Below are 48,373 nucleotides of genomic sequence, written 5' to 3'. Positions count from 1 at the left end.
CATTTCTAATCCAAGCATAAAGCCCCCCTCGCTCAAAGCGGACATATTGTCCCGATAGCATGTCCGCTACGTGCCAGAAGCGGACAGAAAGCAAAATTAGCATTGAGCAGATTATCTCGTGCTAAGGGCCAGTTTGGCCGCAAAGCATAAAAACAAACCTCCAGTTGCTCTGTCCATTACCCTAACAACCCGGCTTTTCTTTAGGATGGATGATGCAAAGTGTGTGGATAAAATGAGCGTGACTGACCACATTGTCCCGATCGCGACATGGATGCTGACAAGGATAAAGGTCCATATAAAAGGAGAATGCCCAGTAGGTATAAACTGAGGTAAAAATGAGACATAGAAAATACCCATTTTTGGATTGAGTACATTTCCTAGCATCCCTTTGATAAACCAATTTCCGGGTGAAGAAATATCGCCATCGCTATGACTGAAAGATGATCGTGGCCGCATCAGTAGCTGCAAACCCAGCCAGCACAGGTAAGTTGCACCACAAAATTTTAGTATTGTATAAGCGAGCTCGGAAACTGCCAGTAGCGCACCGAGACCGAGCGCGACAAGCGCTCCCCATATAAAACAGCCGGTGTCAATTCCAAGAGCAGCCTGAAAAGCCTTTTTACCCCCTTCAGCACAGGCCGTTCGAAGAATGAGTGCCGTATCAAGACCAGGCGTAAGGGTGAGCAATAGTGCAGCGAAGGAGAAAGCGAGAAGTGAATCGGCAACAGACATTTTCTTTACCCGAAAGAGTGGATTTTATCCACTTGCTTTACGCTAATCAATCCATTGCAGAATTTTGTTAAAAAAAGGTAACGAATCTGCCAGATAAAACCAGACTTATTCGGATGCAACGAGGCTGCGGCATGCATCAATGTTCTTTTGAGCATAACTTCCGCTCCACGCTCTCAGCAGACCTTCAGCGTCACGTGCTTGTCTGCTTCGTGCCAAGAGCGGACCTATGGGGGTTTTAAATGCCCCCTCATGAAGTGGCCAACTTTTTCGACCATTTCACTAATGATCCAGATAGAGGTAGTGCATCCAACTGGTCATGCGCAGCAGTACTTTACGCATCACTGAAACATGGGGGAAATAGTCTGAGTACACGGCCACTTGTGCGTAAATACCATCAGGCAAAGCGTCAATTTCATCGTTTGGCGCCAGTTCAATTATGGCAATCACGCTGTCGCTGCCCATAACGTTACTCAGTGACTGAAGGGTACCCTGAGCCTGATATGCCCCTCCTGGTACTACGGGAAGAATACTGGTTAATTTTCCAGAAAATACTTGCCCTGGTAGTGCGTTGAATACAACTTCAGCCTCATCGCCAGCCACCAATCGTAGCAGCGAGTTTTGTCTGAACTGAGCTATGATTTGCCTTTTTTGCTGAGGAATAAATATCATTACCGGGCGCAGGGGAAGGGAAGCCGCATAAGTTCCAGGGCGAATCAATACTTGAGTGATATAACCGTTACTCGGAGCCCGAACGACGGTTTGCTCAAGATTATATTTAGCTTCTGCCAACTGAGCTCTGATACTCACTATTTGCGATTGCTCCCCGTTCAGCACGCTGTCTAACTGACTTCGAATCTGAGACTGCTCGGCAACCGATCCTTTCACAAGCGCATCTTGAGCCAGGTAGTTTTGCCGGGCATTATCAATATCACTTTCAGAAAAAGGGTTTACACGCGCTTTGCTCCCGGCAAGGTAGCGTTGGTAGTCTTTATATAAACGATCGCGTTCGGCACTGACGCGTGATGTATTAGCGACAGCGCTCTCTAATTGTCCCTTGAGTACTTGATTATTGTGAATAGCAGTCACCAGATCAGCTTGTAATTTATCAACACGAGCCTGGAAGCGAGTTGGGTCGATCTTGAAAAGAACGTCTCCTTTTTTCATTAACGTATTTTGTTTATTTGTTACCTCGCTAACAATACCCGTTACCTGAGGAGTAATAGGAATTGAAATAACCGCTTTTTGCGCCAAATCAGTATAGGGATGGTTGTAATTCATCAATAAAATAAGCGCGCCAATTAAAAAGACGCCACCTAAGGCCGCGGTGGGTATTGTCCATTTATTTACCGGTATTTTGAAAATCTTAAATATTGCCCACGCAAAGGCGACATAAGTCAGGATAATGAGTAGATCCATCGTGTTACTCCAATGGAGGAATGTTGATATTCACCAGTTTTTGTTCTAATTCGCTGACCCGTTGCTGCAACTGGGTCAGCGAAGCTTCCTGAGTTTGCATACCCCATCCGCGTTCGGGACGATACAATGTGGCCCATATCCATAAAAACGGCCAAATAACATGTAGCGTAAATAAACTCACCCAGCCTGCCACGTGGATAGCATCAGCATGAGGATGGTTCCTGGATTTGGCAATGAGATAGGGAATATCATGAAGAATAATAATTCCATAAAAAATAACGAGGAAGACTACAATAAGAACACCCAATGCAAAATAATTCAGTAACATAGCGGCAGAACCTCAATAAGTGGTGTTGAGTAAATAATAGACGTTAAATAGCATAGCTGCCTTTTTTTATGCGCATTAATACACTATCCTGAATGTTTACAGAGTACTTAAATTTAACTACATGAAATCAGAACTGTTTTATATGTGATGGACCGATTTTCATCGCGCTTTCTCAGCGCTCATTTAAAGAAAAAACATATAATATAACTATATTCCACCAGCAAAGGGTTTTAATGGAGCCAAGTATGGTGATACGGTTCTCAATTTATCAGTTCCAAATGGTCATCTTATTAATACTATTGCTGGGAAGCGCGAAAACTTTCTCCGCCGGTGGGGACCTCATCAAGAAACGGGCCAATGCGGTTCTTTCACTAATGACTTATACGGTGGTGCCTGATATCACCGCCAGCGACCTCAATATCCGCAATGCATCCAACGAGAGTACGGCGCTCTCTCTCACTCAGATGGGTGGCGGAGCTACGTTGAGTGAAAAGGTCCCCATCTATCTGGAAGGTGTTCTGGGATATAGTCGATACGATCCCCAGTTTGTTGTCTCCAATGGCAGCGAGAGTCGTAATATCCCGGTCAAATGGAACAGCGTGACGGCCACCGGGGGCATTGGCTGGGACATCCGGCTTCTCAAAGATAAATTGGGTGGTAACTTGGTCTTACGCCCCATTGCTAACTTTTCGTTAGGTACAGTGGCGAGCGATTTACGCATCGGCGCCCGGGTGCTTCAACGCCAAAGGGGCGGTGAGTACGACTTCCTCGACGGTGGACGCCTTAATGCCTACGGGTTGGGCGGAGCACTGATGCTTGACTACGAACTGTTCTCCAAGACCCAGGATATTGACCTGGAATTACGCTATTCCTATCAACATTTGCAAAGTTTCGCCACTAGCTCGGACGTTGTCAGCGGCAACGCCGACGCGGAAAATGTTGGGTTATATCTGCGCCGTAGAGCACCAATAGCCGACTGGACGCTATTGGATAAACCGGTACGGTATGTAATGGAAGGTGCACGCACAGAATACCTGGGAAATCAACGAGGCCAGTTAGGTTTTGATAGCTTAAATTCGTTAGGCCTTGGGTTGGAACTCGATAGCAGCAAGTATGATATTGTGATCAGCCGTACACGCGTGCTCGCACGCTACATGTTCGGAAATAACACCACGGGTTACGGTATCGGCATGGCAATCAGTTTTTGATCGCGCAATCGAGCCTGTGGCGATTTCAGGGCATCGAGACATGAGGTAGACTTTTTAAAGTTTGGGTTAATTGAAGCTTTGCTCATCATGTCCTTTGCAACACAAGTGCTTCACCCGAAAAGATGAAAACCATTATTAAATTACACAGAGAAAATTCTACTGAGCGGAGAAGTTTCTTTAATCAAAGTATCTACTCTCATTATGTAACTCACTTCCAATGACTATGCCTACCAAAAAAGTAAATGCTTTTTAAGTATTCGGCTATCAGTGTAAACTTTCTATATACTACTTTTTCTTATAAACGATTGCGGTGCCAGAAATTTTATTCGAGGTATTTGCCGAGGTTAAAACATAAATATCACCACCTTTAGCATCCGCTTTTTTCGAAAGTTCTTTCTTCGCGTCAGACTGTGCTACTTCACCAGAAACAGATATGTCACCAACTTTAACATAGTTTTGTTTCACCTTTTCAAACTCTACTTTTGACATTAGTTCTGCTGAGAATACGCTGAATGATAGGGTTATTGAAATAAGGCCAAGCACAAGTTTCTTCATTTAATATCTCCTGGTGGATGATGGTGTGTTGCTAATCAAGTAAAGCAACACCATGAGTATAGTAGGTAAATAAGTAGCTGGTATGTTTAATTTAAGCACGAAAGTCGCCGTCGATAGTCAGAGAGTGTCGGTGGCCAATTTAAAGACAAACACTTCTTCATAGTGATTTGACCTGCTACCCATAACTAAAGATACCTTGATGTAAGTATACATTGCGAACTTCCGCTCCTCGCTCACAGCGGATCTTCAGCTCAGGTAATTTGTCTGCTTCGTGCCAGGAGCATACGTTCCTAACATCGCAGCATATTTTTGAGGACATCATAAGGAATTGGTAACTTTTTGGGACTTAATCTGAGATGAGTTATCCAGCAGCCTGATTGCAGGAACCATACTGGCAGCTATAGTGGCGATGACTACCGCCATCGCTGAAACTAAGAGTACATTGCTGCTCCCAAAATGTATTGCTAACGGTCCGGCTACCAGCTCACCGAACGGAATAGCCACAAACGAACCCACTGCATCATAGGCGTATACGCGAGCCAATTTCTCCTGCGGAATATGCGTTTGTAGCGAATGAGCCCAGGAAACGCCGAACAGGCCAAAAGCGACACCTGCAATAAAAAAAGCGGCTGTAAGCCACAATGCCGAAGCAAACTGGCTGAGCATAAAAATCGGCACTGAGCAAAGTGATATCAACATGACGCCTATAAAGAGATCTCGCCGTGGACGCCATCGCAGGGCAAGGAACGAACCTGCAATCAGGCCAACACTTTGCGCGGCAACGATAATCCCCCAATTAGTTCGTCCAAATGAGCTATCAGCAATCACTGGCCCGAGCACCATAACAACACCACTAAAAGCAGCATTAATAATAGTAAACTGAACAACAATCGACCAGACCCAAGCTCGACTGGCGAATTCTTTCCACCCCTCTTTTAAATCTTGCAAGATATTATTCTGGGATGGACATGCCTCAATTGATGTAGCGCGAATGAAGAAATAAAGTGGTGCAGAGACCGCGAAACCCAGCGCATCAATTGCGAGTCCCCAACCCGGACCGACTGTACTAGTCAACATTCCACCTAGCGAAGCGCCGATTACGGTACCGCTATAAATACCGAGCTGGATTAATGCGTTGGCTTCACGCAAATTCTGTCCTGGAACAGTCTGAGGAACCAGCGCAGAAGACGCAGGTAATGCGATACCGGCAGCCGCTCCGTTCAGCGCACCGAGTAATGCCAGGCTCATCACAGTAGCTGAACCATCCAGCACCGACCATGCAACGATAGCTTGTGAAACGGCGGCTATTACTGAAGATGAGACTAAAACGAGACTACGTGAATAGCGGTCCGCCAGTACTCCACCAATTAACAAGAATGCAACGTTAAAAATGGAACGTGATGCGACAACGATACCTAAATCAGTGACGGCTCCGCCAATATCAAGGACTGCGAACGCAAGTGCGATCGGTGCAATACCATTACCCAGTACGGTAAACAGGCGTGCAACAAATAGATGACGAAAGGCTTTGAAGTGATAAGCTCGAGCTCTTTTGTTACACGAATTCATTGTTGTAATGGCTTCCGGGATAGAGGATGTTTTTTAGAATACCTGCATTTCAACAATATTTGAGCATAAACTGAAGATTGCACAATATTATGGGTTTCAATATAAACAGACATAGGGGCAACTCATAGCTGCTGCGAGCGGCTAACTGCTAATAGCAAACATTAGCACTATAGATGGTTTTAAAAGATACGCTGTAGAGATCTTTGGTGATAGCTCCACCGCTTCGACTTGTCGTTAGGCTATGATAAATCATTACATTTTTCTTAAGGGAGCATACATGGATATCACCATCTGCATACCATATGAATATGATGAGTTGGTTGAAATTTTTATCGAAATGGAAACCTACTATAACCAAAAACTTTGCCTGTCGAGGAGTGACATGTCCTCTTATCTGAAGGATAAGGTCTTTGCAGCCAACTCCAGTACTGAAGTTCACAAAGTGGTTTGTGATGGCGTTATAGCTGCGTTTTCATGTGTTTCAGTGATGTACCCCTCACCACGTTTCAGTGGACAAATGTTTATCAAAGAGCTTTTTGTTTCTGCATCTTTCAGAAGGGCAGGAATTGGTAGAAAGTTGATGGGTTTTATAGCAAACCGTGCTCAAGAGCGGGGGTGCTTTCAACTCGATTGGTTATCGGTGGCAGCAGATCCATTGGCTCAGAAGTTTTATGAGTCTCTCGGTGCTCAGGTTATCAAGAGCGTTAATTACCATCGGGTTTTTGGTCAAAAATTAGATGAGCTTGCCCGTGCTGCCGACTGAAGTATTCAAACAAAGCTACTCCCCCGTCGATAAACACACCATAAAGATGCATGGGGTATGTGGCTATCGTCGCCGTCGATTATGATCGAGCGATTGAATATTACACAAGCAAGCCACGGCCTGACGCCGACCGAGGCAGGTCAACGATTTTACGAACGGGCGCGCGCCGCCCTGCAGGAAGCCGACGAGGCTGAACTGGCTGCCAGAGGAGCCGGAAAAGGGCTTTGCGGAAAACTGCGCATTTCGGCCGCAACGACTTTTGCCAGATTGCATGTCATACCTCAGCTTCCGCGCTTTCTTGAACAACATCCTGAACTGGATGTGGATGTCATTCTTGACGATCGGATGATTGACCTGATTGCTGAAGGTGTTGACGTTTCGCTGAGGATGGGGAATTTACCTGACTCTGCCGCCGTGGCCCGCAAAATGGCGACCAGTCCACGCTCCGTTATCGCCACGCCTGGCTATCTCGCCAAAAAAGGAGAGCCCCGCCCCCCGGCCGGGTTGGCAGAACATGAAGCCATCCTGTATACCCTTCAGCCCAGCCTCTGGTCATTCACCCGTGAGGGAGCCGTTATTTCCATATCGGTGAGCGGGCGCATTCGTTACAGTGCCGCCGAAGGGCAACGCGCTGCCGTGCTCAGTCATATGGGATTGTGCATTGCTTCCGACTGGATGTTTGCTGAGGAGCTGGCAAGCGGAGAGGTTAAAAAAGTGCTGACGGCGTGGCAACTGCCCACTATCGATTTATGGGCCGTGTTTCCTAATGGTCGTCTGGCAAGCGCCAAGGCACGGCAGTTCGCCGGGTTTATTGAAACCGTGATGGCGGAAAAGTAGTAACACCTATTTTGAGGATCCCGATATGACTACCTTTCATCGGCTTACCGCCACCAGTCTGGATGGTCAGCTCATCTCTATGGCTGACTATGCAGGTAAGCTGGTTCTGGTGGTGAATACCGCCAGCCATTGTGGCTTCACGCCACAGTACACAGGCCTTGAAACGCTCTACAAGAAGTTCGCCGCCCAGGGTCTGGTGGTGCTTGGTTTTCCCTGCAACCAGTTTGGTAATCAGGAACCCGGCGATGCTGATGAAATCGCGCAGACCTGCTACATCAACTACGATGTGAGTTTCCCGATATTTGAGAAAGTGGAGATTAACGGCGCCGCGACGCACCCGGTGTTTCGTTACCTGAAAGACGAATTGCCCGGCGTGCTGGGCGGACGGATCAAGTGGAACTTCACTAAGTTCCTGATCGGACGTGACGGTAAACCGCTCAAGCGTTTTGCACCGTTCACCACCCCGGAGAAAATGGAATCCGTTATTCTTGCTGCACTTTAAATCTAAGAGCGGCGGTTCATACGAAGGAAGTAAGATGCTTTTGCCTGATTTGAGATTTATAAAAACCGCCTGCCAGCCGACATTTGAAACATGAGCCGCCCGCTGTTTGTTTCTCTGGATGGGCCAAAGGGCGCCGGTAAAACCACACTACTGGAGGCCATTACGAAAGTACTCAGGGCAGACAACAAGAAGGTGGTTCGACTTTGCGAGAAGAAAAGCGATCCCTATAGGGCAGAAACAATGGCCCTCGTTAACAAGCTCGTCAGAAATCCCAGCCTGGATTTAGAACTTGAGGTTTGTGAGCGCTTTGCTGATAGCCGTGCCTGGATTTCGCGGCACGTGCTGACTAAACAGCCACCGGACAGCATTATCCTGATGGATCGCTGGTACCCGTCGGATGCCGCATTTCGCCGGATGGTCCCCTTTGCAGAGATTTTGCAGCTTAACATTGAACGCAACGTGCAGGTGCCAGACCTGCATGTGGGAGTGGTTACCGCACCAGATATTTCATGGGCGAGGGCAGCGGCACGATCGCGTGGGCTAAGCAGTACGGTGATCCATAAGCTGGAAGAGCATGTCGCTTGTACCAAAGCGTTCGAGCGAGAAATTGCAGAGCAGGGCTGGATTTTATGCCGGAATGAAGGGACAGTCGAAGACGCAACGAAGCAGATAATCTCTGAGATCTACAGAGTGGCTGGATACCCCACCGGCATCAGTTTTGCCGACAGCGCTGGCGCCGGAAGCCGCCAGTAATTCGTATCTGGCATGACCTGCTTACCCATAAAACAACGCGCCTGCGGATATCCCCCCAGGCGCGTTGTTTATTGCAGAGCCGGATATCAGAACATCATTACCATCCACGGATAGGCAATCAGCATCATGCCGCCGAGGAAGATAGCGCCGAAGATGGTGCCCAGACGCCAGTAATCTTTAGTCGGCAGATAGCCGCTGCCGTAATAAATCGGGCTCGGGCCGGTGCCGTACGGGGTGATGATCCCCATCACACCCAGCGATGTCACCATCATCAGGCAGTAAACCGGCATGTTGATGCCCGGAATGGCTGCGGCGATGGTCAGCATGGCCGGTAACAGCGCGGTGGTATGCGCCGTGGTACTGGCGAACAGATAGTGCAGCAGGAAGAACGCAATCAGCAGCATGACGGCGGCGACCTGCGGGTCGAATCCGTTAAGCAACTGTCCGCCTTCTTTGCCCAGCCAGGCGATAAAGCCGACACGGGCCAGACCATCCGCCAGTGCCACCAGCGTTGCGAACCAGGCGAAGGTGTTCCAGGCCGGTTTGTTGCTGGTGATGTCGTTCCAGTTCAGCACGCCGGTCCACAGCATCAGTACCACAACCAGCAGGGCAGCCATTGCCGGTTCAATCCAGGCAGCGGCAAAAATCCACATCAGCAGTGCAGAACACACGAAGATCAGCAGCAGGATTTCGTTGCGCGACAGTTTACCCAGCTTGTCGAGTTCGCTTTTCGCCCAGCGCGGTACTTCGTCATTAATCTTTACTTCCGGCGGATAGAACCAGTAGGCCAGCAGCGGCATGGTCAGGATCAGCAGTACGCCCAGTGGCAGAAACGCCAGGAACCACATGCCCCAGGAAATCGTAAAGCCGGTGATGCTTTTCACTAACGCCAGCGCCAGCAGGTTCGGGGCAAGGGCGGAGAGGAACATCGAGCTGGTGATACAGGCGGCGGTGATCGCAACCCACATCAGATACGAACCGATTTTACGCGCGCTCGGGTCATTCGGCTTGGAGCCGTACAACGGCGGCAGGTTGGCGATGATCGGGTAAATCGTCCCGCCGCTGCGTGCGGTGTTGGAAGGCGTGAAAGGCGCGAGCAACAGGTCGGCGAAGGTAATCGCGTAACCCAGTGTCAGGCTGCGGCGACCGAGGTATTTCACAAGGATCAGCGCCAGACGGCGACCAAACTGCGTTTTGTCATAGCCCGCGGCGAACATAAATGCGCCGAAAATCAGCCAGACGGTCGAGTTACCAAATCCACTCACCGCCCATTTGAACGCTTCGGTCGGCATTTTAAATTTCGGGTTGGCAATTTCTTCCGGGCTGAATAACAGCCACTGACTGAAGAGGGCGATCACGACCACGCCGGTCAGGCCAATCACCGCGCCCGGCAGCGGCTCAAAAATCAATCCGACAATGACCCCGACGAAGATGGCGAAGAAGTGCCATGCATAAGGCTCAAGGCCTGCGGGTACTGGCGTCAGCAGCAACAGCACCGCCACCAGTACCGGCAGAAACAGCATGATCAGACGCTTTTTTTGCCCCGTTTGCGGCGGTACGACCACATTGAGATCATTCAAGTTGGATGTGGGTTTCATAAATTTTGTGCCCGTAATTGAGAGTGAGCCTTTCGCCCCGGTGGTTAGTGATTGTTTTCTGTTCCTGAAAACCATTAATTATTCTTTAACGAAAATGTGTTAAGCGGTACGTAATGATGATGGAGACTTTGTGACGAAATTAAGTAGTTACTATTATTCTTAGGGCGAATGAGGAGATGAGTACACTTATATTTCGTCATATATCATTACGCAGAGTGTGGTTATTTTTCCGACTCTTTTTTTAAATGCAGCTGCTTATGTAAATGTAGAGTAAATCTACGTAAACGCCAACTTTTGAGGTCAACTTGCTGATTTTGCAGGTAGGATTTTTTATGTTAATCTAAAGTTGATTTTTGTCAACTCATCATTAACACTTGAGGGTGGTATGGATTTCCATGCCGAATAAATAAACAACTCCTGCTTTCAGAACGTTTGGAACACCTATTTCATCGCGTAATGTCAATAAATGAACCACCAGATTTCCTATTTGTCACCTGCTTCGGATTGCTTATTTAAACCGGTTTCTTCTCTGCATTAATGAAGAAGGTATTGAAGAAGGTAAAGAAGGGTAAGTAATGCGGCCACAGAAAAATCCAAGACCTACAAATTTCGGAGTTGATCACAATGAATAAGCTGACCCCGGTACTCAATCCGCTTACGCTGCCCAACGGTGCGGTACTGAAAAACCGTCTGCTGATGGCACCTATGACCACCTGTACCGGCTTCTATGACGGTACCGTCACCAGTGAGCTGGTGGAATATTACCGCGACCGGGCCGGCAGCATCGGGACAATCATCGTTGAGTGTTGCTTCATTGACCGTATGGGCCCGGCGTTTCCCGGTGCGATTGCCATTGACAGCGACAACAAAATTTCCGGTCTGAAGAAAATTGCGGATGCCATTAAATCCAAAGGCTCGAAAGCAATTTTGCAGATTTATCACGGCGGCAGAATGGTGGAGCCGGAACTGATTGGCGGCCGCACACCTGTCGCACCCAGTGCTATCGCCGCCCCGCGTGAAGGCGCGACTCAGCCGAAAGAGCTGACCGGCGAAGAAGTGGAAACCATGATCACCAAGTTTGGTGATGCGGTTAACCGTGCTATTAAAGCCGGATTCGACGGCGTGGAAATCCACGGCGCTAACACGTATCTGATCCAGCAATTTTATTCACCAAACTCCAACCAGCGCACCGACAAATGGGGCGGCGACCGCGACAAACGCGCCCGTTTCCCGCTGGAAGTCCTGGAAATCACCCATAAAATGGCGGAACGCTTCGCCGATAACTCCTTTATTATCGGCTACCGTTTCTCGCCGGAAGAGCTGGAAGTTCCCGGCATCCGCTTCGATGACACGATGTATCTGCTGGAAAAACTCGCCGCGCGCGGGCTGGACTACGTGCATTTCTCAGTCGGTCAGTTACTGCGTCCTTCCATTGTTGATACTCAGGATCCCACTCCGCTTATTACCAAGTTCCGCGCGATGCGTTCGGAAACGCTGGCCAAAGTGCCGGTGATTGGCGTCGGTGGCGTGATCAACAAAGCGGATGCGGAGAAAGGGCTGGAATACGGCTTTGACCTGATCGCCGTCGGTAAAGCCTGCATCGCCTATCCGGACTGGGCTGACCGCATCATCAATAACGATCACCTGGAACTGTTTATTGACAGCCATAAACGCGAAGAACTGAACATCCCTGAACCTCTGTGGCGCTTCTCACTGGTTGACGCCATGATCCGCGACACCAGCGTTACAGGTCGTAAATACAAAGCGGGCGTTTATCAGGAGAAAGTCGAAGCCGAAGCGCTGAAGCTGAAAATCAGCGTTACGCTGGATACCGACCGTATTACCGATATCGCACTGGTCAAAGACGATTCGCTGGACGTCGATTTCACCACCACGTTTGAAAGCCTGCGTACCCGTATGCTGGTCGCCAACAGTCCGCACGTCGATGCCATTACCGGCGCGACCACGCAGAGTGAGGCGCTGAAAAAAGCCGTTTCGCGCGCGCTGGCGACATCCAGCAAAGAGCATGTGATTGAAGAAGGCGGTAACCCGCAGGCACCGCAAAACTTCGACGTTGTGGTCATCGGCAGCGGTGGCGCAGGGCTGGCAGCGGCCATTCAGGCGCATGACGAAGGCGCGCATGTGGTGATTATCGAAAAAATGCCGACGATTGGCGGTAACACCATTAAAGCTTCAGTCGGGATGAACGCGGCAGAAACGCGTTTCCAGAAACTGAAGGGCATCGAAGACAGCAAAGACCTGTTTTATGACGAAACGCTGAAAGGCGGCAAGTTTAAAAACAATCCGGTCTTGCTGCGCGAGTTTGTCGAGCTGGCGCCGGAAGCGGTCGAATGGCTGGCAGCGAAAGAGATTGAGCTGAACGACATCACCATCACTGGCGGGATGAGCATCGACCGTACGCACCGTCCGGCTGACCGTTCCGCCGTGGGTGGATTCCTGATCAGCGGGCTGGTGAAAAACATCAACAAACGCGAAATCGAAGTGCTGCTCGAAACCTCCGTCGCCGAAATCCTTTCTGAAAATGGCGTGGTGACCGGCGTGAAAGTGGTGGATGAATACAACGACAGCCGCATCCTGAATGCGAAAAGCGTGATCGTCGCCACCGGTGGTTTCAGTGCCAACCGCGAAATGGTGGTGAAATATCGTCCAGAACTTGATGGTTTTGTGACGACCAACCATCCGGGCGCGACCGGCAGCGGCATCGCCATGCTGCAAAAACTGGGCGCAGATACCGTGGATATGGGCGAAATTCAGATCCACCCGACGGTGGAACAGACTACGTCTTATCTGATCTCCGAAGCCATTCGCGGCGGCGGCGCGATCCTGGTCAGTCAGGCCGGTAAGCGTTTCTATAACGAGATGGAAACCCGCGACAAAGTGTCCGCGGAAATTATCGCGTTACCGGAGAAAAGTGCCTGGGTTATCTTCGACGAACAAGTGCGGGCGAATAACAAAGCGGCTGATGAGTATATCGCCAAAGGGTTTGTGATCAGCGCTCCAACGCCGGAAGAACTGGCGGTGAAACTCAATATGGATCCGCAGACGCTTTCTGAAACCTTGCTGCGCTACAACCTGTTTGTGGTGGAGAAAAAGGACGAAGATTTCGGGCGTACTACTGCGTTGCGTCATCCGCTCAACATGGGACCGTTCTTTGCCATCCGCATCGCCCCGGGCGTGCATCACACCATGGGGGGGGTGACCATCAACCCGGATACCGCCGTGCTTGATGCGCAAAAACAAGTCATCACCGGTGCCTGGGCCGCAGGCGAAGTGGTCGGCGGCATCCACGGCGCGAACCGCATCGGCGGTAATGCGGTCGCCGATATTATCATCTTCGGTATCCTCGCCGGAAAAAACGCGGCGGCGCTGGCGAAGCAATAACTGTCAGAGTGTAAATGCTAAAACAGGAAAACCCACGTGAGAGCGTGGGTTTTTTATGCTACTCTGAGGTCTTCAAACTGGAAATCATGAAGAATTCAGGATGAAGAATTCAGGGAAAAAGATAACATGGATTTTGATACTATAATTTCTTTTATTTTAAAGTATGACAGTTTACTTAACAGTCTGGTGTTAATTTCAGCATGTCTTGCAGTCTTGTTTTATATCCAGCAGCGGGCTGGCTCTTCATACAGTATTCTTAATCGCCTGTGGAGTTTCATGCTGGGAGGGAAAGAATTCCATAGTCACAGCCTGACGAGGTTTTTGAGAAAGAGAAATGACATTGAACACTTTAATATGTTGTTTAATATGAAAGCTAAAAGTATTGATGAGATAAATGAATTTATTAAGTGGATGGATGTTAATAATATCGATATCAAACAAGTATCGCAAGCGAAAAATTGGTTTGACATTTCCGCATTGACAGTAAAACGTCCAAGGGGATGGACTTCCCTTTGCATGTTTATAACTATGGCTGTCACCTTTTATTTACTATTATTGAGTCTAACAATAGCCTTGAAACCTGCAGCGCTCCTTAAAATCAACGAGGGTGAGCCTTGGATATGGGTCGGTAAAGAAAAAATCAGTAACTATGCGCCGAATATAAGTTTTTCATCTCATTCTTGGCATGACTGGTATTTGGATGAAGAAAAATGTGCAGTTGTAAATTTCGATTATAAAAATTTCTCATCATTCTCTCACCTCAGAGTCGAGACAATAAAAAAAGTATGTGAAAGTTTTCAGAAACCAAAAGATCAAAAATATATTGCCAAAATCATAAAAGGTCAGAATGTTTTTTTCTTTATTGCACTTTATCCTGGTGTGATTTTTATAATATCAATTATCACCCTGATGCGCCGCTATAACGCTTTAAGTCTTTTAAGAGAAGTTGAACGCTTAAATAACTAGAAGATTTATTAGTATATGTGTAAATGTTTTTATTGAACTTATCTGCTGCCTCAGCCAAATGCCTTTTGTATCGCCTTAATAAAACTGCGGATCTTCACCGTCTGGCGTAAACCCGCCGGTGTCAGCACATGCATCGGTCGCGAAGGCCCTTCGTAGTCGGGTAAAACCTGAATCAGGCGTTCTGCGCTAATTTCTTCTCTCAGCACATCTTCCGGCCCCAGCGTGACGCCGTATCCGCTGACGGCGGCATGCAGCAGTGCTCGCCAGTCGTTAGAACGCAGGCGGCCTTCAGGCTGGATCTCCTGCACTCTACCGTCTTTGTGAAACTGCCAGCGGCAGGGAGCCTGAGGCGACCAGATACCGTAAACCAGACACGAATGCGTGGCAAGCTGCGCAGGTGTTTCCGGCACGCCATTCTGCGCGAGATAACCGGGAGAGGCGCAGGCAATCAGCCGGTAGGGCCGCAGCGGATAAGCAATCATCTGGCTGTCGCTGAGTTCGCCAATCCGCAGGATCACCTCGTAACCTTCCTCGATCGGATCGACCATCCGGTCGCTGAGTGTCAGTTCCACCTGCGTTTCCGGGTACTGCGCCAGATAATGCGTAATGAAAGGTGCAAGAGACGATGTGCCGAATGTCACCGGCGCATTCACACGCAACGTACCTGAGGGCGTGACTTTCATTTCCAGCGCGATGGCATCGGCCGCCTCAGCCTCAGAAAGCACGATTTTACAGCGTTCATAATAGCTGCGCCCGATGTCTGTCAGGTGCTGACGTCGCGTCGTGCGGTTTATCAATGCTGTCCCCAGCCGGGATTCGAGCCGCGCAATATGTTTCGCCACCATCTGCGGAGAAATTCGCAACGCCTCTGCTGCTGCTGCGAAAGAACCCAGATCGGCGGTTCTGACGAACACATTCATGCTGGTTAAGCGATCCATGATTCCCTCTTATTTGTTGTTTGTCTGTAGCTGTGATGACAATTTATTAACTTACAGTAGCGAATTATTCTTACTCTATCGACAACAAAATGAAAGGTGAGAATCATGAAAATAGGCATTATTGGCGCGGGATTTGTGGGCAGAGCGGTTGCGAAACTGGCGATCAAAGCCGGGCATCAGGTCATGCTCAGTAATTCACGCGGGCCGCAGACGCTGTTCAGCCTCAAACCGATGATCGGTTGTGAAATTGGTACCGCGACCGAAGCCGCTGTTTTTGGCGATATCGTGGTGATAGCCGTGCCGCTGACAGCTATCGGGCAACTGCCGGTGGCGGAAATCGCCGGAAAACCGGTGATTGATGCGGTCAACTATTATCCTGAACGCGACGGGCAGGTAGCCGAACTGGATAGCCAGAAATCAACGACCAGTGAGTATCTCGCCAGTTTCCTGCCGCAGGCTAAAGTCACCAAAGCGTTCAATGCGATTCAGATGACCGATCTCGAAAGCGACGGTTTGCCGGCTGGCGATCCGCAGCGTCGTGCGTTACCGCTGGCAGGCGATGATGCACAGACGAAAAAGGCAGTGATTGCGCTGTATGATGCATTTGGTTTCGACGCCGTCGACGTCGGTGCACTTAATGAAGGCTGGCGGTTCGAGCGTGGAACGCCATCTTATTGTGTGCGGATGACGGAAAGTGAATTAAGGACTGCGCTGGAAGGGGCCAAAAGGGCGCAATAATTATTACGGGCTAAATGTAAATGCTAACCCTTTAAAACTAATCATTTTAAAGGGTTGATTAACCGCATTATTCAAATAAGTTATTAATATTTCTGACAGATGAGGGTTATATTTTGCAGTTATCATCTAAGTGAAGCTATATGGGTATAACCCTTATGAATTATTATTTTATTTGGCATTGATATCTAGTATTTGTTTATATGTATTAGCTGCGTTATAAACTCTGGAACTCAAAGATTTTAGGTTGGGTCGATCTGGGGCACGCAAGGGGGAGATGATGCCAGAAGACTCAAAAGTATTTTATTTGAGGAAAAGGACAGACAGTTTTTCCCGCAGTTTAATGATTGGTATTTCCCAGTTGATTACTATCAGGAAATGAAAACGCTTTGCCAAATCACCAGGTAACAATTTTTTTGAAGAAAAAAATTTATTGAACAGAGATATTTATGTGTCTTTAAGAGGGAAAGTCGAAAAAAAATGCTAAAAAAGATATGTCTATGCCTTCTCATTTTATATTCATCCTCATCATCCTGTTTCTCCTGACTTCTTTCATATTTCTCAAGACTTTTGACGGAAAGTTCTATACAAAAATCGAATGGACGTATTATTACATTATAACCCCAGGGGTTATCAAAAGTGCGCCGAGATTATCTGATACTGTCAATTATTATGCCAAAGGTGATGATGACTATGGATATGAAATTAACAGCGTCACGTGGGAGAATGTTGCTGATGTTCCAGCTGCACAGAAAAAAATAGAGCAATTTTTCATCGGTAAAGGATTCACAGAGCGACATGGTGGTAAAGTTTGGAGCGTTTACTGGTCAAATATTCTCGTCACCCCTGACACCTGTCCAAGTGAACAATACAGCACGGTCTGGGGGTATCATGAGATCCGTATCGAATTGATCACAGGGACCAGAGGGTGTTAATAAACCCACGCCTCTGCGTGGATTTGATCTCTATCCAACAAAACGCTGTTATCTAAACCTCTTCCGGTACCCAGGCCCCCTGTAATTTCACCTGTGGGAAGCCTGACGTCAGAATGCGCAGTTCGGCATCGCGCGGGGTGTTGTCGCCCTGACCCTGAATGCTGACGATGTCTTGCGGGCAGGCGGAGAAGGCGACGTAGCAGTCCATCTCGGCACGCAGGATGATGTAATCGCCCGGACGCGTCACAACCGGCAGTGTTTTCAGGGTGCGGCCGTCTGGCTGTACCTGAATGTTCATGAAGATATTGAACGAGGCCAGATTGCCGTGCGGCAGTTTTACGCCCAGTTCGGCCATGCCTTCAAACAGGTTGTCGTGACAGTTGCGGTGCGGTTCGGTACAGCCGAGCAACTCGTAACGACGGGCATCGCACGCAGCCATAAAGGTGTCGTGTACACCCGGTGAGGTATCGGCGACCAGCGTCAGAATAGGGTGGCGCTGGCTGGTGATAAAGCTGTCGCCGACCTGCGGATTCAGCCGCTGATTCCATACGCGCGTTGCTTCCATACACATATATTCACTGACGTCATCGGCGTTATACGCCCAGCAATCCACCACTTGTGTGCCATGCAGGTTCAAGACCTGAACGGCTTCGCCTTTCGCCAGACGCACAGCTTTCCCGTGGCGGGCGGCAATCAACTGGATGTCACGATGCTCAAATTCAGCTGACATTTTTTTCTCCTGGTTAATGTTGCATGCCGCGACGATAGCGCGTCATGCGAAATTCAATATGGCGCGCCAGCCAGTCAATCAGGCTGTTCAGCACCCAGTAGCAGAGCGCGACCGTGAGATAAATCTCCAGCGGCGCGTAAGTCTCAGAAATTGCCTGTTTGGCGGCGTACATAAACTCCTGCACCGAAACAATCGACAGCAGCGCGGAATCTTTAATCAGACCGATCATCAGTCCGACCAGCGGCGACAGCATCTGCGGCAGCGTTTGTGGCAACACGACGTCGCGCAACTGTTCCGTGCGGCTCAGCCCTAAAACGCGACAGGCCTCCCACTGGCCGCGCGGCAACATTTCAATTGCCGAGCGAACCACCTGTGCGATATATGGCGCGTAATACAACGTCAGCGCCAGCACGCCGACCTGCGGCGAGGTAAAGGTGATGTCGTATTCCGGCAGCACGAAATAGAGCAGATAGATGACAATCAGCAGCGGAAGCGCCAGCGTCAGGCTGGTATAAAGATGCAGCAACCGTTGCCAGAATGGCGGGGCGCGCATCAGGGCAACCGCCATCAGCGTGCCCCACAACAGCGAGCAGAATGCCGCTATCGCGCAGAGTTTCAGCGTGGCAATCATGCCCGTGCCGAGCGACGGTAATGAGGTGAGAATTGCCTGCCAGTCCATTACGCCGCCCTCCGTTTTGCCTGCAGATGACGCACCGCGCTGATGAGCGGCAGGGCGATCAGCAGGTATCCGGCTGAGACCAGCAGCAAGACCTGCGTGGCGTCGTAGGTGCGGGCGATCACGATTTGCCCGGCGTAAGTCAGTTCGGTCAGCGCCACAACGGACGCCAGCGGCGTGGTTTTTAGCAAAATCGTGAACTCATTGACCAGCATGGGCAAGCTGGCGCGGATCACTTGCGGATTAATGACGTACCACCACGTCAGCCAGCGGTTCAGCCCCAGCGTGCGGGCGGCTTCGCGTTGTCCGCGCGTCACCAGACTCTGATTAACCCGTAAGATTTCCGCGACGTATGCGCCGCTGTTCAGGCCAATCGCCAGTACCGCTGCCAGCATCGGCTGACCGCCAAGACCCAGGCGCGGAAGGGTGAAAAACACCACGAAAAGCTGCACGATGGCCGGTGTGCCGCGCATCAGACTGACATACAGCCGCCCGATGGCGCACCACAGCCAGACATTACGCAACTGGAGAAAGCAGATGATTTGCCCGCCTATCAGGCTCAGCAGAGCCGCGAGTACGGTCAGTGTCAGCGTCATCAGCAGGCCGTGCCCTAATTCGGGAAGTGCCACAATCACCTGTTCATCCAGCCCCAACATGCGTTACTCCTCGCCAAATGCCGACAGGTTTTCCGCTACCGAAAGGCGCAGCGGAGCGGGTTTATCGTTGCCCTCAATGCCCGTACAGCAGGCGGAAACGACAAACAGGGTGTCAGTGACCACGCGACAAGTGATGCTGTCACCCGCCTGAGTGCGGTTGGTTTCCGGTAAGATATCTCCTTCACGCGTCAGCCGGACATGCATAAACAGATTGATAGGATCCGGCAGTTTCGGCACTTTCATGCCGAGGCGCATCAGTTCGGCGCTGACTGACTCGATGCAGCCGTCACCCTGATAACCGCGCTCTGCCAGCCACGCGGTGGTTGATCCCGGCAGCAGCAGGTCGTGGCGTTTCACGCTGTCTTTGCCCAGCACCATCACCGGACGACGGCGGTTATTCACCAGACGCATCCCGGAACCCAGCAAATAGCTGTTGCTGAATACGCGGGTGTGATGCACCGATAGCCAGACGGCGGGGTCACTCAGGCTGAAACCAAACAGTGAGGCTACCGCGCCTTCACCCGCCGCTGTAATGCGCAGCAACTGGCCGCGCAGTACGCGGATAGAGCCCGTTTCACAGGCTTTGATGTCCACCGGCGCTGCCAGCGGACGGACTTCGTTCTCGGCCCAGGCCTCACGCATTAACAGCATGTGGAACCTCCGCGTGATAATGGTTGCTGACCTGAATATTGACCGGCGTCACCTGCAAACCGTTGCCGGGAATGATGTCCTGAGGGCAGGATGACACCGCGCAAACCAGGTCACACAGCGCCTCAAACACAATGCAGTCACCGGCTTTGCTGTTCGGATCGGTCACTTCCATACGGCCATCGGCAGTGACAGGCCCGTTCTGGAACAGGTTGAACGGCTCCGGCAAACTGAAATAGGTCACACCGTGCGCCTTCATGCCTTCGAGCAGGTTATCGACGCAGTTCCGGTGGCCTTCCACACCAAAATCGATACTGAAACGCGTGCGGTCACAGGCCGGAACATTAGCGTCATGAATGCCAATGGTGTCGGCGACGATACGCAACATCGGGCGGTTTTCACTCGACCACAGCGCGTCTCCCGGTTTGAAGAACAGCGAGCGCAGATGCTGACGCGTATGCACCGGCGACAGTTTTTCATTCAGATCAGTGGCATTCACGGCCACAAAATCGGCGGCTTGCTGACCTTCGGCATCAATGACGGTAATAAATTGCCCTTTATTCACGATAAATGTTTTGCCATGACCGGCGGGCACCGTCAGCAGGGATTGGCACATAACTTACTCCTGGGGAATGAAATCGCTGGCGGGCACGGTAAAGGTGGTGCCGAGATATTGTTTTTGCAGCGTGGTGAGTTCGCCGTCTTTCTGCATCGCCAGAATATGTTCACTGATGGCCTTGTTCAGACGGGTATCGTCTTTGCGTGTGGCCCACGCCATCCACTGTGACGGACCGGCTTCGCCGACCTGCGCCACTTTGTTCGGATATTTTTTAACGATCGGCGCGAGCACGGAAATATCGTCAAACACGAAGTCGGCGCGTTTGGTCATCAGCGTACTAACGGTCTGATCCAGTGTATCGACGCTGATAATCGTGATCGGCTTTTTGCCTTCTTGGGTCAGCGTCTCGTTAAAGCCTTTCAGCAACTGCTCCGGCACGCTGGCACTTTTCACCGCACCGCTCAGGCCGGACAGCTGGTCCGGGGACAGGGTTTTGCCGCTGAATTTTTTGACATCGCTTTCACGCACCAGCACGCCGTTAACGGTTTTGCTGTAAGGCACCGTGAAAAGCACTTTTTTGGCGCGCTCGGCGGTGACGTTAAGGGAAGAACCTTCCGCATTGAAAGAGCCGGAAATCAGGCCTGGCAGAATGCCGCTGAAAGCGGTTTTCTGAAATTCCAGTTTCACGCCCAGATCTTTAGCGAACGATTGCATGATCGCCACACTGTAACCAGTGATCTCGCCTTTATCGTTGGTGAACTCATAAGGAGGAAAAGTCGGGTCGATACCGACGGTAATTTTGCCGCTGCTTTTAATGTCTGACAGCGTGTCAGCCTGTGCCGTGGTAGCCGCGCCAACAGTGACTAAAGCTGCGATCAGCAATGCTATTTTTTTCATTATGGTGTTTCCCTGGTGTTGGTGAAATGTCACTAACCTCAGAGCAGTTTCCATGCCACTTTTTTAATCAGTCGCAGGTGGAATAGGGCAGGAAACGTTTTTTTCTCCAGTAATCAATGAGAAACAATTGTTTCTTATTTTGTTATTTTAATTTCATTCATTTCACAAGCGGGAAGAGTAAAGCGGCAGGAATGTCTGCCGCTGCACTGATTTGGGGATGCAATGTTGAGGGGGTGCGCCAGTGTGGCGCATCACTCCAGCTCTTCGAGGCTCTGGTGCAGGGTTTCGATGGAGGCAAGATGGTAGCTGCCGGTTTTTCCCATGCTGCGGGCAACCAGCGAACAGAGCAGGTTACAAACGCCGGAAAGCGCCACGGTGCTGTCGAAAATCAGATTTACGTCGGTGTGGCAACGCAATACCCAGTTAGCATATTTGGCCGGTTTACCCGCTAATACATCGGAGATATACAGCATCGGCACCTGCATTTCGGCCAGCGCGCTCATGGCGGTTTCCAGTGCCGGCATCCGGCGGCGCAGTCCGACGCAGATAACGACATCCTGCGGGCCGAGGGCGGCCAGATGTTCCGCCAGCGAATCACCGGCACGCGGCAGCAGACGTACATCGGGGTGGATGTGGATCAGGTCACGGTATATCAGCATGGCGATTGTCTGGCTGTGACGCCAGCCCATCACGATTACGCGTCTGGCACCTGCGATGGCCTCCACGCAGGCTTCCAGCTGGTCGTCTTCCAGTGAACGGTAGGTATTCACCAGGCTGGCAATCTCTTTTTCCAGATGATTTTGTATCAGCGTACCGAAGGGGGAAGCGCTGGGCGCTGCCTGAAGATACAACGGCGAACCGCTGTTTTGCATTTCACGCGCCTGACGGCGTGCTGCGTCGTAGCTTTCATAACCGATATGGCGAAAGAACCGCGTGGCCGTGGCCTTGGATACGCCCGCGCTTTGTGCCAGTTCCGTCGCGGTATTCATCGCTAACTGACCCGGCGCGGCTAACAGAACATCGGCCAAACGTTGTTCGTGCAACGAAAGCTGATCCCATTGTTGCCGGATACGGCTTTCCAGCGATGCCGTTTTTGCGCTCATGAATGATCCCCGGAAAGAAAAAACTCATCCTGCACAGAACGTGCCGGGTTGTCATGCACAATATTTATGACGGTACTGACACCGAGCATAGGGATAGCGATTCAGTAGATAAAAAAGTCCACGCCGTGGCGTGGACTTTCTGACATGCGGATGACGTTATAGCCGTCACCTGATGTCAGTTATTTTATTTCAGTCACGAAGTTCTCGCGGCTGCGGCGAACTTTCTTCAGGTTAACCAGCCAGTCACCCTCGTGTGCACGATAGCCCAGCGGCAGTATGACCACGCTGCGTAAGTTTTTCTCTTTCAGGCCGAGGATTTCATCGACGGCAACGGGATCAAAACCTTCCATCGGGGTGGCATCGACTTCTTCAAAGGCGGCAGCGATCAGCGCTGCGCCCAGACCGATGTAGGCCTGACGTGCAGCAGCCTGATAATTTGCTTCAGTGCCGCGATCTGCGACGATGCCCAGCAGCATCTGGCGGTAGTTTTCCCAGCCTTCGTTTTTAAAACCACGGATGTCGTTGGTCAGATCAAACATCATATTCACACGTTCTGGCGTGATGTCATCCCACGCAGCAAATACCAGCAGATGCGAACAGTCGGTAACCTGCGCCTGATCCCAGGAAACGGTGCGGATTTTGGCGCGGATATCCGGATTGGTGATGACAAACAGTTCGAACGGTTGCAGGCCGCTGGATGTCGGTGCCAGACGAACGGCTTCGAGAATACGTTCCAGTTTTTCAGTTTCTACAGTTTTGGTTGCATCAAATTTTTTGGTGGCGTAGCGCCATTCCAGTCGTTCATTTAAGGTCGTCATTTTTTATTTCCGTGGAGGTGTATTAGGCGTGAATATTCGCATGATCCCGCACCGCAGTTTTATGGATTTGAGCCCTGGACTCAATAAGATCCCGCACCATTTTCAACACTTAGCCAGCTCTTCCATAAAGTGCTCAAAGAAGACGGACACCAGAGGCGCAGGGCGGTTGGGAAGTCGCAGCAGGTGCATGGGTCTGGGAACCGGCGCGTAATCAGGTAGCACACGGCGCAGTCTTCCGGCGTCGATATCTTCCTGCAACATCACGCAAGAATGCATGACGATCCCAAGACCGGATAAGGCGGCCTGACGGATAGCTTCGCCGGAATCGACGGTGAGCCTCGGGGAAACCTGTGCGTCAACCAGTCCCTGCGGTCCGTTCAGCGGCCAGAGATGGTCGGCGCGCCACTGGCTGAAACTGATGCAGTTGTGGCCGGATAAATCAGCCGGATCCTCAGGCGTTCCGTGTTTATCCAGATAAGCAGGCGACGCCGCCAGTACCATTTCATAGGGCGGAAGCGGGACGGCGATATAGCCTTCATCCTGCAAGTTGCCAATGCGGATGGCTATCTGGAAGCGTTCCTCAATCATATCCACCCGCCGGTCGCTCAGCACCAGACAGGCATTCACGGCGGGAAAACGTTGCAAAAAGGTCGACAATATCGGCGTCAGGATCCGTTGCCCGAACGAGACCGGTGCGCTGATACGCAACAGGCCGGTGACTTCTTCGTTGAGATGCCGCGCCAGTGAATCAGCATCTTCGATGGTCGCAAGGATCTGCACGCCATACAGATAAAAGCGGTGCCCGGCTTCTGTCAGTCCCTGACGCCGTGTCGTACGGTTGATCAGTACGCAGCCGGTGCGTTTTTCCAGCATCTGGATATGTTTGCCCACCATCGCCGGCGTGATGCCCAGCTTATCGGCGGCGGCGGTAAAACTGCCGGACTCTGTCGCGCTGATGAATGATTCAATGCACTTTAAGTAATCCATTGTTTCGTCCGGTAAGAATAAAGAAAGGAATTATAAATTTTTATTATCGAATTAATAAAGCAGACATCACTTTATCTCCGCTCCCGGCATGCCGATAATCGCCACCATAATCGTAAAATTTCATTTTAAGGAACGGCAATGCAGGCACTGGTTTTTGAAAATACAGGTACGGCAGATGTGTTACACATGCATGAATCTGCGGATCTGGTTCCGGCGGCTGATGAACTGCTGGTGGCGGTGACCGCTGCCGGACTGAACTTCGCCGACATTTATCGCCGGCAGGGGCGGTACCCGCTGGCAGGTCATTCACCCTATATCGCCGGTTATGAGGGCGCAGGTCGGGTGATTGCCGTCGGTGAAAACGTTAAAGGCTGGAAAGCCGGGGATCGGGTCGGTTTTGCCGATGTTCCGCTGGCACATGCCAGCCATATCCGCGTGCCGGTTGAACACGCTATCCGCCTGCCGGAATGGTTATCAGAATCTGACGCTGCGGCCGTGTTATTGCAGGGGCTGACCGCCGATTATCTGGTGCACGATGTGTTGCCTTTGCGCGCAGGAATGCACGTCGCGGTGCTTGCGGCAGCGGGTGGTGTTGGCCGGTTATTGTTGCAGATGCTGAAACATCAGGGCATCCGCACTTTTGCCGTTGCCTCGAATCAGGACAAGCAGGCTGCCTGTCTTGAACTTGGCGCAGAAGCCGCGGCCGGTTACGAGACCTGGGCTACAGAGGTCAGGGAATGGCAGAACGGCGGTTGTGACGTGGTGTTCGATTCGGTCGGTACCACGCTCACTGAAAGCCTCGATTCCCTGAAAGACGGCGGGCGGGTAGTGTTGTTCGGTATGTCTGGCGGGGCGCTTTCTGCTTTTGACCCGTCGCGTCTTCAGCTGAATTCGCACGGCATACTGGGGGCTGATCTCTGGACTTATCTGGTCTCTGGTGAAGAGCGCCAGCGTCGCGCAGACCGTTTGTTTGCGCTGATTAAAGAAGGGAAGGTGACACTTCCGCCGGTGACTCAGTTTGCTTTATCGGCGGGTGCTGATGCGCATCGTCTGCTCGAAACCCGCAGTTTCAGCGGCAAAATTATCCTGGTACCGTAAACATCAGTGCGGGAAAACCGTTATCTCCGGTGAGGTCATGAAAAGAAAAATCCACGCATTGCGTGGATTTTTTTGGAGTTCTACCGCGGATCAGAATTTCACTGAAAAACCAGCATTTACGATAAACGGTGATTCCATCTTATCGGAATGGTTGTACTGCACGCTGGCGCCGACGTTCACATTTTGGGTGATTTGCGAGTTCACACCGGCTTCATAAATGCCCATCACACCGGACATATCATCTTCCAGCTGGTCGTTGTTGACCTTCACAGAGTTACCGCTGACCATTTCGTCTGCTACGGCGAGTTTCACGTAAGGCTTCAGCTCTATCGAACGCACGGTATAAGTGGTGCCGATATTGACGCCCGTTTCTGCGACCAGCGAATCCACGCTGTCCACATCGGCCTTCATGCCGTTGGAAAGCGTGTAGTTGCTGTGATTCGTCGTAAACCCGGTAATGCCGACGTAAGGGGCGACAAAGGACTGATCAAACCTGAAGTATTTCCCGGTTTCCAGATGCGCGGATAAGCCGTTCTGGTTGTAATCGCCATCCGCTCTTTCACCGCTGGTCATTTTGGCATTCACGTCATCGCTGAACCGGTTGGCTTTTACTATGCCGTCAACGTAATAGCCGCTGTTATTCATCCAGCTCAGGTAAGCGCCGGTGGACCAGGAATCGACGTTACCCGAACCGTCGCGGTCGAAATCCACGTCACTGTTGGTATAGCCGACGAAGCCGCCGACGGTCAGATGGCTGCTGGTGAAATCCTTGCTGGCATCCGCACCGAGCATGACCCCATTCAGGTTCATATCAAATCCGGCGGCATCGTTATTCACACTTTGCTTGCTGCCGATGTAACGCGACCACACGTTCAGGTCATGCGAGATATCGCGCACTGCATCAATGCGGTCACGCACGGTATGCATTTCCACGTCGCTGATGATCGGTGCAGTAACGGCCATGGAGAGCACGGCAGACGTTGACGGCGTATACGTCGGTTTTGGCGGAGCCGGTGGCGTTGGGTCTACCGGATCGACCGGGTTTACCGGATTGACAGGATCAGGTGGCGCTGGCGGTTCGGCGCCCGTCGATAAATCCCAGTTACCGGCGCCGTCTGCAATCAGGTGATATTCATACGTCCCGGCATCCACGACGCCGCCTTTGTTGGCAAGAGTAAATTCAGCCGTACCGCCGGTCGCCGTGACCACGCGCAGCGGAGTATCATCAGCCGGACTGACGCCTGAATCTTTGGCATACACATTGAAATCGCCGCTGTCGCTGCCGGTGACAGTGAGTAAGCTGCCTTTTGATTCACCAATGCTGGTATTAATGTAAAAGTCGCCGTTACCGCTCAGCGTTCCGGTGGTGAGCTGGCTGTAATTCTCAGGATCCAGATAGACTTTGCCATCCTGCAAATCCAGCGAGTTAACCTGATAACTCTGCGGTTTTGTTGAAAAATCGGTGATGTCTTTATCATGTGAGCCGTCGAAGTAGAGATTACCTGCCACGGTAAAATCAGCAGCGGAGGTATCGGCGTGGGCCCAGACAAATGTAGTCGCGCCGGAATTCGTCAGGATATCCCCTGAAATGACAGGAGAAATATGATCTGCGCCCTTGATATTTAAGAGGCCGTTATTGGTAATATTATTCGCATTGCTACTGTCTTCGACCGTCAGTGTTCCATCCGATGCGATGACTGTGTTGTAAAGAGTCGCTTGATCACGACTGTCAGCGTTGCCCGCCACAGTCATATTATTGACCTCGGAATATCCGCCTAGCTGGGCATATCCGCCATGTTCGACCAGCAGATTATTGGAGGTGGAAATTTTTTCATTGTTCTCATCAGTAGATAAAACATACCCGGAAATATACTGACCGCCATCTTTTACCACGGTGTCGTTATCGATACCGCCTCTGTTATACATTTTCCCATAAACAATACTGTCATCAGCAACGCCGGAAATAGCGCCAATGCTTGCGTCTTCGGGATGATAATTGGCCTGAACGTATAATGACCCACCTGTCTCAACGACTGTGCTATTGCTGATGCCGCCGTTCTGAACGTTCTGCGTTCCGCCATCTTCGATAACGGCATTGTAAGATTGCGCGGTGTTGATCTGATTGGGTTCATTAAGAGAGCCGGTATTGAGTACGCCGCCTGCGCTCACGTGCGTATCATAATCTGCGCCAAAATGGTTATTGAGCACGGAACTATTGCCGGTGACGACCGTATCCGTCGCAACGCCACCATTGAGGATATCCATGGTGCCGGCGTTAATAGTGACATTCGTGGCGCTGCCACTGAGAAGCAAATTGGCATCTGTGCCATTAAGGGATGAATTAGCAATTAACCCCAGGTAATCGACAGTTTGTATTCCTGCCAGGTTATTTATCCCGTTAACGATTCCGCCTGCATATACATGTTGGGAACCATTATTAATAGTAGAGTTGATTACACTGCCAAACACATTCTGAGCATTTTCAGAATCATCAATAATTTCATTTTCTACAATGCTCCCTGCAGTGACATCGGACGTGAAGCTTGCCTGAGAGGTTTGTGTGTTTAGCGCGGCTAAAATTCCAAAAATAATAAATCTTGCCTTCATAATATTTGGCCTTGAGACACGAAAGATAATGGGGGTAATGTTTTCTGGCGCTGTTATATAGCTATACTGAGGTGGAGATCAATGTGCATTTTTGGATATTTTTCTATAGTAGTATGATTTACAAGATTTATTATATTGTTATCTGATCATTGATTTGATTGAAAAGAGCTCTATTCATCATTTCAGTGAATGTAAGGTATTTTAGTATGTTTGTTTTTGATCAAAACTGAGGGCGTAATTTTCAGGATGTATATTTTATAGCGTGGTTGTAATTTCAGTAGATTCACTTAATCGGATGGATAGGGTTAAAAAGACACAGTAAGTCGTCTTTCAGACCGCGCTTTCCGTTTGCGTTTAAATCATTTCTAATGAATGGATAATAATCTGTTACGTGACTGAATAAAGGTTTTTGATATGTTCCTCATTATTATGAATGCGGGTATCACACAACCCTGTTGTAATTTTAAGACGCAGGGCCTGACCGGGTATGCGGAATTATCCGCAAGTTCAGAACACAGCCTATTCTTTCTGCCGAAGTGTTCTAAAATTGAAGCACTACTTACCCGATAAATGGCTTCTTACTTTCTGATAAGAACAATTTATTCTTAAACATGAGTTGGTGCTGTTTATGGTGACCCGGCGTGATTTGCTTACCTACACTTCATTTTCGATGGCTCTGGCTGCGCTGGGTTATACCCCGGCGGTTTTTGCTGCGCAGGGTTTAAAACTCGCGAGGGAGGTGCCTTTTAGCTTTGAAGGGCTGATACGGCAGGCCAAAGAAAGTGCTAAAAATCCTTATGTTGCGCCCGAAAAGGTGCCTGACAGTGCAGTGGCTGACATCAATTATGATGTTTACAGCAAGGTTGCGTATAAGCCGGAATATGCGCTCTTTAATGAAGGGACTGATCGTTTTCCAGTGTCATTTTTTTGTGTCAGCAGCCTGCATCATTTGCCGGTAAAAATGTTTGTGGTCGAAAATAAGCGCGCCCGTGAAATCATCCAGAATGCGGACTACTTCACCTTTCCCGACAATTCTCAGGTTGCGCTGTCAGCCGTTAAAGGCAACGTTTTCAGTGGATTTCGCGTGCTGGAGCATCAGCAAACCGCTAAAAGTCCGGGTGTGAAAGACTGGGTTTCGTTTCTGGGTGCCTCCTATTTTCGTGCAGTGGGCGAGCTGGGTCAGTTTGGATTGTCTGCGCGCGGAGTCGCGGTAAACACGGTTTTTGGCGACACCAAAGAAGAATTCCCCGACTTTACGCAGTTCTGGTTCGAAAGCCCGGAAAAGGACAGTGACCACCTGGTTGTTTACGCGCTGCTTGACGGGCCGAGTCTCTGCGGCGCTTACCGGTTTGTACTGCAACGCACCAAAGGCGTGGTGATGGATGTTGAATGCTCGCTGTTTTTACGGCGTGACGTTGGCCGGTTGGGCATCGCCCCGCAGACCTCTATGTTTTGGTTTTCCGAAATGGCCAAAGGGTCTGCCTCCGACTGGCGCCCTGAAGTTCATGACTCCGATGGGTTGGCATTGTGGACCGGGGGTGATGAGCATATCTGGCGGCCATTGAATAATCCTTTGCAGATCAGGGTATCGGCGTTCAGTGACAATAATCCGCGGGGTTTTGGTCTGATTCAGAAACAGCGCAACCCTGACAGCTATCTTGGTTCGGCCGGTTATGCGCGGCGCCCGGATTTGTGGGTCGAACCGAAAGGCGACTGGGGCAAAGGTGCGGTGCAGCTGGTGGAAATCCCTACTGACGACGAGATTTTCGATAATATCGCCGCCATGTGGGTGCCGGAACAGCCTGCCAAAGCTGGCAATGAGTATCAATTCAGCTACCGCTTACACTGGCTGGCCGATGAGCCTTATCCGTCGAAACTGGCTCGCTGCGGGATAACGCGGCTGGGAAGAGGGGGCAATCCCGGTGCGTATACCGATCCTGACGCGCGCAAATTTATGATCGAATTTCAGGGGGATGTGCTGGAAAACCTTGCCGCAGATGCGCATATCGATGCGGTGGTCACGGCATCCCGCGGCACACTGAAAGACATTAAAGTGGAGAAATCCCCTGCAGGAAAAGGCAACTGGCGCACGTTTTTTGATCTGCACGTCGACGGAAAGGAACCGGTTGAGCTCCGGCTTTACCTCAAGTCCGCAGACAAAACGTTGTCAGAAACCTGGATGTATCAGTACCTGCCGTTTACTTCTTCGCCCAAGCCGATGCAGGGCGTCTGAAAGAAGGATGGCAACTGGCTGAACGAGAATAAATAGGGGATGCTTTGTGCATCCCCATGATGATGAATGGGCGGATCAGAAGTCGTAAGTCATAGAGACCTTCAGCGAACGCGGATCACCCTGATAGATGTAGGTGCCGGTGCTGTCGATATTCGACCAGTATTTCTCGTTAGTCACGTTATCAACACCCGCACGCCAGACCATATCGTTCTGGTTGATTTTAGTCCGGTAACGCACGCCAAGATCTAACACGGTGTACGAGTCAATTTTCTTGGTGTTAGCGGAATCCGCCCACTGAGAGCCGGAATGATTAATCAGCGCGGTAGCCGTCAGACCTTCCACCGGTTTGATGTCGTATTCCGCGCCCAGTACCAGATTGTATCGCGGCACACCAATCGCATCTTTACCGTTATAGGCATTATTTGCCGTTTTGGTCATTTCCGGATCGATCCACGTCGCGCTGCCGTTCAGGCGCAGGCCCAGCACCGGTTCGCCAAACACGTTCAGTTCCACGCCGCGGTTACGTTGTTCGCCGTCCATGCCGTAGTATTTATTGCTGTCCAGAATGCCGGAAGGTTTTTTGATTTCAAATAACGCAAGCGATCCGCCGACGCGATCGAAATCCGCTTTTACACCCACTTCATTCTGTTTGGAATGCGCAATACCGGTGGTCGTACCGTAGTTTGTCGCGGTATTGGGTGCCACATCACCCGGCTGCAAAGACTCGGTATGGTTGGCGTACAGGGAAATAACTTTCCACGGTTTATACACAATGCCGTAGGTCGGCATCCAGCGGCTGTCGTCATAACGGGTTGACACATCTTCCGCGCCGGTCTTATTGCTGTAGTTGCGCACGACGACTTTCTGATGACGGGCACCGACGGTGAACAATACGGTGTCATCCAGCACGCCCATTGTGTCACTTAACAGATAGCCCTGCGTGCGGTTACGTCCGGTCGTTAAAGGATCGTTGTAATTACCGCCGGACAGATTTGGCGTCGGGTTCGGGACATTCGGAGTGTCATAGATATTGGTGTTTTCTGCATTGGCGCCGTACGCCATACGCCAGGCTGTATTATTACGCGACGTCAGGGCGGAATATCCGAAGTTCACTTTATGGGTGATGAAAGCAGTATCGAAATTGCCGCGAATGCCCGCCATTCCACTGAAATTATTGATAATGCGGTTGGTGTCCAGACGGCCAATCGTCGCCGTTCCGTCCGCATCTTTTAGCGCCGGAGAGGCGTAATCGCCGGTCTCACGTGAATGCTGCGCGCCCACGCCGCCATACACTGTCCAGTTATCCGTCACATCATATTCAGCTTTTGCCATACCAAATTCGGACTCAATGTTGCTGTATATCCAGTCCTGACTGTAGTTGTGGCTGTTGGACGGCACTTTCGGAATGAAATCCACACCGCTGATATTCACGCCAAGACGGGCGTCATGGAAGGTTTTCTTCTGGTAGCCCATATCCACGGAAGTGCGCAGACGGTCACCACGATAATCGAGCCCGAGTGACGCCGCCGTGGTGCGTTTTTTCTCGCCATCAATATCGGTTTCGCCTTCGCGGTTAACTGCATTGAGGCGCACCCCAAACTGGTTGTCATCACCGAAACGACGTCCCACATCCAGTGTGCCGCCGACCTGTGAGGAAGACGTGTAATCAACGCCCACACGCGTGAGCGGCGTGTCATCCGCATGTTTAGGTTCGAGGTTGATCATGCCGCCGACGCCGGTAGTCGCCGCGCCGTTCAGTAATCCGTTGGCGCCTTTGAAGATTTCGATACGGTCGATCAGCGACGCATCCATTACCTGACGGGGAACCACGCCCGGCAATCCTCCATAGGTCATGTCATCGCCATCCAGTTCAAAGCCACGGATGCGGTAGGTTTCGGCAAAGTTACCGTATCCCTGCACATTCTGGACGGTGGCATCGTTGCGCACCACATCAGCAATGGTTTTGGCCTGCTGATCCTGCACCAGTTTTGAGGTGAAGCTCATCACGTTGAACGGCACATCCATCGCATTTTGTTCGCCGAGCATTCCGAGGCGACCGCCGTGTGCCACTTGTCCGTCGAGATACGCAGGAACCAGCTGATTGCCGCCCGGTTTGAATTCATTATCCGGCGCGCTGACGATGGTCATGGTGTCGCCCGACGCTGCGGTCGAAGACGTCGCCGGAGCAGGGGCGGTGGCTGCCATCGCTGGCAGGCAGGTGACGCTGACAAACAGTGCCAGCACCCTTGGTTTGAACCCGGTGAATGTAATGGAATCGCACATAATATAGCCTGTATGTAAAAAGGACTGAGAATCATTATTATTTGAATTTGCGATTATGCTTATACGGCTTTCGTATGCAAGAAAAATAGTAGTGGGCTAACTTATTTGGCGGGAACCGCTTCGCAGGTCATAAAAAAATCCACGACATGGCGTGGATTTTGGTTAAAGCAGAGTTCTTTAGTGTTGCCCGAGGCGCAGGGCGGAAAAGAGCTTATTTCTTCTTATTCAGCATCGCCTGCAATTCAGCAAAGGGATTATAGGTGGCTGCACCGACATCATCTTGTGCATCTTCACCCGCCACGACACGGGTGCCGTACTGGTCGGCTTCCGTATACTTTGAGTGCTCGTGGTCATGACAATACAGACACAATAACTCCCAGTTGCTGCCATCTTCCGGGTTATTGGTATGATCGTGGTCGATATGGTGAACCGTCAGTTCGCGCAGATTGGAATACACAAACTCCCGCGAACAGCGCCCGCATACCCACGGGTAAATTTTTAGCGCTTTCTCACGATAACCGCTTTCAAGACGCTGGTAGTTTTTTGGAATGAGAGCCATGGAGATGTTACCCGTTACAAAGAGAAAATTTTATGAGAATGGCTCTAATATATCGCGGAATAGGGGGAGAGGAGAAATGAAAGTGCGCGCGCTGATCCACACAGGGAAGCATGGAAAACAAAAACCCACGCCAGGCGTGGGTTTTATGTAAAGTCAGAAACTGAATCGTGATTTAAACGTTGAACAGGAAGTTCATCACGTCGCCATCTTTAACGATGTAGTCTTTACCTTCTGAACGCATTTTGCCGGCTTCTTTCGCGCCTTGCTCACCTTTGTAGGTGATGAAATCTTCGAACGCGATGGTTTGTGCGCGGATGAAGCCTTTCTCGAAGTCGGTGTGGATTTTACCGGCAGCTTGTGGCGCGGTAGCACCAACCGGGATGGTCCATGCGCGGACTTCTTTCACGCCAGCGGTGAAGTAAGTTTGCAGGTTCAGCAGCTCGTAACCAGCGCGGATCACGCGGTTCAGGCCCGGCTCTTCGATGCCCAGCTCCGCCATGAACTCTTCACGGTCAGCATCTTCCAGCTCAGCGATATCAGACTCAACTGCTGCACAAACTGCCACCACCACAGAACCTTCGGCGTCTGCGATTTTACGCACGATGTCGAGGTAAGGGTTGTTCTCAAAACCGTCTTCGTTGACGTTCGCGATGTACATGGTTGGTTTGAGTGTCAGGAAGCTCAGGTAGCGGATGGCCGCTTTGTCTTCTTCGGTCAGGTCCAGCGCACGCAACATACCGGCGTTTTCCAGCTGTGGCAGACATTTTTCCAGCGCAGACAGTTCAGCTTTGGCATCTTTGTCGCCGCCTTTAGCGCGTTTCTGCACACGGTGGATCGCGCGCTCGCAGGTGTCGAGGTCAGACAACGCCAGTTCGGTGTTGATCACGTCGATGTCATCAGCCGGATCCACTTTGTTGTTAACGTGGATGATGTTGTCGTTCTCGAAACAACGAACAACGTGGCCGATAGCTTCGGTTTCACGGATGTTGGTCAGGAACTGGTTACCCAGGCCTTCACCTTTAGATGCGCCTTTTACCAGACCCGCGATATCCACGAATTCCATAGTGGTTGGCAGGATACGCTGCGGTTTTACAATCTCGGCCAGCTGGTCGAGACGTGCATCAGGCATTGGCACCACACCGGTATTCGGTTCGATGGTGCAGAACGGGAAGTTTGCTGCTTCGATACCCGCTTTGGTCAGCGCATTGAACAGAGTAGATTTACCGACGTTCGGCAGGCCCACGATACCGCATTTGAATCCCATGTTTTTCTCACCTTAATAGCTTAGTTATCAAGCGATTAACTGTAACCGCACGATGTAATGACCATAATTCCCCGCATTATACACGTAAACGACGTTTATCTCGATCCGCTTGTTTGCCGCCCCGCAGCACAGCAACAGATTAACCCTTGCCTCGGTTCCGGCATTTTTAGATACTTGTCACAATTTTTTAACTGAGCTGGAAATGTACCGGATGTCTTATGCTTAGCCCGCGTGGTCTGAAGTTGTCAGAAGTGAAAAATGAAACGCTGGCCGGATTTGTGGTGGCCGTATCGATGATCCCGGAAGCGGTGGGGTTCTCGCTGGTCGCCGGATTGTCGCCGATTGTCGGGCTGCACACGGCGTTTATTATCGGGCTGGTGACGGCGCTGTTTGGTGGCAAACCGGGTATGGTTTCCGGCGCGGCGGGCTCTATTGTGGTGGTTCTGATGAGTCTGGCGGCGCAGCACGGCATGGGATACGTGCTGTGGGCGACGATTTTCGCCGGTGTGATTCAGATTTTGATCGGCGTGTTCCGCCTCGGGAAGTTTATCCGGCTGGTGCCTCTGCCAGCGGTTCACGGCTTTGTGAACGGGCTGGCGATTGTCATTATGCTGGCGCAGCTGCATATGATCGCCGGGCAGGGGCCGCTGATGTACGGGCTGGTGCTGCTGGCGATTGCCGTCGTCGTGCTGTTCCCGAAACTAACCAAAATCATTCCCGCTTCTCTGGCGGCGCTGATTCTGGTGTCGGCGGTGGCGATTGGTTTTAACCTGCACACGCTGCGGGTCGGCGATTTGGCGGATATCTCCGGTGCATTGCCGCACTTCAGTTTGCCGGTAGTGCCATTTAGTCTGGAAATGCTGAAAGTTGTGCTGCCTTATGCGGTGGTGATCGCGCTGGTCGGCCTGATTGAATCGCTGCTGACCATGACGGTGCTCGATGAAATGGGCAATCAGAAGGGCAACGGGAATCGCGAAAGTATCGCACAGGGCGCAGGGAATACGATCTGCGGGCTGTTCGGCTGTTTCGCCGGTTGCGCGATGATCGGGCAGTCGATCATTAACTTCACCTCCGGCGGTCGCGGGCGGATCTCCGGTACGGTGGGCGCTATTTTGCTGATTCTGTTCGTGGTCAGTCTTTCCGGTTATATCGGTCTGCTGCCGGTCGCGGCGCTGGCGGGAATTATGCTGGTGGTCTGTTACAACACCTTTGAGTGGAGCTCACTTCGTCGCCTGCACCGTATGCCGAAAGCCGATGTGCTGGTGATGCTGATTGTCACCGTCATCACTATTTTCACCGATCTGGCCGTGGCGGTGATAAGCGGCGTGATTATCTCGGCGCTGGTCTTTGCCTGGCAGCAGGCGCGTATCCGGATTCGTGAGCACAAAACCAAAGGCAGTCTGGCGGTGTATAAGCTCGAGGGGCCGCTGTTCTTTGGTTCTGCCGCGACCTTTGCTGAGCTGTTTAATCCTGAAAACGATCCGCAAAACGTGGTGCTGGATTTTGCCGGTACGCGGGTAATGGATTCGAGCGGGGTGGAAGCGATTGATAAGCTGACGGCGCGTTATCTGGATGCCGGTAAAACGATCCGCTTACGCCATCTGAGCAATGACTGCGTAAGTCTGCTCAAGAAAGCCGGGCCATTCTGCTCTCATGAGCTTGACGATCCGCAGTATTACGTTGCGGAAGATACTCTCTGAAATCCTTAAGGTGCCGCCTGAAAACGGCACCTTTTTTATGATGTTCTTCGCCATTTCCTCACTCGGCTGAATGTTGAGCGCCGCCTCATCCATAAGAAAGTCCTATAACGCTTTAATAATTATTGAAAAATTACGTGATCTTGTTCACGTTTTGTTCGGGTTTTCTCATGCTAGGTTTAATTAGTTCTTAGTTAGGATTAATTAAAAACCGGCAAGTATTCCCGCCGGACTTCGACAATGCAATCTTGCCTCCGGAGTTAACGATGAACGGGATAGACTATTTTGTCATGGCGCTGTACGCGTTGATGATTGTGATGACCACGTTGTGGGCGATGCGCAAAGTGGGCAACACCAAAGATTTCTTCGCCGCAGGGGGCAAAATGCCCTGGTGGCTTTCAGGGATTTCACACCATATGTCCGGCTACAGCGCGGCGGTATTTGTTGCGTATGCGGCGGTGGCCTACAAATACGGGCTGACCATTTATTTCTGGTGGGCATTCCCGATCTCGATTGCCGTTTTCATCGGGTCAGTGATTTTTGCGCCACGCTGGGCACGGTTGCGGATCCATATGAATATCGAATCACCGATGGAATATCTCGCCACACGTTATAACGTGCCGACGCAGCAGATTCTGGCGTGGAGCGGAGTGTTTCTGAAAACCTTCGACGTCGGCGCTAAATGGGCGGCTATCGCCATTATCATCAACGTGTTTACCGGGCTGGATCCGCTGGTGGGTATCGCGATTTCGGGTGTGCTGTGCCTGTTTTATACCGTGCTCGGCGGCTTGTGGGCGGATGCCTGTAACGATTTTGGGCAGTTTATTGTCCAGTTTATTGCCGCGATTGTGATGGTGATCGCGGTGGCGTTTCACCTCGGTGGTTTCAGCAATCTGCTGACTATCTGGGACCGGTTGCCCGCAGGCCATACTGACATCGTCGCGGGGCCGTATTCGATGGGCTTTATTCTGGCGTATTTTGTCATTTACACCCTGAGCTATAACGGCGGCACCTGGAATCTGGCGCAGCGTTTTATCGCCTCACCGCGGGGAAAAGATGCCCGCAAAGCCGCGTTACTTTCTTCGGTGCTGTATCTGGTCTGGCCGCTGATTTTGTTTTATCCGATGTGGGCCGCACCGCTGCTGTTCCCGGATATTGCTGACCCTTCACAGTCTTATTCGATCATGGCGATGAATCTGCTGCCGAACGGTCTGATCGGGCTGGTGCTGGTCGCCATGTTTACCCACACTTTGTCGATGACCTCTTCAGATTCTAACGCCATCACCGCCGTGGTCACCCGCGATATTCTGCCGGTGTTGCTGCCGAAACGCTTTGGTCAGGGGCAATCGTCACTGCTGGTGGCGCGCGTGACGGTGGTGCTGTTTATCCTCACAACGCTGCTGATTGCCGTTAATGCCAGCCGTTTTGGTGGCGTACTGTCGCTGCTGATTGTTTGGTTCGGCGGGCTGGTCGGGCCGATTTCTATCCCGATGCTGCTCGGCTTATTGCCGTGGTTCCGTAAATGCGGACCGGCTGCGGCAATCACCTCCTGGGCGGCCGGTGTCTCAGCCTTTTTCCTGGTCAAATTTGTAGTGCCGGACATGAGCACTGCGCAGATTGTCGCCATTCCGGTGCTGTTATCGCTGGCGGTCTTTGTCATTGGCGGATTACTTCGCCGCCGTCCGGTCAGTGCTGAAGTGGATGTTTTACTGAATGCGCTGAATCAGGATCAGGCCGAAGACCTGCCTGCGCCCAAAGTGGCTGCCGCGTATCAGTCTGAATCCCGATAATGGAACTCAATAAACACAAAGAGCAGGTTTTGATATGACATCTCCGCGATATACCACGCAGGCAGGACGCCTGAATGTTGAAGTGTTTTCCACCCGTCTGGAAATGGGGCAGGCCGCTGCCCGCGATGCAGTCAGCCATTTACATCAGCGGCTTAAAGAGCAGGATCGCGTTCGCATAATCTTTGCCGCCGCGCCATCCCAGAATGAATTTTTGGAATATCTGGCGCAGGCCGAAGATATCGACTGGGCGCGTGTTGATGCTTTTCACATGGACGAATACGTCGGGTTGCCGGTCGGTTCACCGGCCTTGTTCAGTCACTATCTGACGACGCATTTATTCGGCAAAGTCAGCCCTGGCACGGTACATAAAATTCCGGCAGCGGGTGATGCGGCGCAGAACTGTGCGGACTACGCCCGCCTGCTGCAACAGGCGCCGGTGGATATGGTCTGCCTCGGCATTGGAGAGAACGGGCATCTGGCCTTTAACGATCCGCCGGTGGCTGATTTTAACGATCCGCAGCCGATGAAAATCGTCGAGCTGGATGCCATTTGCCGTCAGCAGCAGGTGAATGACGGCTGTTTCCCCGCATTGGAATATGTGCCGACGCACGCGCTGACGCTGACCATCCCGACGCTGATGGCGGCTGCGCGCCTGTTCTGCATGGTGCCCGGCAAAAATAAACATCAGGCGGTTACGCAGACACTGAATGCGCCGCAGTCGGTGGATTGTCCGGCCACAGTGCTGCGCACACATCCGGCCTGTACGCTTTACACCGATATCGCCGGTTTCGGGGAGTTACCGGATGAGTGAAATCACGTTACGCGGCAGGGATTACCGCACGCAGCAGCCGGTGGAAATTGTGTCGCAGGACGGCATTATCAGCCAGATACGTCCGGCGACCGGCAGCCAGAGCCTTCCGCTGGTAGCACCCGGATTAGTCGACTTGCAGGTCAACGGTTACGGCGGCGCTGATTTTAACAGTTTCCCTTTTACCGTGGATTCTGTGAAAGACGTGACGCACGCGCTGTGGCAGCAGGGCGTCACGACGTTTATGCCGACGGTGATCACCAACAGCGCAGATGAAATCACCAAAATGGTTGCCACGCTGGCGGCGGCCTGCCGTGAATTTTCGGCGGTGGAGCAATCTGTTGCCGGTATCCATCTGGAAGGGCCGTTTTTATCCCCGCAGGATGGGCCGCGCGGGGCGCACAATCTGGCTCACATTCAGGCACCTGACTGGGCGCAGTTTCAGCGCTGGCAGACTGTGGCAGAAGGGCGAATTCGCATGATCACTCTTTCGCCGGAATGGCCGCAGGCGGAAGATTTTATCCGCCAGTGCACCGTGCATAATGTGGTGGTTTCCATCGGGCATACCGCTGCCAGTCCGGAGCAAATTGCTTCGGCGGTGAAAGCCGGGGCGCGGATGTCGACGCATCTGGGCAATGGTGCTCATCTGACGTTGCCGCGCCATCCGAACTATATCTGGGAGCAGCTGGCGCAGGATGGCCTGTGGTGCGCGATGATTGCCGATGGCGAACATTTGCCGCTGTCTGTGCTGAAAACCTTTATTCGTGCCAAAAACGGCAGAGCGCTGCTGGTCAGTGACGTGACCAGCCACGCCGGAATGCCGCCGGGCTGTTACCATTCGCATATCGGTGGCGACGTGGTGCTGAGCGCAGAAGGAAGGCTGTCGATGGCCAGCAATCCGGCGCTGCTGGCAGGATCGGTGCAGGGGCTGTTATACGGCGTTAATACACTGGTCAGAAATGACATTGCCCCGCTGACAGAGGCGATTCAGATGGCGTCGGTGCGTCCGGCGTCGCGCCTGAATCTTCCGGTAGCTCAGGGGCTTAGTCCCGGTGCGCCACTGGATGCCATACTGCTGCAACCGGCGTCAGACAATACGCTGCGGCTGATGGCCACTTACAAAAACGGGGCGGAAGTCTGGCGGGGTGAATAGGTTGACGCGCGGATCCTCAGTCATGTAATAATGCGACGCTACGGTGTAACGCGATGGAAAGTCATGACATGAAAGACTCAGGCAAAGGACCCGCGCTGTTGCGCCAGTACAACGAAAAACGCGTACTGGCTTATCTCCGCCAGCAGAAAATCAGTTCCCGTCTGGATATTTCTCGTGCGCTGGCACTGAGCAAAAACACCATTTCCCTGATTGTCGATGACCTGATTGCGCTGGGCTATGTCGAAGAACAGGGCGTGGCGCAAACCAGCAGCATCGGGCGTCCTAAAATTCACGTCGCGCTGAAACCGTCGTCGATTAAAGCTGGCGGTATTATGATTGAGCGCAACCGCCTGCACTGGATGGTTTGTGATTATTTCTCGCAGATTATCGATGAAAACACCGTCACCCTCGATACGTCTGAACCCCGCACCGTACTGGCTGAAATCATGCGTCATTGCCAGCAACTGCATCAGAAGTGGCCGGATCTGGTCGGTATCGGCATCGGATTTCCCGGCATCGTTGATCACCAGCTGGGTGTTCTGCATGTTTCCTCGCACCTGGGCTGGGGCGAAGTGAGTCTGCAACCGTTGCTGACCTGCGCGGAGACCGTTCCGGTCAGCGTATGGAATAACGTGAAAGCAGCGTCACTGATTGCCCGTGAGGGCGATATGGCGAAAGAAAATGACGCCTGTTTTTATCTGCGCATTGGTGAGGGTATCGGTGGCGCGCTGCTGACGGAACATGGCGTGTATTCCGGCGGCAGCTGGACGGCGGGGGAAGTCGGTCACTTAGCGGTACTGCCCGACGGGCCGCTGTGTTCATGCGGTCAGCGGGGTTGTCTGGAATCACTGATAGGTTTCTCCGCCATTAACCGGCAACTCGAACAACGTCAGCCCGGTCTGAGCTGGGATAACCGCCAGCAGTCGGCAGACATTGTGGATGAAGTCATGGCGCAGGCCGGAAGGCTTTTAGGAAAAGCGCTGAGTCAGATTATCCATCTGGTGAATCCGAAAACGTTGCTGATTGATTGCCCTTATAACAGTCATCCGCTATTTGTGGAAAATACGCTGGCGGCGGCGCAGGAATTTACCCTGACGTTTGCATTTAGCCGCACGCACATTACGTTCGTCGCCGAGCGGTTCAATCCCGCCCGCGGCCTGGCGCTGGCGATGTTCCAGCATTTCGAACAAGTCTCCCTGACGTAAAATTCTTTTCAGAGCGGCTGGCAGAAACCCAATCTGCCGGTTGTCCCGCCTTGCTGATAAACGCTTACAATTCGTGGCAAAAAAACGGCTAAATTCATATCGCTGAAAATTCTGTAATGTTATACGGTTACGCTCGGTTGACTTCGCGATCGCTGGCGCCCTGTCCGCGTGCGGGTTATTTTTCTCTTCTGCCGGAGCGGACATGAGTATAAACAAGGCATCCGGGACTGATGACGCCAGTAAGTCTCTGCGTTTTCAGGCGGCTGCATCCCACACCCGCTGGCTGACCGGGCTCATCAACGGCATCATGGTGATCAGCAGCGTGCTGTATCTGATACTGCTGATGCTGTATATGGTCTCTGCAGATTCAGTCTGGCCGTGGCTGGCCGGCAATATCATGGCCGCACTGTGGGTGTGTGCCGCCTCCCTGCAATGTGCCCGGCGCATTACCCGCTGGCGTGACCATCAGTTTGCGCCCCGCGATGAGCCCGTTTCACCGGAAACTCCGCCTGCTTTTCTTCATCGGCTGACCGCTTCGCCCAGGGTGCGCCCGCTGTTGCGTTATGTAGATCCGCACGTTTTCTTTCAGGCATTTCCCTCGCTGGCCGCGTTACTGCTCATTGTGCTGTTGTGGCAACTGCCGTTACCCATTAACGAAGCAGGCGACGCGGGATATTTTGCCGGTTCATTTTTCATTCTATGCGCTTTTGCGGTGCTGGTACTGGAACGCCACTGGACGTTAAAAAGTTCGCAGGAATGGCCGGAAGCCGCAAGACTGGCACCGCTGTTACGCATGCTGATGGGCGTTTTATTACTGAGCGCCGCGGGTGTGATGTTTGCCCATGGTACGGCGGTCTGGCCAGCGCATCTGTTGGTGCTGACCGGCATAATACCGGCGCTGGTGGCACTGGAGCTTTTCCTGCGTGCGCTGATGGCGCTGTTTTCGCCGCCGCGTGAGGACAAAGAGCCGGAATTTATCGCGGGCAGTCTGCTGGCGGCACAAATTTGCTGGCCGCCGCGTCCGTTGCAGTTTGTGCAAAATGAACTGCATCAGCATTTTGGTATCGATCTGCGCCAGATCTGGGCATTCCATTTTATCCGCCGCGCACTGCTGCCGCTGGCCGCATTCTTACTGCTGACGGGCTGGCTGCTGACCGGTGTCAGTGAAGTCCCGCTGACGCAGCGCGGGATTTACGAATCCTTTGGAAAACCGGTCGCGGTCAGACCACCCGGTTTGCATCTTGGTCTGCCGTGGCCTTTCGGGCATACGCAAATGGTCGATAACGGTGAAGTGCACGAACTCACCACCGGCGCGGAAGAACCGGTGTCGGCTTCGCCGGTCGTGGTCGCCGATACTGCCGAAGGCTCCGCGCCGGAAAGCGCTAACCGGTTGTGGGATTCCAGCCACAGCAGCGACAAATCGCAAATTATCGCCAGTGCGGGCAATGACCGGCAAAGTTTTCAAATCATGGATATGGATGTGCGGTTTGTGTACCGCGTTGGCATGAACGATGACGCGGCGATGGCGAGCCTGTATCACACCGAAAATATGCCGGTGCTGATCCGCAGTATTGCCAATCAGGTTCTGGTGCACGATTTCTCCTCCCGCACGCTCGACAATCTTCTGGGCAGTGAACAGACTCGTCTTGCCGCAGACATCGGCCAGAAAGTGCAAAGTCAGCTGGATAATCTTCACAGCGGCGTGGAACTGCTGGCGACGGTGATTGAATCCATCCATCCGCCAGCGGGCGCGGCGGACGCTTATCATGGCGTACAGGCGGCACAGATTCTGGCGCAAAGCGCGATTGCCGGTGAGAAAGGACAGGCCGCGCAGCAGCTTAATGCCGCACAGCAATTTTCCCGTCTGGCGCTCGACGCCGCCAGCGCACAAAGTCATGAGAGTCTCGATCAGGCACAGGTCATGGCCTTGCGGTTTAACGCTGAAAATCAGGCGTATCAGGCAGGCGGACAGTCATTCCTGACCGAGCGTTATTTCAGTCAGCTGACGCTGGCGATGCAACAACATCCAAAAGTTTTGATTGTCGACAGCCGTATTGGTGGCGGAACGCCGCCGGTTCTGGATCTGAGAAATTTCACCCTGCCATTTACGCCCGGAGCGGATAAAACGGCGCATTCTGTTAAAGCGGAGACTACCCGGTGAGTGATTCCCAACATACTCAGGCCCACGATCACGACGACCGCCACGCACATGGCGGGCATCATCACGGTGGCGGACATCACCATCATCACCATCATTCCGGCCCGGCGGCACCCAAATTCTGGCGACGGGCTGCCATCGCTATCGCGATAGTGGCGCTGATTGCCGCGTCAGCCTGTCTGGTACAGGTGCGTTCCGGCGAAGCAATGGTGATCACCCGCTTTGGTAATCCGGTGCGCGTGCTATTGAATCCGGGGCTGGCGTGGCATTTGCCGGTTCCGTTGGAGACGGCAATTCCGGTGGATTTACGTATCCGCACCACGTCGAGCGGTTTACAGGATGTCGGCACGCGCGACGGTCTGCGGATCATCGTGCAGGCTTACACCGTCTGGCAGGTGAAAAACGATCCTCAGCATGTGCAGCGTTTTATCCGCGCGGTACAGAATCAGCCGGATATGGCGGCGGCGCAGATACGCACGTTTATCGGATCGGCGCTGGAAACCACTACCAGCGGTTTTGCGCTGGCTGATCTGGTCAATACCGACGCCAGCAAAATCCGGCTTTCCGGTTTTGAGCAGCATTTACATGACCAGATTGCCCGCCAGTTGCTCGACAGTTATGGCATCGAATTAGTGCAGGTTGGCGTCGAACGCCTGACGCTGCCGTCGGTAACACTGGATGCGACCGTAGATCGTATGCGTGCCGAACGCGAAACCATCGCCACCCAGCGCTCTGCTGAAGGTAAGCGTCAGGCGGCTGAAATCCGATCTTCTGCTGAACGCGATGCCCGTGTGATTAAAGCCGATGCGTCGGTTAACGCCGCCAATATTGAAGCGCAGGCGCAGGTGCAGAGCGCGGCGATTTACGCCAAAGCCTGGGCCGGTAATCCCCAGTTGTATGATTTGCTGCGTTCGCTCGATACGCTCAACAGCGTGATTTCGCCGGGCACTCAGCTGGTGTTACGCACCGATGCCGCACCGTTCAGGCAACTGGTCGAAGGTCCGCCGGCGTTACCCGCAAACAATAACGGATCGCATCCATGAATCCCTTAGCCCGTTTTCAGGGCAATGCCTGGTTTCAGGCGGGACGCATGGCATATCTGGCGCTGTTTGCCATGACGCTGATTGCCGCTGCCAGCTGGCTGTTCTCCAATGTCCGCCAGATTGAGCCGGACAAACGCGCGGTCGTGATGCGCTTTGGTGCCGTATCACGCACGGCGGGTGCTGGTCTGCTGCTGGCGTGGCCGGAACCCATTGAACAGGTGGAAATAGTGCCCGCTGCCGATCGGGTGATCGAACATCATGTTACGGCTTTGCTGAGAAAAGACATTGTGCCTGCGTGGACCAATACCGGCGGCGAGAACAGTGACGCCGTCGCCGGTGCCGGATATTTACTGACCGGCGACTCCGGCGTGGTTCAGCTGGATGTGCAGGTGTATTACGTGATAACCGATCCCGTGGCGTTTGTGCTGCAAGGGGAACACGTGCTGCCTGCGCTGGACAGATTAACCGAACACGCGGCGGTGGCGATTTGTGCCTCGCGGGATCTGGATACCATTCTGGTCGCTCGTCCGGAAATGGTCGGCAACGGCAGCCATATCGCTGAACGCCGCGAGCGGTTGCGCGGTGATTTGCGTCAGGGGATTAATCAGCAACTCGCCGCCCTGAATGCGGCAGGCAGCAGCCCCGGTATCGAAGTCCGGCGCGTTGACGTGCAGTCTTCTTTGCCTCCCGCGGCTGTCGATGCGTTTAACGCTGTGCTGACCGCCAGTCAGCAGGCGGAACAGTATATCGCCAGCGCCAGTAATGAGGCCGCCCGCGTGCATCAGGAAGCGGTTCAGTCGGCAGATCGCGCCTTGCAGGTTTCGCAGGCCAAAGCCAGCGAGCAGATTGCCCGGGCTTCCACCGATACCGCGACGATTGTGCAGCTGGCTGACGATCATTCTCCCGAATTGCTGTGGCGTTTGTGGCGGGAGCGGATGCCTGCCATTCTCGCCCACGCTGGCAGCGTGACGGCGGTTGATCCCCACGACGACGCACATCTGATCCTGCCCGGACCAGACCGTCCATCCTCTCAACCCTGAGGTATTTGCCCGTGACTTCTATTTCCTCGGAAGAACCGTCTGCGAAAAGCGTGCTGCTGACGCGCCACGAGCAGCGCAATATGGCGGTACAGCTGATTCTGGCGATGGCCGCCTTCGGATTACTGCTCTGCGGTTGGATCTGGCAGTGGCTGTTTCCACAGCAAAGCGACGTCGGACAGATCCTGTTTGGTGTGGCATCTTTGCTGGTGGCTGTTCCGGTATTACGTTCGGCGATACACAGCTTACGCAGCCCGAGTCTGCACGGCGTTACCGATCAGCTGATTGCGCTGGCGATGCTCGGCGCGTGGGCCACCGGCGACCTGATGACCGCCGCCTTGCTGCCGGGCATTATGATTTTTGGTCATATTCTGGAAGAGCGCAGTGTCATTGGTTCGCAGGAAGCTATCGATGCGCTCAGCCGTCTGACCCGCAGCCGTGCGCGGCGGATTATGCCGGACGGCGAAATTGAAGAAATCGATAACCACCAGTTGCAAACCGGCGACCGGGTGGAAGTGCGCGCAGGCGACCGGCTGCCCGCCGATGGCCGGGTTATTTCCGGCAGTGCCAGTCTGGATACGGCGCCGATCACCGGTGAATCCGTGCCGCAGGAAGCCCGCGCCGGTGACGATGTTTTCGGCGGGGCCATTAATCTGGACGGATTACTGTCTGTTGAAGTCACCCGTACCGGCGCCGATGCCACGCTGGGTAAAGTGATTGCGCTGATGCAAAAAGCCGAACATGCCAAACCGCCGATCACCCGTTTGCTCGAGCGCTATGCCGGGCAATATCTGGTACTGATTCTGCTGATTGCGGCGGCGACCTGGTTTATCACACGCGATGCCCACGCCATGCTGGCGGTGCTGGTGGCGGCCTGTCCGTGCGCGCTGGTGCTTTCCGCGCCCGCGACGGCAATCGCCGGTATCGCGGTGGCAGCACGCCACGGGATCCTGATCCGCAGCTCGGCTTTTCTGGAAGAACTGGCGGATCTTAATGCCATTGTGGTCGATAAAACCGGCACGCTGACCCACGGTGAATTGCAGCTGCAACGTACGGTGCTGGCAGAAGAGGGATCCTCAGATGCAGTGCTGATTCTGGCAGCCAGTCTGGGTGCTGCCAGCAGCCATCCGGTCAGCCGCGCACTGGCACGGTTAATGGCGCGTGAGCAATATTTACCGCTGGAAAATATCTCAGAACAGCAGGGGATGGGCGTGCGGGCGCAAACCGCGCAGGGCGAGGCATTGCTGGGACGTCCGGCGTTTTTCAGCCAGAAGCATATCGCAGTCACTGATATCCCGGAACATGACGGGCCGCTGGTCGGGCTTTCGCTCAACGGCCGTTTTCTTGGCTGGCTGCTGCTGGCGGATTCGTTAAGGCCAGAGGCGCAGACAGCGCTGGCCGAACTGCGTCAGCTGGGGCTGCAACGGCAGTTGCTGCTGACCGGCGACCGTGCCAGTGTGGCACACCGTATCGCCGGTGAACTGGGCATCAGTGATGTGGTCGCCCAGGCTTTACCGGAAGATAAGCTGCATCAGGTTTCTGCTGAAATTGCGCAGGGCTATCGTCCGATGGTGGTCGGTGACGGCATTAATGATTCGCTGGCGCTGAAAGCCGGTGTGGTGGGGATTGCGATGGGGGCGGGCGGCAGTGATATCGCGCTGGCTTCTGCGGATGTGGTGCTGATCGGCAGCGATTTGCGCCGTCTGGGCACCTGTGTCCGCCTGAGCCGTGCGTGCCGCCGGACGCTTAAAATCAACGTGTTCATCGGGCTGGGCTGGACGCTGGTGGTGATGGCTGCCGCCGCGATGGGATTACTTGGCGTGGCGGGCGTACTGATCGCCGCACTGCTGCATAATCTCAGCACGTTGCTGGTGCTGGGCAATGCCGGGCGTTTATTGCGTTTCGACGAGCCGCTCTGACCCGAAAACTGACTGAAAGAAAAAGGTGCCGTGTCAAAACGGCACCTTTTTTTATGTTTATCGCTGTCTCACACCAGCACGAACATGCCGTAAGGGTGAATTTGCAGGAAGAAATTGTCGCCTGCGGTCGGTTGCAACTGCGTGGCGTTGACCTGCAACAGCAGCGGCTGGCCGTGCCATTCCACTGTTACTTCATACTGCGGCCCCATATAGGCCACGTGGGTGATCACGCAGCGCTGGCTGTCGTCGCCCTGCAAGCCGAGGGTGATCGCTTCGGGCCGCACGCCCACCGTACATTGCTGCATACCCGGCGCAAACGCGGCGGGTTTCGGGATGTGATAGCCGAAAATCTCCACGGTATCGCGGTGTAAATCTGCCGGGAACACGTTGGCGTCGCCCATAAAACTCGCCATAAAGCGTGACGCGGGCTGGCGGTAAAGTTCCTGCGGCGCGCCAATCTGCATGATCTTTCCTTTATTCATCACCAGTACCGTGTCGGATACCGCAAAGGCTTCGCTCTGATCGTGCGTCACGTACAGCGAGGTTATGTTGAACTGCTGTTGCAGCTCGCGGATTTTTTCCCGCATGCTGCGTCGCAGGTTGGCGTCGAGGTTACTCAGCGGTTCGTCGAACAGCAGAACTTTCGGTTTGAGGATCAGCGCACGGGCCAGCGCGACACGCTGCTGCTGGCCGCCGGAAATCTGATCGACGTAGCGATCTTCAAATCCGTCGAGATCAACCAAAGACAACGCCTCGCGCACGCGGTCGCGGATTTCTGCTTTTGGCCGGCCGAGCATTTTCAGTCCGTAACCGATGTTTTCCCCCAGCGACATATGCGGAAACAGTGCGTAGGACTGAAACACCATGCAGATATCACGCTGCTGAATTGAACGGTCAGTGACGTCTTCGCCGTCGATAAAAATCCGGCCTTCAGTAGGTTTCTCCAGCCCGGCGACCATGCGCAATACGGTGGTTTTGCCGCAGCCGGAAGGGCCGAGCAGGGTCACCATTTTCCCTTTCGGGATCGCCAGATTGAGGCCTTCCAGTACGGTATTGCTGCCAAATCGTTTGGCGACACTTTTCAGTTCAACAAAACTCTTGGTGGTTTGTGCCGGTGCTGCCGCAACCGGGTGTTCTGTGGTCATTGTCATGTGAAAGCGCTCCAGAATTATTGGCCGGTTTTGGCTTTTGAGCGGGAAATTCGCGCT

42 protein-coding genes (1 of these 42 running past the window's edge) are annotated in these 48,373 nt (G+C 52.6%); 20 read left to right on the top strand and 22 right to left on the bottom strand.

Annotation, left to right across the window (positions count from 1 at the left end):
* Window positions 1–111: 111 nt before the first annotated feature.
* From D6C13_RS17055 to D6C13_RS17045, 3 genes are all read right to left on the bottom strand, one after another.
* On the bottom strand, window positions 112–732 hold the full coding sequence (locus D6C13_RS17055) for a LysE family translocator (RefSeq protein ID WP_120133895.1): 621 nt from the start codon (window positions 730–732) through the stop codon (window positions 112–114).
* Window positions 733–1,011: 279 nt separating this feature from the next.
* The gene (locus D6C13_RS17050; RefSeq protein WP_120133894.1) at window positions 1,012–2,148 is read right to left on the bottom strand and encodes an HlyD family secretion protein; all 1,137 of its coding nucleotides are present in this window, start codon (window positions 2,146–2,148) and stop codon (window positions 1,012–1,014) included.
* Window positions 2,149–2,152: 4 nt separating this feature from the next.
* Window positions 2,153–2,476 (bottom strand): DUF3302 domain-containing protein, encoded by a 324-nt coding sequence (locus D6C13_RS17045; protein ID WP_120133893.1) that lies wholly within the window; start codon window positions 2,474–2,476, stop codon window positions 2,153–2,155.
* 245 nt (window positions 2,477–2,721) lie between these two features.
* Here D6C13_RS17045 and D6C13_RS17040 point away from each other — a divergent pair, with 245 nt between their 5' ends.
* Entirely contained in the window at window positions 2,722–3,684 is a 963-nt protein-coding gene (locus D6C13_RS17040; RefSeq protein ID WP_425272721.1) for a hypothetical protein, read from the top strand.
* 285 nt (window positions 3,685–3,969) lie between these two features.
* Here D6C13_RS17040 and yahO read toward each other — a convergent pair whose 3' ends face one another.
* Both yahO and D6C13_RS17030 read right to left on the bottom strand, forming a co-directional pair.
* On the bottom strand, window positions 3,970–4,239 hold the full coding sequence (gene yahO / locus D6C13_RS17035; RefSeq protein ID WP_120133892.1) for a DUF1471 family periplasmic protein YahO: 270 nt from the start codon (window positions 4,237–4,239) through the stop codon (window positions 3,970–3,972).
* Window positions 4,240–4,557: 318 nt separating this feature from the next.
* A complete protein-coding gene (locus D6C13_RS17030; RefSeq protein ID WP_120133891.1) occupies window positions 4,558–5,808 on the bottom strand; it encodes an MFS transporter in 1,251 nt (416 codons plus the stop codon).
* A 277-nt stretch (window positions 5,809–6,085) separates the two neighbouring features.
* On the opposite strand from D6C13_RS17030, the gene D6C13_RS17025 reads away from it, so the two are divergent.
* The 4 genes from D6C13_RS17025 (at window position 6,086) to D6C13_RS17010 (ending at window position 8,663) form a co-directional block, all read left to right on the top strand.
* On the top strand, window positions 6,086–6,571 hold the full coding sequence (locus D6C13_RS17025; RefSeq protein ID WP_167458044.1) for a GNAT family N-acetyltransferase: 486 nt from the start codon (window positions 6,086–6,088) through the stop codon (window positions 6,569–6,571).
* Between the two features lie 57 nt (window positions 6,572–6,628).
* Complete coding sequence (locus D6C13_RS17020; RefSeq protein ID WP_120133889.1) at window positions 6,629–7,408, top strand: LysR family transcriptional regulator; 780 nt, start codon at window positions 6,629–6,631, stop codon at window positions 7,406–7,408.
* A 25-nt stretch (window positions 7,409–7,433) separates the two neighbouring features.
* A complete protein-coding gene (locus D6C13_RS17015; protein ID WP_120133888.1) occupies window positions 7,434–7,910 on the top strand; it encodes a glutathione peroxidase in 477 nt (158 codons plus the stop codon).
* Window positions 7,911–8,000: 90 nt separating this feature from the next.
* The gene (locus D6C13_RS17010) at window positions 8,001–8,663 is read left to right on the top strand and encodes a dTMP kinase (protein WP_120133887.1); all 663 of its coding nucleotides are present in this window, start codon (window positions 8,001–8,003) and stop codon (window positions 8,661–8,663) included.
* An 86-nt stretch (window positions 8,664–8,749) separates the two neighbouring features.
* Here the strand turns inward: D6C13_RS17010 and D6C13_RS17005 are convergent, their stop codons facing one another.
* Window positions 8,750–10,261, bottom strand: a complete 1,512-nt coding sequence (locus tag D6C13_RS17005) for an anion permease (protein WP_120133886.1) — start codon at window positions 10,259–10,261, stop codon at window positions 8,750–8,752.
* A 624-nt stretch (window positions 10,262–10,885) separates the two neighbouring features.
* On the opposite strand from D6C13_RS17005, the gene D6C13_RS17000 reads away from it, so the two are divergent.
* Together D6C13_RS17000 and D6C13_RS16995 are read left to right on the top strand one after the other, a co-directional pair.
* Entirely contained in the window at window positions 10,886–13,663 is a 2,778-nt protein-coding gene (locus D6C13_RS17000; protein ID WP_120133885.1) for a flavocytochrome c, read from the top strand.
* Between the two features lie 126 nt (window positions 13,664–13,789).
* Window positions 13,790–14,629: a DUF6216 family protein gene (locus D6C13_RS16995; RefSeq protein WP_120133884.1), complete on the top strand. Its 840-nt coding sequence runs from the start codon at window positions 13,790–13,792 to the stop codon at window positions 14,627–14,629.
* A gap of 50 nt (window positions 14,630–14,679) precedes the next feature.
* Here the strand turns inward: D6C13_RS16995 and D6C13_RS16990 are convergent, their stop codons facing one another.
* On the bottom strand, window positions 14,680–15,567 hold the full coding sequence (locus D6C13_RS16990) for a LysR family transcriptional regulator (protein ID WP_120133883.1): 888 nt from the start codon (window positions 15,565–15,567) through the stop codon (window positions 14,680–14,682).
* A gap of 105 nt (window positions 15,568–15,672) precedes the next feature.
* Between D6C13_RS16990 and D6C13_RS16985 the strand changes: the two genes are divergently transcribed.
* Together D6C13_RS16985 and D6C13_RS16975 are read left to right on the top strand one after the other, a co-directional pair.
* A complete protein-coding gene (locus tag D6C13_RS16985; protein ID WP_120133882.1) occupies window positions 15,673–16,305 on the top strand; it encodes an NADPH-dependent F420 reductase in 633 nt (210 codons plus the stop codon).
* A 497-nt stretch (window positions 16,306–16,802) separates the two neighbouring features.
* Complete coding sequence (locus tag D6C13_RS16975; protein WP_120133881.1) at window positions 16,803–17,237, top strand: hypothetical protein; 435 nt, start codon at window positions 16,803–16,805, stop codon at window positions 17,235–17,237.
* Between the two features lie 52 nt (window positions 17,238–17,289).
* On the opposite strand, the gene D6C13_RS16970 is transcribed toward D6C13_RS16975, so the two are convergent.
* The 9 genes from D6C13_RS16970 to D6C13_RS16930 all read right to left on the bottom strand — a co-directional run bounded on the left by D6C13_RS16970 (window position 17,290) and on the right by D6C13_RS16930 (window position 24,311).
* Window positions 17,290–17,967 (bottom strand): DUF1989 domain-containing protein, encoded by a 678-nt coding sequence (locus tag D6C13_RS16970; RefSeq protein ID WP_120133880.1) that lies wholly within the window; start codon window positions 17,965–17,967, stop codon window positions 17,290–17,292.
* Window positions 17,968–17,980: 13 nt separating this feature from the next.
* The gene (locus D6C13_RS16965; RefSeq protein WP_120133879.1) at window positions 17,981–18,646 is read right to left on the bottom strand and encodes an amino acid ABC transporter permease; all 666 of its coding nucleotides are present in this window, start codon (window positions 18,644–18,646) and stop codon (window positions 17,981–17,983) included.
* Window positions 18,646–19,299 (bottom strand): amino acid ABC transporter permease, encoded by a 654-nt coding sequence (locus D6C13_RS16960; protein WP_120133878.1) that lies wholly within the window; start codon window positions 19,297–19,299, stop codon window positions 18,646–18,648. Before D6C13_RS16960 ends, D6C13_RS16965 begins: the two co-directional genes overlap by 1 nt.
* Before the next feature lie 3 nt (window positions 19,300–19,302).
* A complete protein-coding gene (locus D6C13_RS16955; protein WP_120133877.1) occupies window positions 19,303–19,950 on the bottom strand; it encodes an urea carboxylase-associated family protein in 648 nt (215 codons plus the stop codon).
* On the bottom strand, window positions 19,934–20,563 hold the full coding sequence (locus D6C13_RS16950) for a DUF1989 domain-containing protein (protein ID WP_120133902.1): 630 nt from the start codon (window positions 20,561–20,563) through the stop codon (window positions 19,934–19,936). The genes D6C13_RS16955 and D6C13_RS16950 overlap by 17 nt, the downstream gene beginning before the upstream one ends.
* A gap of 3 nt (window positions 20,564–20,566) precedes the next feature.
* The gene (locus tag D6C13_RS16945; protein WP_120133876.1) at window positions 20,567–21,403 is read right to left on the bottom strand and encodes a transporter substrate-binding domain-containing protein; all 837 of its coding nucleotides are present in this window, start codon (window positions 21,401–21,403) and stop codon (window positions 20,567–20,569) included.
* Window positions 21,404–21,654: 251 nt separating this feature from the next.
* Entirely contained in the window at window positions 21,655–22,506 is an 852-nt protein-coding gene (locus D6C13_RS16940) for a MurR/RpiR family transcriptional regulator (RefSeq protein ID WP_120133875.1), read from the bottom strand.
* A gap of 179 nt (window positions 22,507–22,685) precedes the next feature.
* The gene (locus tag D6C13_RS16935; protein WP_120133874.1) at window positions 22,686–23,324 is read right to left on the bottom strand and encodes a nitroreductase family protein; all 639 of its coding nucleotides are present in this window, start codon (window positions 23,322–23,324) and stop codon (window positions 22,686–22,688) included.
* 102 nt (window positions 23,325–23,426) lie between these two features.
* Complete coding sequence (locus D6C13_RS16930) at window positions 23,427–24,311, bottom strand: LysR family transcriptional regulator (protein WP_120133873.1); 885 nt, start codon at window positions 24,309–24,311, stop codon at window positions 23,427–23,429.
* Between the two features lie 138 nt (window positions 24,312–24,449).
* On the opposite strand from D6C13_RS16930, the gene D6C13_RS16925 reads away from it, so the two are divergent.
* Window positions 24,450–25,409 carry a zinc-binding dehydrogenase gene (locus D6C13_RS16925; RefSeq protein WP_120133872.1) on the top strand — a complete coding sequence of 320 codons (960 nt, stop codon included), beginning with the start codon at window positions 24,450–24,452 and terminating at the stop codon, window positions 25,407–25,409.
* A 90-nt stretch (window positions 25,410–25,499) separates the two neighbouring features.
* Here the strand turns inward: D6C13_RS16925 and D6C13_RS16920 are convergent, their stop codons facing one another.
* Window positions 25,500–27,722: an autotransporter outer membrane beta-barrel domain-containing protein gene (locus D6C13_RS16920; RefSeq protein ID WP_167458043.1), complete on the bottom strand. Its 2,223-nt coding sequence runs from the start codon at window positions 27,720–27,722 to the stop codon at window positions 25,500–25,502.
* A gap of 922 nt (window positions 27,723–28,644) precedes the next feature.
* On the opposite strand from D6C13_RS16920, the gene D6C13_RS16915 reads away from it, so the two are divergent.
* Window positions 28,645–30,249 carry an OpgD/OpgG family glucan biosynthesis protein gene (locus D6C13_RS16915; RefSeq protein ID WP_120133870.1) on the top strand — a complete coding sequence of 535 codons (1,605 nt, stop codon included), beginning with the start codon at window positions 28,645–28,647 and terminating at the stop codon, window positions 30,247–30,249.
* A 75-nt stretch (window positions 30,250–30,324) separates the two neighbouring features.
* Here the strand turns inward: D6C13_RS16915 and D6C13_RS16910 are convergent, their stop codons facing one another.
* From D6C13_RS16910 to ychF, 3 genes are all read right to left on the bottom strand, one after another.
* Complete coding sequence (locus tag D6C13_RS16910; RefSeq protein WP_120133869.1) at window positions 30,325–32,532, bottom strand: TonB-dependent receptor; 2,208 nt, start codon at window positions 32,530–32,532, stop codon at window positions 30,325–30,327.
* 211 nt (window positions 32,533–32,743) lie between these two features.
* On the bottom strand, window positions 32,744–33,091 hold the full coding sequence (gene yajD / locus D6C13_RS16905; protein WP_120133868.1) for an HNH nuclease YajD: 348 nt from the start codon (window positions 33,089–33,091) through the stop codon (window positions 32,744–32,746).
* Between the two features lie 172 nt (window positions 33,092–33,263).
* Window positions 33,264–34,355, bottom strand: a complete 1,092-nt coding sequence (gene ychF / locus D6C13_RS16900; RefSeq protein WP_120133867.1) for a redox-regulated ATPase YchF — start codon at window positions 34,353–34,355, stop codon at window positions 33,264–33,266.
* Window positions 34,356–34,573: 218 nt separating this feature from the next.
* On the opposite strand from ychF, the gene D6C13_RS16895 reads away from it, so the two are divergent.
* The 9 genes from D6C13_RS16895 (at window position 34,574) to D6C13_RS16855 (ending at window position 47,165) form a co-directional block, all read left to right on the top strand.
* The gene (locus D6C13_RS16895) at window positions 34,574–36,055 is read left to right on the top strand and encodes a SulP family inorganic anion transporter (RefSeq protein WP_120133866.1); all 1,482 of its coding nucleotides are present in this window, start codon (window positions 34,574–34,576) and stop codon (window positions 36,053–36,055) included.
* A 263-nt stretch (window positions 36,056–36,318) separates the two neighbouring features.
* Window positions 36,319–37,842 carry a sodium:solute symporter family protein gene (locus tag D6C13_RS16890; protein WP_120133865.1) on the top strand — a complete coding sequence of 508 codons (1,524 nt, stop codon included), beginning with the start codon at window positions 36,319–36,321 and terminating at the stop codon, window positions 37,840–37,842.
* A gap of 34 nt (window positions 37,843–37,876) precedes the next feature.
* Complete coding sequence (locus D6C13_RS16885) at window positions 37,877–38,653, top strand: glucosamine-6-phosphate deaminase (protein WP_208642908.1); 777 nt, start codon at window positions 37,877–37,879, stop codon at window positions 38,651–38,653.
* Window positions 38,646–39,803 carry an N-acetylglucosamine-6-phosphate deacetylase gene (locus tag D6C13_RS16880; protein ID WP_120133864.1) on the top strand — a complete coding sequence of 386 codons (1,158 nt, stop codon included), beginning with the start codon at window positions 38,646–38,648 and terminating at the stop codon, window positions 39,801–39,803. Before D6C13_RS16885 ends, D6C13_RS16880 begins: the two co-directional genes overlap by 8 nt.
* 53 nt (window positions 39,804–39,856) lie before the next feature.
* On the top strand, window positions 39,857–41,008 hold the full coding sequence (locus D6C13_RS16875; RefSeq protein WP_244212709.1) for an ROK family transcriptional regulator: 1,152 nt from the start codon (window positions 39,857–39,859) through the stop codon (window positions 41,006–41,008).
* 202 nt (window positions 41,009–41,210) lie between these two features.
* Window positions 41,211–43,169 carry a protease modulator HflK gene (gene hflK, locus D6C13_RS16870; protein ID WP_120133863.1) on the top strand — a complete coding sequence of 653 codons (1,959 nt, stop codon included), beginning with the start codon at window positions 41,211–41,213 and terminating at the stop codon, window positions 43,167–43,169.
* The gene (gene hflC / locus D6C13_RS16865; protein ID WP_120133862.1) at window positions 43,166–44,209 is read left to right on the top strand and encodes a protease modulator HflC; all 1,044 of its coding nucleotides are present in this window, start codon (window positions 43,166–43,168) and stop codon (window positions 44,207–44,209) included. The genes hflK (D6C13_RS16870) and hflC overlap by 4 nt, the downstream gene beginning before the upstream one ends.
* Window positions 44,206–45,249, top strand: coding sequence for a protease modulator HflK (gene hflK, locus D6C13_RS16860; RefSeq protein WP_120133861.1), 1,044 nt, complete (start codon window positions 44,206–44,208; stop codon window positions 45,247–45,249). Before hflC ends, hflK (D6C13_RS16860) begins: the two co-directional genes overlap by 4 nt.
* Before the next feature lie 11 nt (window positions 45,250–45,260).
* The gene (locus tag D6C13_RS16855; RefSeq protein WP_120133860.1) at window positions 45,261–47,165 is read left to right on the top strand and encodes a cation-translocating P-type ATPase; all 1,905 of its coding nucleotides are present in this window, start codon (window positions 45,261–45,263) and stop codon (window positions 47,163–47,165) included.
* Between the two features lie 68 nt (window positions 47,166–47,233).
* On the opposite strand, the gene fbpC is transcribed toward D6C13_RS16855, so the two are convergent.
* Window positions 47,234–48,310, bottom strand: coding sequence for a ferric ABC transporter ATP-binding protein (gene fbpC / locus D6C13_RS16850; protein WP_120133899.1), 1,077 nt, complete (start codon window positions 48,308–48,310; stop codon window positions 47,234–47,236).
* A gap of 23 nt (window positions 48,311–48,333) precedes the next feature.
* Window positions 48,334–48,373 carry the end of an ABC transporter permease gene (locus D6C13_RS16845; protein WP_120133859.1) on the bottom strand. The gene runs 2,039 nt beyond the window's last position, so only the last 40 of its 2,079 coding nucleotides appear in the window; its start codon lies off the right edge, out of view; the stop codon is at window positions 48,334–48,336.

This window comes from Rahnella woolbedingensis (assembly GCF_003602095.1).
Lineage (GTDB): Bacteria > Pseudomonadota > Gammaproteobacteria > Enterobacterales > Enterobacteriaceae > Rahnella > Rahnella woolbedingensis.
Note: the sequence above shows the minus strand (reverse complement) of the source record. Positions and strands in the feature narration are given on the sequence as shown.

What these genes read in the sequence shown, in the direction of transcription:
- D6C13_RS17025 (WP_167458044.1), top strand. Translation starts at nt 6,086, where the DNA reads ATGGATATCACCATCTGCATACCATATGAATATGATGAGTTGGTTGAA.
- D6C13_RS16910 (WP_120133869.1), bottom strand. Translation starts at nt 32,532, where the DNA reads ATGTGCGATTCCATTACATTCACCGGGTTCAAACCAAGGGTGCTGGCA.
- D6C13_RS17000 (WP_120133885.1), top strand. Translation starts at nt 10,886, where the DNA reads ATGAATAAGCTGACCCCGGTACTCAATCCGCTTACGCTGCCCAACGGT.
- D6C13_RS17020 (WP_120133889.1), top strand. Translation starts at nt 6,629, where the DNA reads ATGTGGCTATCGTCGCCGTCGATTATGATCGAGCGATTGAATATTACA.
- D6C13_RS17030 (WP_120133891.1), bottom strand. Translation starts at nt 5,808, where the DNA reads ATGAATTCGTGTAACAAAAGAGCTCGAGCTTATCACTTCAAAGCCTTT.
- D6C13_RS16970 (WP_120133880.1), bottom strand. Translation starts at nt 17,967, where the DNA reads ATGTCAGCTGAATTTGAGCATCGTGACATCCAGTTGATTGCCGCCCGC.
- hflK (WP_120133863.1), top strand. Translation starts at nt 41,211, where the DNA reads ATGAGTATAAACAAGGCATCCGGGACTGATGACGCCAGTAAGTCTCTG.
- D6C13_RS16940 (WP_120133875.1), bottom strand. Translation starts at nt 22,506, where the DNA reads ATGAGCGCAAAAACGGCATCGCTGGAAAGCCGTATCCGGCAACAATGG.
- D6C13_RS17010 (WP_120133887.1), top strand. Translation starts at nt 8,001, where the DNA reads ATGAGCCGCCCGCTGTTTGTTTCTCTGGATGGGCCAAAGGGCGCCGGT.
- D6C13_RS16930 (WP_120133873.1), bottom strand. Translation starts at nt 24,311, where the DNA reads ATGGATTACTTAAAGTGCATTGAATCATTCATCAGCGCGACAGAGTCC.
- D6C13_RS16965 (WP_120133879.1), bottom strand. Translation starts at nt 18,646, where the DNA reads ATGGACTGGCAGGCAATTCTCACCTCATTACCGTCGCTCGGCACGGGC.
- D6C13_RS16875 (WP_244212709.1), top strand. Translation starts at nt 39,857, where the DNA reads ATGGAAAGTCATGACATGAAAGACTCAGGCAAAGGACCCGCGCTGTTG.
- D6C13_RS16995 (WP_120133884.1), top strand. Translation starts at nt 13,790, where the DNA reads ATGGATTTTGATACTATAATTTCTTTTATTTTAAAGTATGACAGTTTA.
- D6C13_RS16895 (WP_120133866.1), top strand. Translation starts at nt 34,574, where the DNA reads ATGCTTAGCCCGCGTGGTCTGAAGTTGTCAGAAGTGAAAAATGAAACG.
- D6C13_RS16925 (WP_120133872.1), top strand. Translation starts at nt 24,450, where the DNA reads ATGCAGGCACTGGTTTTTGAAAATACAGGTACGGCAGATGTGTTACAC.
- D6C13_RS16960 (WP_120133878.1), bottom strand. Translation starts at nt 19,299, where the DNA reads ATGTTGGGGCTGGATGAACAGGTGATTGTGGCACTTCCCGAATTAGGG.
- D6C13_RS16935 (WP_120133874.1), bottom strand. Translation starts at nt 23,324, where the DNA reads ATGACGACCTTAAATGAACGACTGGAATGGCGCTACGCCACCAAAAAA.
- D6C13_RS16955 (WP_120133877.1), bottom strand. Translation starts at nt 19,950, where the DNA reads ATGCTGTTAATGCGTGAGGCCTGGGCCGAGAACGAAGTCCGTCCGCTG.
- hflK (WP_120133861.1), top strand. Translation starts at nt 44,206, where the DNA reads ATGAATCCCTTAGCCCGTTTTCAGGGCAATGCCTGGTTTCAGGCGGGA.
- D6C13_RS17015 (WP_120133888.1), top strand. Translation starts at nt 7,434, where the DNA reads ATGACTACCTTTCATCGGCTTACCGCCACCAGTCTGGATGGTCAGCTC.
- D6C13_RS17055 (WP_120133895.1), bottom strand. Translation starts at nt 732, where the DNA reads ATGTCTGTTGCCGATTCACTTCTCGCTTTCTCCTTCGCTGCACTATTG.
- D6C13_RS16945 (WP_120133876.1), bottom strand. Translation starts at nt 21,403, where the DNA reads ATGAAAAAAATAGCATTGCTGATCGCAGCTTTAGTCACTGTTGGCGCG.
- D6C13_RS16975 (WP_120133881.1), top strand. Translation starts at nt 16,803, where the DNA reads ATGCCTTCTCATTTTATATTCATCCTCATCATCCTGTTTCTCCTGACT.
- D6C13_RS16950 (WP_120133902.1), bottom strand. Translation starts at nt 20,563, where the DNA reads ATGTGCCAATCCCTGCTGACGGTGCCCGCCGGTCATGGCAAAACATTT.
- D6C13_RS17045 (WP_120133893.1), bottom strand. Translation starts at nt 2,476, where the DNA reads ATGTTACTGAATTATTTTGCATTGGGTGTTCTTATTGTAGTCTTCCTC.
- D6C13_RS16915 (WP_120133870.1), top strand. Translation starts at nt 28,645, where the DNA reads ATGGTGACCCGGCGTGATTTGCTTACCTACACTTCATTTTCGATGGCT.
- D6C13_RS16885 (WP_208642908.1), top strand. Translation starts at nt 37,877, where the DNA reads ATGACATCTCCGCGATATACCACGCAGGCAGGACGCCTGAATGTTGAA.
- D6C13_RS16890 (WP_120133865.1), top strand. Translation starts at nt 36,319, where the DNA reads ATGAACGGGATAGACTATTTTGTCATGGCGCTGTACGCGTTGATGATT.
- D6C13_RS16990 (WP_120133883.1), bottom strand. Translation starts at nt 15,567, where the DNA reads ATGGATCGCTTAACCAGCATGAATGTGTTCGTCAGAACCGCCGATCTG.
- D6C13_RS17005 (WP_120133886.1), bottom strand. Translation starts at nt 10,261, where the DNA reads ATGAAACCCACATCCAACTTGAATGATCTCAATGTGGTCGTACCGCCG.
- D6C13_RS17050 (WP_120133894.1), bottom strand. Translation starts at nt 2,148, where the DNA reads ATGGATCTACTCATTATCCTGACTTATGTCGCCTTTGCGTGGGCAATA.
- D6C13_RS16985 (WP_120133882.1), top strand. Translation starts at nt 15,673, where the DNA reads ATGAAAATAGGCATTATTGGCGCGGGATTTGTGGGCAGAGCGGTTGCG.
- D6C13_RS17040 (WP_425272721.1), top strand. Translation starts at nt 2,722, where the DNA reads ATGGTGATACGGTTCTCAATTTATCAGTTCCAAATGGTCATCTTATTA.
- yajD (WP_120133868.1), bottom strand. Translation starts at nt 33,091, where the DNA reads ATGGCTCTCATTCCAAAAAACTACCAGCGTCTTGAAAGCGGTTATCGT.
- D6C13_RS16880 (WP_120133864.1), top strand. Translation starts at nt 38,646, where the DNA reads ATGAGTGAAATCACGTTACGCGGCAGGGATTACCGCACGCAGCAGCCG.
- ychF (WP_120133867.1), bottom strand. Translation starts at nt 34,355, where the DNA reads ATGGGATTCAAATGCGGTATCGTGGGCCTGCCGAACGTCGGTAAATCT.
- fbpC (WP_120133899.1), bottom strand. Translation starts at nt 48,310, where the DNA reads ATGACCACAGAACACCCGGTTGCGGCAGCACCGGCACAAACCACCAAG.
- yahO (WP_120133892.1), bottom strand. Translation starts at nt 4,239, where the DNA reads ATGAAGAAACTTGTGCTTGGCCTTATTTCAATAACCCTATCATTCAGC.